Raw genomic sequence first — 57,671 nt, forward strand, 5'->3', positions numbered from 1 at the left:
TACTGGGGCTGTCAGTACGTTCCCGGCCATAACCGACCAGCAGATCGACGGTGGGCAGGTAGCCGCCCTTGGCGAATTTCACGTCTTCATCCGATGAGAGTCGGCTATTGGCGGCAGCGTGGATTTCCGGGTGATTGTCCAAGGTGCTCTGAATCGCTTCCGAAAGATTCATGGCTTGCGCCTGACTGCAAACAGTCGCCAAAAGCATGGCGCTCCATAGCGGGGTTAGGGTGCGCATTGGCGTTTCTCCTGACTGATGTTCTTATCCTGTCGCCATAAAACTGGCGTTTTTGCCTGTAAAACCGTTTCAGGCTTGTAACATCAGAGCTAAGAACAACTTTTGGAGAACCTAAGATGTTTTTTTCACAACCTATATTCAGAAAAAATCTTATGAACTCTGCGAAAAGCAGCACATTGTTTGAACCTGTGAGCTGCGCAAGTCCTCATTTTCCGTGGGTTGCGCAGCTGAAATGGGTTGTCAGGCATCACAGGGCGGGGATTCATCTGATGGAGTAGTTCGACGCAGGTTGTAGTGACATTTTTTTGTCATTAGCGTTTTTTGGATTTTGCGCCGTTCCATTTCAATCAGCTGTCTTGGGTTTCTCCTCGGCTTCGAAAAGGTGTTCTGACCCTTTCGGTAGGTACGTGTCGGCGGTGGTCGGCAGCCGTAGTGAGGATGGAATCATGGCTACTCTTATTGGTGTCGTCAGTCAGGTTGTCGGCGAAGTGTTCGCGGTAGCGAGCGATGGATCGCGCCGGCCGATCAGCGAAGGGGACCGGGTCTACGCGGGCGAGCAACTGGTAACCGGCGCTTCGGGCGCGGTGGCCATTGCAATGACCAACGGCCAGCAACTGACGCTTGGGCGCGACAGCAGCATGACGCTTGACGCGCAGATGCTTGCCTACCGCGGCGAATCGCAGCCCCCGGTCGCTGAAACACCTCCCGCCACCCCCAGCGATGCCGACCTCACCGATGTCGAGCGCTTGCAGGCCGCGATCGAAGCCGGTGTCGACCCGACTCTGGAGGGCGAAGCTACTGCCGCTGGGCCGGGTGCTGGCGCTGGCGGAGCGGGTGGCGTAGGGGGCGGGCATTCCTTCGTGCTGCTCGATGAGGTCGGTGGTGCGCTGGATCCGGTGATCGGTTTTCCCACTGAAGGCCTACCCGGTGGACCGGAGTTTCCGGAGGGTGAACCCATCGCTGCCGACGATGCCGTGCCTGCGGTAGATGGCATTCCCACGGGTGGCACAGCCTCCAATGCGGTGGACGAGGATGGCCTGCCTGACGGCATCGTGGGCGGAGTGAACGATCTGGATGGCGAGGCGACGCTGGTCACCGGGGTTCTGGGCTACAGCTTCGGGCCGGACGGGCCGGGCACCTTCACCTGGTCGACTGCCGGTCTGGCGGATCTGGGTATCTCTTCGGGTGGTGTACCGCTGACCTATCAGGTCAGCGCCGACGGTCTCCTCCTGACCGCCTTTGCCGGAGAGTCTGTGGTGTTCGAGGTGCTGGTCACCGACCTGTTGACCGGTGCTTATCAGTTCGAGCTCTTCGCTCCGCTGGACCATGCCGCGCCGCCCTTGGGTGAAAGCGACGAGAACGACATCCTCTATCTGTTCAACTACACCATCACCGACGGTAACGGCACCCCGGCAAGCGGCAGTTTGAGCATTCTGATCGACGACGACAGTCCTGAATTGGTCGAGGGTGAGCGTCCGGTCGTCGGAGGCCTGGTGCACGAGGATGCCCTGACGGATATCGGTAACGCCGAGCCCGGCAACCTGCCTGCGCAAACCCATCAGCTGATTGGCGATCCGGGGGCACTGGATGCGCTGGTCAACTTCGGGGCTGATGGGCGCGGTGGCTTCCAGCTGAGTACTGACCCTGAGGCATTGAGCGATCTGCAGGCATTGGCCCTGACTTCGGGTAAGGAGCCGTTGGTCTATTCCGTCGAGGTCTCGGACGATGGCAGCACGAGCACCCTGATAGCGACAGCGGGTGGCGTGCCGGTATTCACGTTGGTGGTGACCAGCGATGGTGGCTATGTCTTCACCCTGTCGGGGCCGATCGATCATCCACGCAAGGATGGAGATGACAGCGAGCTGTTGGGCGACAAGGATCTCGCGCTGGACTTCTCCAAGCTGCTGATCGCCACCGACTACGATGGTGACGCGGTGCCAGGCGGCTTCAACCCTGGCAGCTTCGTGATCGATGTGGAAGACGATGTGCCCGTGTTGGTGGAAGACGGGGTCAAACACTGCCTGACCATCACGTATCAGGGCGGTGATGCCTCGTACCTCAACAGCTACGGCTATTACATCAAAGGCCCCGATGGTGAGCCGATTAGCGGTCAGATCATCTGGGGCGACACCAGCGGCCTGGCTGAGGGAGACTCGATCACCCTTCATGGCCTCGACCCGAGCCAGGTTGGTTTCTTCATCATTCCCAATGGGGGGTTGAACGGTGCTGCCAGTAACACCGAGGTAACCTTCCAGATCGTGGATGGACAGTGGAAGGCCTTCATCGGCGATACACCCATCGATGGGGCCGGTGGCGCTCACGTTCTGTTCAGCGACCCAACGCTGAATCCCGGTGGCAAGTCCCATGTTGACGACAATACCGCGCCGGGCAACCAGAACTGGGAGGATGTCAACGACGGCAACAGTGACAACGACTACAACGACGTCAACATCCAGGTGGCATGGACCACCAAGGCGCCCGTCGGCGGCACCGTGCACGAAGACCAACTGGAGACGCCTTATCCCGGTAATCCTGAAGCTGGTCAGCGCCTGGTGATCAGCACGGAGGGTGGCGCTGGTAGTTTGATGGCGCTGGTGTCCTTCGGGGCTGACGGCCCGGGTGTATTCGGTCTGGTAAGCAGCGAAACGGTGGCAGAGGTACTGGGTGCCCAGGGCCTGACTTCTGGTGGTCAGCCGCTGCTCTACAGCATCACCACGACCACGGATCCTGACGGCAACCTGCTGAGCACCACGCTAACTGCGACAGCTGCCGCTGAGGTTGGCGGCTATTCGGTATTCACCCTGGTAATCAACGCCGATGGCAGCTTCAGCTTCGAGTTGCAGGGACCGATCGACCATCCTCGCGACGATGGCGACGATAACGAGCTGTGGTCGAGCGAAGGTGGTATCGGCCTCGACTTCACTCATCTGTTCACCGCTACTGATGGCGACGGCGATCCGCTGCAGCTGCCCGAAGGCGCGAAAGGCCTGTTCGTCATCAATATTCAGGATGACGTACCGTTGCCGGCCCAGCCCAATCCGCAGCAGCCGGTGGTCGGTGGGCTGGTGCATGAAGATGCCCTGGGTACCGGCAATGCCGAGCCCGGCAGTGAGCCTGAACAGACCCTCACGGTTGAGGGGGGTATCGGCACTTTGGATGTACTGGTCAACTTCGGCGCCGATGGTCGTGGTGGTTTCCACCTGAGCCAGGAGCCCAGTGCGCTGTCTGGACTGCAGGCACTTGGCTTGAGCTCCGGCGGTGTTGCGCTGTTCTACGTCGTCTCTACGGATGGCACCACGCTCACCGCGACGGCTGGTGAAGGTGGCAGCGAGGTCTTCCGCCTCGAGGTGAATAGCGATGGTAGCTACCTGTTCACGCTCAAGGGCGCGTTGGACCATGAGGAGGAGGATGGTGTCGACTCCGAAACCCTTGGCGACAACAGCCTGGCGCTGGATTTCTCTGGCGTACTGATCGCCACCGATCGTGATGGTGATCCGATCGCCGATGGTTTTGCCAGCGGTAGCTTTGTCATCGACGTCGAGGATGATGTGCCGACCTTGAAACCTGTCGATCCGCAGCAGCCTGCGCTCGGCGGTACGGTGCACGAAGATCTTTTGACCAGCCCGAACGCCGGCAACCCGGATGGCGGTACTCAAACGCTGGTAGTCAGCACCGAGGGTGGTGCCGGTACATTGGCTTCGCTGGTCTCTTTTGGCGCGGATGGTCCCGGTGCTTTCGGGTTGGTCAACAGCGGTGACGCCACTGCGTTGCTTGACGCTCAGGGGCTGACCTCGGGCGGAGAAAGTCTGCTCTATGACGTGGTTGAGACCCGCGTCGACGGCAAGCTTGTCAGTACCACCTTGACAGCGGTTTCCGCCGACAGCCTGGGCAACTACTCGGTGTTTACATTGACGGTAAATGCCGATGGTAGTTTCCACTTCGAACTGCAGGGCCCGATAGACCATCCTGAGCAGAGCGACAACGACAGTGAGCTGTGGTCTTCCGATGGCGTATTCGGTATCGACTTCACTCAGCTGTTTACCGCCACCGATGGTGACGGTGACCCGCTGCAACTGCCGGAGGGCACCAGCGGCCTGTTCGTCATCAATATTGAAGACGATGTGCCTGAGCTGGTCGTCAGCGAGCCGGACTACTGCCTGACGCTGACCTATAAAGGCGGCGATGCGGCGATGTTCAATAGCTACGGCTATTACATCAAGAACGCAGATGGTACGCCGGCCAGCGGCGAGATCATCTGGAGCAATACACGTTTCCTTGGGGTTGGTACTACCACCACCTTGGAAGGGCTCAATCCCGATAGCGTCGGCTTTTTCATCATTCCCAATGGCGCCTTCAATGGTGTCAGTAACGGTACCGAGGTCTCGTTCCAACTGGTCGATGGACAGTGGCAGGCCTTTGTCGGCGGTAGCGCACTCAATGGTGCCGGCGGCGCGCAGGTTGTCTTCGACAACCCGGCGCTCAACCCCAATGGCAAATCCCATGTCGAGGACAACGCCGCGCCCGGCAACCAGAACTGGGAGGATATCAACAGCGCCAGCGATAACGACTACAACGATGTCAATATCCAGGCCACCTGGACGGTCAAGACGCCTGCACCGGTAGGCGGTACGGTACATGAGGACAAGCTGACCGATCCCCATCAGGGCAACCCGGATGGTCCTGGCCAGACGTTGTTGATCAGCACTGCGACGGGCGCGGCCAGTTTGCTCTCGCTGGTTGCCTTCGGCGCCGATGGGCCCGGCGATTTCAGCCTGGTGGAGGAGGGTAGCGCCGCCGAGTTGCTGAACGCCCAGGGGCTGACGTCCGGCGGTGAGCCGCTCGACTACAAGGTCACCCAGGAGCTCGATGACGATGGCAATCTGGTCAGCACCACGCTTATTGCGACGGGCACGGCTGCAGGCGGTTATCCGGTATTCACCCTGGTGGTGGAGGCTAACGGTGACTTCACCTTTAGTCTGCAGGGGCCAATCGACCATCCGCTGAAAAATGGTGACGATAACGAGCTCTGGTCATCGGACGGTGCCTTTGGCATCGACTTCACCCAGTTGCTGGCGATCACCGATGGCGATGGCGACCCGCTGCAGATACCGCAGGGGGCTGGCGGCCTGTTCGTGATCAATATCGAGGACGATGTGCCGACCCTGAGTCTAGGGGTCAATAAGCAAGCGTTGGTTCAGCTGGAAGTGGCGCTGGACGAAACCCGTGGCAATCATGATCGTTACGCCGCCAACGATAACCAGAGCCAGGGCTACGTGAACGACGACAATGGCGCGTTGGCCAAGGTCACCACTGAGCTTGCCGGCGGCTTGACCTCGCTGTTCACCATCGGTGGGGCAGCCGGGGCTGATGGCGAGGCTTCGCTCAGCGGTACGCTGAGCTTCTCCGGGGTGCCGCCCCAGGGGCTGGCCACCACCTTGTCGGCCACCAATGGCGGTGCCATCCGTCTGTTCTTCGACCCGGCCAACAGCCAGGTGGTCAGAGGTGTCGATGCCTCTGGCGATACAGTCTTCACCATCGCCATCGTCACTGTCGATGGGCAGCCGCAACTGCAGACCACGCTGTTCGAAGCGATCCGTCATCCAGACAATAATCAGCGCTTCGACGAGGCGGTCGATCTGTTGATCAAGCACCAGGGCTCGTTGCAGCTACAGTATCAGGTTACCCGTGTCGACGGTGATGGTGACGCGGTGACCCGTACCGCGAAGGTCGAGCTTGCTGGCGGCAATTCGTCCTACTTCTCCTTCCAGGACGACGGCCCGAAAATCATCAAGTTCGAGCTGGGTCACAGCGTCAAGCTATACGTCGACGAATCCGTTGGCAAAGGTGGTTCCAGCCAGAACGAACCCGGTCAGGCGGCGCCGAATGACGAGCAGGGCCACGGCAATGTGCTGGGTTACGCCCGGATCAATGGCGAGAAGCTGTTCAAGCTGATCGCCGATGGTGGTTCGGATGGCCTGGACAGTGGCCGTACCCGCTTCTCCCTGAGTCTTGCCAGCAATGGCGTGGACTCCGGGCTGAATGCCACGGCCGGTGGCGACATCCTGCTGTACAAGGAGGCCGATGGCAGCATCCTGGGTAAAGCCAACGGCGTTACGGTGTTCAAGATCAGCGTCAATGCCGCTGACGGTAGCGTGACCCTGGTGCAGTACAAGGCCATCGCCCATGGCGATACCAGCAGCCATGACGAGCTGGCGCTGCTCAAGGATGGCGTGCTGAAACTGAACGTGACTGTCTACGACAAGGACGGCGACCCGCAGAGCGCCAGCCTGGATCTGGGCAAGGTGGTCGGCTTCGAGGACGACGGCCCGAAAATCACCAAGTTCGAGCTGCAGCACGGCACCAAGCTGTACGTCGACGAATCGGTGGGCAGCACAGGTTCCAGCCAGAACGAGAATGGCCATGTCGCGCCGAACGATGAGCAAGGCCATGGTGATGTGCTCGGCTATGCCAGCATCGACGGCAAGGATCTGTTCAAGCTCACGGTGGATGCCGGTTCGGATGGCCAGGACACGTCGCGTACTCGCTTCGAGTTGAACCTCAGCCAGGACGGCGTCGACTCTGGGCTGGATGCTACAGCCGGCGGTGATATTCGCCTGTACAAGGATGCCGACGGCAACGTGCTGGGTGTGGCCAACGGCGTCACGGTATTCAAGGTCAGCGTCAATGCCGGCAGTGGCAGTGTGACTCTCGTGCAATACGAGGCCATCGCCCATGGCAATACCAGCAATCATGACGAGCTGGCGTTGATTCGCGCCGGTGTGCTGAAGCTCGGCGTGACCGTCTATGACAAGGATGGCGACTCTCACAGTGCCAGTCTGGATCTGGGCAAGGTAGTCGGCTTCGAGGACGATGGTCCCTCCGCAGGCATCACCAATGCCGCCTACGCGCTGGACGATGAAGGCCTGCCCAATGGCATCAATGGTGGTGAGGGCGACGTGACAGGGGCGAACACCACGGTCTCCGGCACGCTGGTATTCGACGCCGGCTCCGATGGTCTGCGTGGCATCTCCCTGTCCGGGCCGAGCGTATTGGGCACCGAGAACGTCACCTCGACCTGGAACGCCGACAGCAAAACGCTGACCATCAGCAGTGCCGCGCGCGGCACGCTGGTGACCGTGGTGTTGACCGATCCGGCGCTCGGCAAGTACGAGCTGGAGTTGCATCAACCCCTGATGCATCCGGCTGGCCAGGACGAAAACGACATCAAACTGCAGATCGGCTACACCGTGACCGACGGTGATGGTGATACCGCCGTGGGCAAGCTGGTGGTCACCGTCGACGATGACACCCCGACCATCCAGGCCATGCAGCCGGGCTTCGAGTCGCAGGCCACCTTCCTCGGCAGCGATGCCGGCTATCACAACAGCTACGGTTATTACTCGCGAGATGCCGAGGGCAATCCATCGGTGGGCAAGGTGATCTGGGCTGATGTGAAGGCGCAGGCGACAGGAGTCACCTTCGATCTGGATGGGCTCGACCCGAGTGAGATTGGTTTCTTCATCATCCCCAATGGCGCCGCCAATGTTGGTTTGAGCAATGGCGCCGAGCTGACCTTCCAGCAGGACGCTGATGGTAACTGGCAGGCCTTGCTGGGTGGGGTGCCACTGACCGGTGCTGGCGGTGCCAACGTGCTGTTCGACCGTGCCGAGTTCAACCCGGGCGGCTCGCACCTGCAGGATAACGCCGAACCGGGCAACCAGAACTGGGAGGACCTCACTGACGCTCCCGACTACGACTACAACGACGTCAACACCAACGTTACCTGGGGCATGCCGCTGCAGGTGGACGAGACTTATCTGGGTACGCCGGATGCGACGGTCAGCCGTAACTTCAGCTCGGCCTTCAACGCCGAGTATGGTGCCGACGGCCCTGGTTCCCTGGCCTACGCGCTGGTGATCAAATCGCCGGATTCCGGGCTGGTCGATACCGAGAGCGATGAAGCGGTCAAGCTGGTGTTTAACGGCTCGGTGCTCGAAGGTCGCACCGAAACCGGTAACGAGCTGGTCTTCACCCTGAGCGTCGACGCCGCAGGACTGGTGACCCTGACGCAACTGAGGGCCGTGGTTCATCCCACTGCCCAGCCTGATGAACTGCATCTGCTGGGCAGTGACAAGATCGGACTGCAGGCCACCATTACCGATGCCGACGGTGATCAGGCCTCGGCCAGCATCGACCTGGGCCAGGTGCTGGGCTTCCGTGATGACGCACCCATGGCGGTCAATGATGAAATTGCCGGTGAGGTCTCACGTACGGCAGTCGATCAGGTTGTCGGCAACATCAACGACCTCACCGGCAACGACAGCTTTGGCAACGATGGCAGGGCTAGCGTCTCGCCGGTGCAGATTATCGGCCAGGGCAGCCAGGGCGGTACGCTGGTCATCGATACCAGCGGCAATCTGGTCTACAGCGCTGGCAGTGGGGCCAGCGCCGGTACGGAGGTGTTCACCTATCAGATCACCGACGGTGATGGCGACGTTTCCACGGCCACCGTGACCCTCACGCTCGGTGGCAACGACCCGGTCGGCGGTCAGGCTTCCGGCAGCGTCGACGAGGATGGCTTGACCCATGGGCTGACCGGAGGCCCCAACGACCTGGCTGGCGAAGCCACCACGGCCAGTGGAGCGCTCGGTTATCAGGTGGACAGCTTCGGTGGTTTCGCCTGGGATGCCAGTGGTCTTGGCAGCCTGTCTTCAGGCGGTTCGGCGCTCAACTATCAGCTCAGTGCAGATGGCAAGACGCTGAGTGCGTTCGATGCCGGTGGCAATCCGGTCTTCACCCTTAGCCTGACCAACTCGGAGACCGGGCAATACAGCTTCAAGCTGTTCAAGCCGCTCGATCATCCGGCGCCGGACGTCGATGGTACGGCAGACGAGAACGACCTGAACCTGGCCTTCTCCTACAAGGTCTGGGACTCCTCTGCGCCTTCGGCTCCGGCCACGGGTAGCCTGACGATCACGGTGGATGACGACTCGCCGGCCACGCCCGACGACATCGCCAAGTCTGCCAGCGAGCCGCAAGGCATCCAGACCAACCTGATGGTAGTGCTGGATCTGTCCGGCAGCATGGACGAAGCGCCGTCGGGTGTCAGCGGGTTCAGCAGCAAGCTGGCGCTGGCCAAGGATGCCGTGCAGCGTCTGATCGACAGCTACGACAACCTCGGTGACGTGATGGTGCGCATCGTGACCTTCGCCAACAGCGCGAGTGCTGTGGGCAATGTCTGGATGAGCGCCGTCGATGCCAAGGCCTGGCTCACCGACCTGGCCAACAACGCCGGCAACGGTTCGACCAACTATGACGATGCGCTGATCAAGGCGATGAATGCCTACGATTCGTCCGGCAAGCTCACCGGCGCAGGGGTACAGAACGTTTCCTACTTCCTCTCCGATGGCCAGCCGACGCTGTCCAACGCCAACCCAGGTAGTAACAACAGTGGCAGCCAGTACAACCCGGAACTGGGCGATGGCATCGGCGCCAGCGAGGAGGCGGACTGGATCGCCTTCCTCACGGCCAAGGACATCAAGTCCTATGCGCTGGGTATGGGGCTGGGCAGCGACCTCGACAAGACCCTGCTCAACCCCATCGCCTATGACGGCCAGACGGGCGTCAACACCGATGGCATCCTGGTCTCCAACCTCAACCAGCTCAACGACACTCTGCAGGGTACGGTGACGGGTACGGTGATCTCCGGCAACCTGATCAGCGAAGGCAGCAATGGTTTCGGTGCCGATGGCCCAGGTCTGCAGCCGATTGCTGCGATCACCCACAACGGTGTCACGTATACCAGCGAGTCGGCTGCCTACGATCCCGCGAGCCATACGCTGACCTTCACCACCGCGGGTGGCGGCTCGTTCAGCGTCAACCTGGTCACCGGGGCTTACACTTACAACTTCAACGACGATGTCGCCGAGGATGTGACGGATACCATCCGCTACACCCTGATCGATCGCGATGGCGATGCGGTGTCCGCCGACCTGAAGCTGACCATTACCGACAGCAGCGAGGTCTATGCCTACGACAACTACAACCAGGCCATCGTCGGGCAGAAATGGGTCACGCCCGACCCGGTAACCAAGGTGCTGGCGGACTTTTCCAGCACCAGCAATCAGGCCTCGTCCGGGCCAAACTACAACCCCTGGATATTCGATACCACCGACAACGGCAACGTGAGTGGCAATGAAACCACGGTGATCACGCAGGCCGATGTGATGGCTGTGGCGGGCAGCAAGTGGGGCGTCACCGCTGTCAATTCGTCCAATGGCGTCAGCGTGCAGGGTAATGCCTTGCAGCTCGTTGACAGTGATCGTAGCGCCGGTGTCAGCACCAAGGCTGCAACACCGACCTTCGAGGTGGCCGAGGGCAACACGGCCAAGGTCTCCTTCGACCTGGGCAGCATCAGCAACTTCAGCAGCAGCGGCTCGGGAGACCAGTTCACCTGGACGTTGTACAAGCAGAACGGCAGTGCCTGGACGCTGGTGCAGAGCGGCACCCATGCATCCAGTAACTCGACTACCGTCACCAGCAACAGCGTGGGCGAGGGTACTTATCGTCTCTACTTCGAGGTCAATGATCGCACCAACAACAGCAGCAGCTTCCGTGTCCGGGTGGACAACATCACCCTGATCACCGTTGCAGCCGCGATGCTGGTCGACACTGCCACGGCGGTGGCGGGCAACGTGCTGACCGATGCCAACAACTACCTCTACAGCGACCATCCATGGGGTGCGGTGGATAGCAAGGGTAGCGAGGGGGCGACGCTCAGCGTGCTGGATAACGGCAGCTTCGTGGCCGTGAGCACCTCGAAGACCATCGACGGGCAGTGGGGCAGCTTGCTGTTGCACAGCGACGGTTTCTACACCTACACACCGGATCCCGACTACGCCAACCTGGGCAAGGAAGATGTCTTCACCTACCAGTTGACCCAGCCTGATGGCGACGTCAGCACGGCGCGTCTGGTGGTCGGTATCGGCTCCAGCGTTGCAGTGCAGCCCAATGTGGTGATGGGCCATGAGGCGCTCAACGACACCTTGCTGGGCAGCGAAGGCAGTGATGTGCTGCTGGGGTTGGGTGGCAACGATACGCTGCATGGGCTGGGTGGCAATGATCGTCTGGAGGGCGGTGATGGTAATGACACCCTGATCGGCGGCAAGGGCAACGACATCCTCATTGGCGGTGCAGGCAACGACACCTTCGTGTGGAACGCCGATGATCGTGGCGGCAACTACCACGATATCGTCAAGGACTTCGGCAATGGCGCGGACAAGCTGGATCTGTCGCAGCTTTTGGTGGGTGTCAGCGATCCAGCCAGTGCTGATGTGTTGACCCAATACCTGAGCTTCGACTTCGTCAGCGATCCGGGTAGTACGGTGATCAACATCGCCAGCGCCGGAGGTGGCGCGCCGGTGGATCAGACCATCACTCTGGAGAACACCATCCTTTCCGGTGGCAACACTGCAGATATCATCCAGGGCATGCTGGACCAGAATCAGCTGGTCGCCTGAGGTGTGAGGGAGGCCGTCAGCGCTGCGCTGGCGGCCTCTCAAGAAAAGGGAAATGCTTATCAGAGTTTCCTTAGTTGGAGCACTCAACTAGAGTAAGCCCGCTACCCGTTCCGAGTAGCGGGCTTTTTTATGGCGTTTGCTGGAGGCAGCGATGGTTTACGTACAGCGCGACGCGGCCGGGCGTTTGTTGCGAGTCGAACATGAGCCCTTTGAGGGTATGACGGAAAACCTGGCTGTCGAGAGCGAGGAGCTACACAGCTGGCTTGAGGCCAAGGAAGAGGTCAAGGCGCGCCTGGACAGCCTGAAACAGTCTGACCTGGAGCTCGTGCGCGTGCTGGAAGACGTGGTCAGCGTGCTGGTCGAACGAGGCGTTATTCGTTACACCGACCTGCCCGAGGCCGCACGCCAGAAGCTCGATCAGCGTGCCATCGCCCGTGCCGAAATCGAGGGGCTCAGCGGCCTACTTGGCGACGACGAGCACAATCTGGTTTAGAACCCCGCCTTTGTAGGAGCCGCGCCCCGCGGCGAAGCGGCCGGTGCGACACCCGTAATCTTCAGAAATTACCCCCGGCGGGGCTCCTGCAGTTATTGCTTGCCCCAGGGCGCCGGTGCGCCGATCAGACGGCCCATGGCACCGTGGATGCCCAGTTCGGTCAGCACTGTGAGCTCCTCTTCGGTTTCCACCATCTCGGCGATCAGCGGCAGGTCGATGCTGTTGGTGGCGCGGAAGATCGCTTCGATGAACAGCCGCTTGTCGCTCTCCTGGTCGATGGCCCGGATATAGGTGCCATCGATCTTCAGGTAGGCCAGGCCTAGGTGGGTGAGATTGCCAATCAGGCTGAAGCGCCCACCAAAATGCTGCAGGCCCAGGTTGAAACCCGCCTCACGAATCGCCTGGCTCAGCGCTTCCAGCTCGGCGGGTGGCGGCAGGTGGCGTTCGTCGATTTCCAGCGTCATCAGGTGTGCTACGTCCTTATGACTGTTCAGCGCATCGAGCAGGCGCGCTTTATCCTGGTCATTGCGCAGGGGCGCGGCAGACAGGCTCAGTGCCAGTGGGTGAGGATGTTGCGCCAGGTGCTCCAGGCTGTGTTCGAGCATCGCCAGATCGAAGCGCGCGGCCCAGCCCAGGCGCTCGATCCACGGCAGGAAGCGCCCGGCCGTGATGGCTTCACCAGCTGGATCGAGCAGGCGCGCGAGGACCTTGTGCTGCATGAGCCTGCCCGCCGCGCATTCGGCTACAGGCTGGAAATACAACTGCAATTTGCCCTGGCTCAGCGCCTCGTCGATCCAGCCGCGCCAGTCGTGCAGGCCCTGAGTGGTCTGGGCGGTGAAGTCATCGAGGCGTTCCCAGCACCTGTCGGTGTTGCTCTGTGCCTGAGCCAGTGCCTGATCGGCGCGACTCAGCACTGCCGCGCTCTGTTCGCCGGGGCGAAAGGCGGCAATACCAATATGGGCAACGGGATCGCAGTCACTGGCACCGGTCTGCTTCAGGCTGTTCAGGGCTTCGCTGAGCTCGCTGGCCAGGCGCTCTGCGTCTTCGCCATTGAGGCCGGGTGCAAGCAGCGTGAACTCGCCGCCGCGGTTGCGTGAGGCCAGCCATTGGCTGCGCCCCGGTAACGCCAGCAGTTGTTTGAGTTGATCGCCCAGCGCGGCGATCAGCGCGTCGGTACGCTGGCCGCCGAGACGCTGGTTGAGACCGCCCAGGTCGTTGAGGCGCAGCAGCAGCAGGTAGCCATCAGGATGCTGCTCGTTGATCACCAACTGATTGCTCAGGCGTATGTCGAATTGGCGACGGTTGGCCAGGCCGGTGAGGCTGTCCTGATAGGCCTCCTCGCGCAGTTTCTCGCTGCGCGCGGCCTCTTCGGCGAACAGGGTCTTGAGCTTGTCGACCATCTGGTTCATTGCCAGCACCACCCGCTTTAGCTCTGGCGTGCGTGGCACACGGGGCAGGGTGAGAAATTCGCGGCGGCTGATGGCTTGCGCCTGCTGCACCATGTTGTCCAGCGGCCGCAGCTGGGTACGCAGCAGCCAGCCACCGAGCACGGCACTGACCAGGCCGCACAGCAGCAGCCAGAACAGGCTGCCGAGGGCGCTGTCCCACAGTTTGGCCAGGGCGAACTGTGGATGGCTGAGCACCTCGACCCTTGCGGCCTGCTCCCAGCCGCGCATGATCAGCGCATCGCCACCCTGGGGCTGCAGATCGACCAGGTCGACGAACCAGCCGGGCACGTTCTCGGGCCTGATCTCGGTGGCGCGTTCGACGATCACGCTGTCGTCGGCGATGCGCACCACGCGGATGCTGGCGAAGTAGCCACTGTCGAAGATCGAACTGACCATCAGCTCGATCATCGCCGGGTCGTCCACATGCGGCGTCATCGACAGCCCCAGCGCCGTGGCGGCGTCCTGGGCGTGCGAGCGCAGCTGGCTGATCAACTGTTCGCGCGAGCTCTCCACCCCGGCGATGAAACTGCCGGTGAAGGCCACCACCAGAAACAGGCAGATGGCGAGAAACAGTTGCTTTAGTAACGACATGGCTTTTTCCTCCTAGCCTTCGCCAATGGCGAAGCCCTCCGCGCGCATTTTTTTCAGGATGTCCTGCCAGCGAGAGAGCTTCTTGGTGTCGCTCTTGCGTGTGTTGGAACCTGCGAGATAGAGGCCTTCGGCATTGAAGGCGTACACCGGGAGCAGGTCCTTGCGTTGCGAGGCAGGGCGGATGTCGTTGATCAGGTTGTCGAGCACCAGTGGCTCGGCGCTAGGGCTGGCGTAATAGGTCAGCACCATGTGCGCCTGGTTGTAGTTCAGCGCCTTGACGTAGGTGATGCGCAGCTTTTCGCTGGGGATGCCGAGGCGGCGCAGGGTGAAGTACTTGGCGATGGAGTAGTCCTCGCAATCGCCGGCGCCCTTGATCAGCATTTCCACGGGGGTGGCCCAGTAGTCGTTCTCGCGCCAGAGCTGAATGTCGTCGACGAAGCGGATGGAGCGGTTAAAGAAGCGATTGACCTCGTTGAGCTTGTCCGCCTCGTTCAGGCTGGTGCTGCTCTTGATCAACTCCTCCCAGTCGAGAATGCGTTTGCGTGCAGGGCCGAGGTTGCCGTAGCGGTTTTCCGCATTCTTCACGATCACGGCGAAGTCCCAATCGGCTACTGCCAGCGCGGCCAGCAGCCCGCCGCCAATCCACAGGATCAGCAGCCGCCACCGCCATCCCTGAACGCGCAGCCGTCGCATGGGGTCGTGGTCTCCAGGCTCGATTGGCAGAGTCTAGGTGAGGTGTCGGCTTTTTGCCGGCCGCTTCGTCAGGGCAAGAAAGCAGCGTCAAAAGCTTGTCGAGGAAGTGCCTGGCTCACGTAGCCCGGATGCAATCCGGGGAGTACCGCTGAGCCGTCGGATAGCATCCGTGCTGCGCAGAGCGCTCAGGGATTGGGCAGGGTCTTCTGCTTGAGGATATACAGGCTGACCAGCGCCGCACTGCTGAGCATGAACACGCGCGCCCAGGGCATGGGCACCAGATAGCAGGAGAAGCTGATGCTGGCCCACATCAGCACCAGGGCGTAGACCTTGCCCTTGAGTGGGATGCCCTGGCCTTCGAGGTAGTCGCGAATCCATGGCCCCAGGCGCGGGTGGGTGACCAGCCAGAGATAGAAACGCCGTGAGCTGCGCACGAAACAGGCCGCCGCCATGAGCAGGAATGGCGTGGTCGGCAGTACGGGCAGGAAGATGCCGATGACCCCGAGTGCCACGCTCAACCAGCCGATGGTCAGCAGCAGGTAACGGACACTGCGATGGCGGCTTGGCTGGATGTCACGCGGCATGGGCGGGTCTTGGCGGCAGCCGGGGCCGAGCCCCGGCTCGTGGGGGTCAGTGGCGAGGCTTGAGCAGTGCGGGTTTTTCTTCCGGAGCCTGGCACAGCAGGAAGAGGGCGGTCAGCAGCTCGGGAATCTGGTCGATCATGCTGTCCACCAGGTCGCGGTCGCGAGCGATCTCGGCGAACTCGGTCTGTTCGTCGAACAGACCGGAGCCGACCATGATCGGCAGCAGCAACTCGCTGACTTCGTCTTCGGCATCTTCGAACCACACCGCTTCACGCAGGAACACCCCTTCCATGAAGCCGATGCACCAGCCGCGCAGGTCGGAGTCATCCGGTTCGTCACCGAGATCCAGATCGCACGGCAACTCGGGCTCTTCCTCGCCGGCCAGCTGACGCGCGATATGCGCCTTGAGATGGATCAGCGTGCTTTCGATCTCTTCGCGTTCGGCGTCGCTGCGGTAGTGCGGCGGCTCGGCGAACAGCGCATCGATCCACTCACGCTCCGGTACCTGATCCGGGCAGATCGCCAGGGCGGTCAGGTAGCCATGGGCGGCCACGTAGTCCAACGCCTCTTCGTGCAACTCATCGGCATCGAGAAAGGCTTGCAGGCGGGACAGTTGCTCAGCGAAGGACATCGTGGGGTTACCTTGAGGCTTAGGGGATAAACGAGGATGGATTCTAGTTCACCGCTGCCTCTGCGACCAGCACGGGCGCTCTACTAACGGCGATTGAGCGGCTTCGGACGGGTAGGCGCCCTGTTGCCTGCGATCCTGCGGCATAATGCGCGGCTAGATTTGGAGGCCTTCATGCTCGACCACGCCATGCGCATTCTCAAAGACGTTTTCGGCTACGACGCCTTTCGCGGCAACCAGGCCGCGATCATCGAGCGCGTGGCCGGCGGCGGCGATGCCCTGGTGTTGATGCCTACCGGCGGCGGCAAGTCACTGTGCTTCCAGGTGCCGGCGCTGATGCGCGAGGGCCTGGCAGTGGTGGTTTCTCCGTTGATCGCCCTGATGGACGATCAGGTGGCCACCCTTGACGAATTGGGTGTGGCAGCCGTGGCGCTGAACTCCACCTTGAGCCCTGACGAGCAGCGCGAGATTGCCGACCGTATCCGTCGCGGGCAGATCAAGATGCTCTACCTGGCGCCCGAGCGCCTGGTGCAGCCGCGCATGCTGAGCTTCCTGCAGGGCCTGGATATCGCCCTGTTCGCCATCGACGAAGCGCACTGCGTGTCGCAGTGGGGCCATGATTTCCGGCCTGAGTACCTGCAGCTCGGTCAGCTGGCTGAGCTCTTTCCACATGTGCCACGCATCGCCCTGACCGCCACCGCGGATAAACGTACCCGTGAGGAAATCGTCCAGCGTCTGCACCTGGACAACGCCGAGCGCTTTCTGTCGAGCTTTGACCGGCCGAACATCTTCTATCGCATCCAGCCCAAGGATCAGCCGCGCAAGCAACTGCTGGGTTTTCTCGCTGCGCGCAAGGGTGATGCCGGTATCGTTTACTGCCTGTCGCGCAAGAAGGTCGAGGAGGTCGCCGAGTTTCTCAGCAGCCAGGGCTTCCCGGCCCTGCCTTATCACGCCGGCCTGCCCAACGAATTGCGTGCCTTCAATCAGAAGCGCTTTCTCAATGAGGAAGGCCTGATCATGGTGGCGACCATCGCCTTCGGCATGGGCATCGACAAGCCCAACGTGCGCTTCGTCTGTCACCTGGATCTGCCCAAGTCGCTGGAGGCCTACTACCAGGAAACCGGTCGCGCCGGCCGCGACGGTCTGCCGGCCGATGCCTGGATGGCTTACGGCCTGCAGGATGTGATCTTCCTCAAGCAGATGCTCAACAATTCCGACGGTGACGAGCGCCACAAGCGCATCGAGCAGCACAAGCTCGACGCCATGCTCGCCCTGTGCGAGGAGACACGCTGCCGCCGTCAGACGCTGCTGGCTTACTTCGATGAAGAATTGCCCAACCCTTGCGGGCACTGCGACAACTGCATCGATGGCGTCGAGACCTGGGATGCCACCGAGCCGGCGCGCCAGGCGTTGTCGGCTGTCTATCGCAGCGGCCAGCGCTATGGCGTCGGCCATCTGGTGGACATTCTGCTCGGCCGAGACAACGAGAAGATTCGCGCCGCCGGTCATCAGCACCTGGCAGTGTTCGGTGTAGGCAAGGGCTTTTCCGAGGTCGAGTGGCGAACCCTGTTCCGCCAGTTGGTCGCCCGCGGTCTGGCCGATGTCGATCTGGATGGCTTTGGCGGTCTGCGTCTGAGTGAGACCTGCAGGCCGCTGCTGCGCGGTGAGGTCAGCCTGCAACTGCGCCGTGAGCCCAAGCCGGCGCAGGCGGCCAAGGCCTCCAGCAGCGCCGCCAGTCAACTGGTGCGTGGCCATGAGCGGGAAATGTGGGAGGCGCTGCGCAGTCTGCGTCGCAAGCTGGCCGAGGAACACAGCGTACCGCCGTACGTGATCTTCCCCGATGCCACGCTGCTGGAAATGTTGCGCAGCCAGCCCAGCTCGCTGAGCGATATGGCCGAGGTCAGTGGCGTCGGCGCGCGCAAGCTGGAGCGCTATGGCCAGGCCTTCCTGGAAGTGCTCAATGGCAGCGGCGCGGATGACACGCCGGCTCCGGTGGCCGATCTGCGTCACGAGCTGGTCAGCCTGGCCCGCGCCGGCATGACGCCCGCGCAGATTGCCGGCCAGCTTAACTGCAGTGAGAAGAATGTTTACAGCCTGCTGGCCGAGGCCATTGCCCAGCAACAACTAACCCTGGAACAGGCGCTGGACCTTCCTGAGGAACTGCTGGGCGAGATTCAGGAAACCTTCCTCGACGGCGAGGGCGAGCTGCCGGCCGTGAGTGAGGTTGCGCCGCTGTTCGCCGGTCGCGTCGACGAGAGCGTGCTCTACTGCGTGCGTGCGGCGCTGCAGGCCGAGTTCGAGATCTAAGCGCCCTCGGTGAAACTCGGTCGCCTGATTCTGGCGGCATTTCGCTCACAGGGCTAACAGGCCGTTGAAAAACGTAGGCGACGACTGCATGGATGCAGGAGATAGAGCGAAGCAGGAAGCCCGAGCCGAGGCAGCCAGTGCAATACCGATGGCGGCCCCGGCAAAAGCAGGCGAAAAACGGTCGGAGTCGCGCTCGACTTTACGAGTTGTAAATGAGCATTTGACCGGGCTGGCGTTCCAGCCTGTTTTTAACGCAGCAATGGCAACGCAGGTAGTTTTTCACCGGTCTGCTAAGGTGTGGGCAGGCCGCCAGATAACGAGGTGAGGGTGCCTAACTATCACGCCTGGCCCGACGAAGTTCGTTCGAGCCCCTATGCCGACCAGTTGAGCCTGGGCTTTCGTCGGTTGCGTTTTTCCCGCGCTCTCGAGCGTGAATATCGTGCACACATGCTCGAGGACGGCTTCGAGCTCAAACGTATCGCGCTCTGCGTGGCCACGGTCATCTGGCTGGCCCTGACTGCGCTCGACATGTTGGTGGTGCCTGCGTCACACCTGGGCTGGGTGATCGCCGTGCGCCTGGTGGTGCTGGTCATCCTGCTGGTTTGCGCGACCCTGATCCTGCGGCGTCGCCACAGCCATCTTCTGTTACCGCTGAGCATGACCTGCATCCTCGTGCTCGGCGTGGGGGCAGCGATGATTGTCGGTATCGCCCATCGCGCCGACCCCGGCTACCCCTATGAAGGTCTGTTGCTGGTGAGCATGGCGGCGTACTTCCTGGTCGGCCTGCGCTTGAACGAGGCCCTTGCCTGTTCCCTGGTGATTTTGCTCGCCTATGTGATAGCGGAATTGGCCGCGGGGCTGCCTGCTCCGAGGCTGATCAACAACCTGTTGTTCCTGGTCTTCGGCAATCTTATCGGCGCTGTCGGTTGCTACCTCCTGGAATACAAATCACGCGAGCATTTTCTGATCAGCCACCTGATGCAGCTGCTTGCCTATCACGACAGCCTGACCGGGCTGCACAACCGTCGTAGCTTCAATCGACAGTTCGAGCGCCTGTGGCGCCAGGCGCAGCGTGACGGCATATCGATTGCGTTGCTGCTCTGCGACATCGACCATTTCAAGGCCTACAACGACTGCTACGGTCATCAGGCTGGCGACGCGGCTTTGCAGCGTGTCGGCTCACTTATCAAGCAGGCGGCGCGGCGACCACTGGATATGGGCGTACGGCTTGGCGGTGAGGAGTTCGCGCTGCTGTTGTTCGACATCAGTGCCGATGAAGCCAGGCAACGCGCCGAGGCCCTGCGCCATTCGCTGGAGGAGGCAGGCATTGCCCACCGCGGCTCCGATAGCGCCGATGTACTGACCATGTCCATCGGCGTCGCCTGCCTTAGCCCGGATAGTCAGCCTGAATTGAGCCAGCTCTACGAACAGGCTGACCGAGCGCTATACGAGGCCAAGGCTTTCGGGCGTAACAGGGTGGCGGCCTGACTTGCAGTCGGGGCGCAACGAGCCGGTCGCATTCTGCAACGCTCATGGCGCAATCTGCGCTTGCCCTGCGCATCGGGTTATGGCTAGCTGGCTAATAATTAGTTTTTGACCTTTGTATGAGTCCGCTTGCCCATGTCTTACCCCGATCAACATCGCTTTGCCATGCAGGTTGCCCAGCTATCCCGTGCCTGGCGTTCCGAACTCGATAGACGCCTGGTAGGGCTGGGCCTGTCCCAGGCCCGCTGGCTGGTGCTGCTGCACCTGGCGCGCTTCAGTGAAATGCCGACCCAGCGTGAATTGGCGCAAAGCATCGGCGTAGAAGGGCCGACGCTGGCGCGTCTACTCGACAGTCTCGAAAGTCAGGGGCTGGTTATTCGCGTGGCGGTACCCGAAGACCGCCGTGCCAAGAAGATTGCGCTGCAGCCGGACGCGCAGCCTTTGATCGAGAAGATCGAAGCGATTTCCACCCAACTGCGCCATGAAGTCTTCGCCGGCATCGACGAGGAGGATCTGCGTCGCTGTCAGCAGGTGCACGCTCGAGTGCTCGGCAACCTGATGAAGTGAACCGCCTGTACTGTCAAAAATCCGATCATTTTTTGATCGGTTTTTTTCTGTGCCTAATTTTTGACTGATTCAACTTGATGGCACCGTGCTTTCGTCGGCAAACTGGCCCCCAAGCCGCTACTTTGTGAATTAGTAGCCATAATGCAATTCGAGACGGCCTCGACAAGGACCTTGTCGCCCGTTCTCGAACTATCAAGGGCGCCAGCCTCCCGGCCAAGGGATGCTCAGACAGGAAGTCGAGGAGGTGGCGTTCGAGCCGGATAACCCTGGAGGTCACATGGCTCGGGTGCGTCAATTAATGTTGGGTCTGGCGTCGGGGTCCGCCCTCTATTCGGGAATGGCACCGGCGCTTGGTTTGGGTGAAATCACGCTCCATTCTGCGCTGAATCAGCCTTTCGAGGCCGAGATCGAGCTGCTGGAAGTGGGGGACCTGAGCGCGCAGGATCTGCGTGTTGGTCTGGCGCCAGCCGAGGTGTTCAGTCGTTCGGGCGTCGAGCGCTTCTACTTTCTCAACGATCTGCGTTTCACGCCGCTTCTGCAGGGTTCACGTAGCGTGATCCGCGTGGTGTCGAACCGTCCGGTGCGTGAGCCATATCTGAACTTCATCGTCGAAGTGGCGCGTCCCAACGGCCAATTGCTGCGTGAGTACACCGTGCTGCTGGATCCTCCCGGCTCTTCGGCTTACTCCGCCGTGGCTGCGCCAAGCGCTACGGCGCTTTCGCAACCCTCTACTCGCGCCGCAGCACCGCTCTCGCCGGTCAGCACGGTCACGCCGCCGAGTGCATCTGCTGGGCACCGTCATCAGGTCAGCCGTGGCGACAGTCTCTGGTCCATCGCCGCGCGTCTGCGTGAGCAGGGCAGTAAGCTGTCTCAGCAGGCGCTGATGGAGGGCATTCTTGCCCTTAACCCGAATGCCTTTGCTGGCGGCGATCCAAGTCGTCTACAGGCTGGCGCCGACCTGCTGCTGCCGGATGCCGCCCGTGCGGAGGCTGCCCAGCCGACTGCTGCTCCGGTCGCTGCCGAGGCCGCACCTGCGCTCGCTGAAAACACTGCCGAAGGGCCCGTGAGCGCGCCTATGGCTGCCTTGGAGCCAGCACCGCAGCAAAGCGAAAGCCTGGAGCTGCTGGCCGAGAGGCAGCGCCAGGTCGATCTGGAGCTGGCCAACCAGGCGGCGGAAAATCTGCAGCTGCAACAAGGCTTGGCGCAACTGCAATTGCAACTGCAGCAGTTGCAGGAGCAATTGGCGCAGAAGGATGCTCAGTTGGCTGAGCTAGCTGCGCGCACCCCGGCCGAGCCGGTTGCCAAGCCCATTACCGCCGCGCCGGTCAGTGTCGAGGAGCCCGTGGCAGCAGAACGTGGCTGGTGGTCGACACTGTTGGCCGGTGGTCTTGGGCTTCTGCTGTTGCTCGGTGCGCTTTTCTGGGCCGTGCGGCGGCGTGGCGAGAAAACCAGGCCGGTGGTGCAGGTACAACCAAAGGCGCAGCCACCGCAGCAACCGCCTCGTCCCCAACTCGCGGCGGTTGCCGCTCCGGTTGCCGCAGCTCCGGTGGTCAAGGCAGTACCGGCGCCGGCTCCGGTGCGTGCTCAAGGGCCGGTCGACCCGCTCGAGGCTGCCAATGTCTACATCGCCTACGGTCGCGTCAGCGAGGCGCGTGGTGAGCTGAGCAAGGCGCTGGCTCAGGACCCGCAGCGCAGCGATCTGCGCTTCCGTCTATTGGAAGTTCTGGCGCTGCTGGGTGACGGGGCGGGCTTCGCGCGTGAGGAGGCCGTGCTGCGCGCCGAAGCGTTCGACGCCGCACGCATCGATGCCCTGAAGGCGCGTCATCCTGATCTGCGGGTGACTCAGCAGGTACCGACTGAGGCTGTCGCTGAGCAGCAACCTGCGGCAGCACCTGCGACCGAGCCTGATTTTCAGCTCAACCTCGACGACCTGTCGCTGGATGCCGACTGGGATCTGGTCAGCCCGTTCCCGGCAACTGCCAAGGCCAAACCCAAGGCCGCTGCTGAGCCGGAGTTCGATGCCTCGTTCGCCAGCAATCTGCAGGAGCTGCCCGAGGTGTTCGAACTGCACCATGAAGACGAGCAGTTGAGCGCCTTCGGTGAGATGGAAATGGTGCTCAGTGATGAGGTGCCGGCGCTGGATGACAACTTCCTCGACGCTTTCGCCGGTGATGCCGATGCCACCGCTGCGCTGCAGGGCGACATCGACCACCTGGCAGGCAACCCGGAGCACATGGCCCAGCTCAATCAGGCTCTGGCCTATATCAAGCAGGGCGATATCGCCACCGCCTGCGACATCCTCAACGAGGTGATCGACCACGGCGATGACGAGCAGAGGGAGGCCGCGCGCCAGTTGCTGGCGGAAATCGCCTGACCGCCTCTGCTGCTGCACCTGACGAGGCCGCGCATATGCGCGGCCTCGTCGTTTCAGAAGCTCTTGCCCAGGTTCAGATACAGCGCCTTTTCCCGCTCGTCGTTGAAGCCGTAGCTGAAGTTCAGCGGGCCTAGCGGTGTATCCAGACCAAGGAAGATGCTGGCGGCGTTGATATAGCCGCTGTCGAAGGCGTTGTCGTTGTTCCAGGCGCGGCCGCGCTCCAGCGACAGGCCCAGGTACAGCGGGAAGTTCAGCGGCAACATCGAGGTTTGCGTCATACGCCGGTAGTAGATCATCCGCGCCAACGCCATGTTCTGGCCGCTCAGCGAGTCCTGACGAAAGCCGGACAGCTCCTGGGCGCCACCGAGAATGAAGCCCGAGGTGACCACTTCTGCCTCATCCAGGGTGCGTCCGTAGCGCCCGCCGAACAGCCAGGTGTTGGGTCCGTGGCTGTAGGCCTTGTCCAGCTTCAGCTGCCATTGCCGATATTCCTCGTCCGAGCCCAGCCCGCGATCATACTTGCGCAGCATCAGGCCGATGTCCTCGCCGGTACGCGGGAAGTCGAGGTTGTCGAGGGTGTCGAAGGAGTACAGCAGTTCGTAGTACCCCTCGCTGAAACTGAAGCTGGGCAGGTCGCGCTCGCCGACGCGTACATCCGCCTCGCCCCAGGCCTGAGCGATGCCGAAACGAATCTCGCCGTTGTTGGCAATCTGCCGGCCTAGATTGAGGCCATAGCCGTAACGCTCCAGGCGGTATTCGGCGATGGGGTCGTTGTCCAGGATCGCTTCGACGTTCTGTGCCTCGCCGAACAGGTAGGGTGCGACGAAGTAGCGCGAGCCGGCGTCCAGCGGTTGATAGAACTCGCTGTAGAGCTCCTGGCGGTCACCCAGCTGCAGGCGTGTCAGCCATTCGGCGCCGAGCTCGTTGATGCCGTTGATGCGGTAACTGGCGCCGATGTTGAAAGCGCTGTCGCCACGCATGTCATCGGACAGGTTCAACCCCAGGCGCAGGTAGTCGGTGCCGGTACGTTTGCCGCGGGCATCGATCACCAGAGCACTGCCGCGCTCGTCCAGCGGCTCTACCCGGTATTGCACGCGCTCGAAGTAGTCCAGGCCGTACAGCGTGCCCATGTCTTTCTGCAGGCGATCCATGTCCAGTGGCTCGCCGAGCGGTTGGCGAATATGCCGGCGAATCACTGCATCGCCGACTTTCGAGTCGTTTTCCACCTGAATCTCGCGAATCACCGGTGTGCGCTGTTCGCGCGAGCGCGCCATGGCCAACGCCGGGTTGCCGGCGCTGCTGGTGCGCAAGCGAGCCAGGCGCTCTGCCTGAATCTGCGTGGCGCGATAACCGGCGTCCATCATCTGTTCGCCACGATTGAAGTCGGCGACGCCGAAGCCGGCCAGAGGAGGCAGGATCAATACGTCGTCCGCCTCCAGGGTTTCGAGTTGGGCCTCGGAGTTCTTGCGCATCATCAGGTTGATCGATTGGTTCATCACGTCGACCACGGTGAGCAGGTCCTTGGCCGGTTTAAGTGGCATACCCAGGTCGACGACGATGACGTGATCGACGCCCATCTGCCGCGCGACGTCGATTGGCACGTTGTTGACCATGCCGCCGTCGACCAGCAGGCGGCCGTCCACTTCCACCGGGGCGAACACCGCAGGGATCGACATACTGGCGCGCATCACTTGCGGCAGGTGGCCGCTGCTCATGATCACCTGTTCACCCGTGACCACATCGGTGGCCACGGCGCGATAGGGGATCGGCAGATGATCGAAATCGCGGGTGGCGCTGCGATGCACCAGCAGGCTTTCCAGCAGCAGCGCCAGGTTCTGGCCCTGAATCACGCCCAGCGGCAGGCCCAGGCTGCCGTCGTCGCGGAAGCTGAGTTTCTGCTTGATCAGAAAATCACGGTCGTCCTGCTTGCGGCGAAAGGGGATGTCCTCGCGTGGCGGTGAGTCGGACAGTGCCTGTTGCCAGTCCAGTTCCAGCGCCAGGCGCTCAAGCTCCGCCACCGAATAGCCGGCGGCATAAAGCCCACCGACGATGGCACCCATGCTGGTGCCGGCGATGGCGTCGATGCGAATACCCTGTTCCTCCAGCGCCTTGAGCACACCAATGTGCGCCAGGCCACGGGCGGCGCCGCCTGACAGCACCAGGCCGACGCGTTCGGCGGCGACGACGGGCAGGCTGGACAGGGCGAACAGGCAGAGCAGCGAAAAGAGCAGGCGGCGCATGGTGGATTCCGGCAGGTGCAGAGACAAAGGCCGTTATTATAGGCATCAAGCCCCACAGTAGAGCCGCTGCCATGTCCGATCAGAAGCCCGAAATCGTCATCACCTATTGCACCCAGTGTCAGTGGCTGCTGCGCGCCGCGTGGCTGGCTCAGGAACTGCTGAGCACCTTTGCCGACGAGCTCGGCCGGGTCAGCCTGGAGCCGGGCACCGGCGGCGTGTTCCGCATCCTCTGCGATGGCCAGCAGATCTGGGAACGCAAGGCCGATGGTGGTTTCCCCGAGGCCAAGGTGCTCAAGCAGAGGGTGCGCGATCTGATCGACCCGACCCGCGACCTAGGCCACAACGACCGCCCTTGATCGGATACGTAGCAGAAGCTTTACCCCCCCTTTACACAGGGCTTACCCCGAGCCTGCGAGTGCGCGCGAATAATTTGCCTCGAGCCGATATGGCCATTCTGTGAGAGGTGAAGTATGTCGCTGCAACGCTCTGTGATCCTGGTACTGATGACCCTGGTGCTTTCTGCCCAGGCACTGGCAGGCCCGCCCGGTCCTGGCGGGCCTGCTCTAGGTGGCCCTGGTTGGGGTAAGTGGGGCCCCGGCCCCGGCGGTCATCGCCATGGTTTGCCGGAGGGCGCTCGTGAGCTATGGATCGGCAGTGCGCTGTACTTTGTCGCAGCAGGCACCTACTACCTGTGGAACGCCAATGCCCAGCGTTATGAGGTCGTCACACCGCCGCCAGTCATACAGGGCAATAGCGTCGCCAGCTATGAAGTGATCGCCTATCCAGCCAGCGGACAGAGTGTCGAGCAACAGGGGCGTGATCGTTATGAGTGCCACAGCTGGGCCGTGGGACAGAGCGGTTTCGACCCTGCCACCACAACCCGTCCAGTAGGTGCCGATTCCACCGAGCGTTATCGCCGGGCGTTGGGCGCCTGTCTGACGGGGCGTGGTTACAGCGTCAACTGATCAGCAGGGCGCCTGGCGATCGGTTGGGTATGTAGGAGCCGGCTTGCTGGCGATGATCACCGCATCGCCGGCAAGCCGGCTCCTACCTTTGCTTACTCTGCAAAGGCATTTCGGGCGTCAGCGCGCCATCCGCGCCGAAACGAAGATGGCGCTGACGATCAGCACGCCTCCGGCCAGCATGCGCAGCGTTGGCTGCTCGCTGAACAGCCACCAGGCGAACAGAATCCCGTAGACCGGTTCCAGGGCGAAGATCACTGCCGTGGTGCGCGCCTTGAGCACGCGCAGGCTGGCGACGAACAGGCTGTGTGCCAGGCCTGTGCAGAAGATGCCGAGCATGGCCAGCCACAGCCAGTCCACCGGGCGCACGCTGGGCAGCAGCGGCCAGGCCAGCAGCAGGAAGCAGATCAGCACCGTGATGTTCTGGTACAGCGCGGCCTTTACCGGGTCGAGGCCACGGGTGCTGGCGCGATTGAGCAGTGACAGCAGGGCGAAGAGAAAGCCCGACAACACTGCCCACAGCAATCCGACTGTGGCGTCACTGTTCAGGCTGAACTCGGGCGTGACCAGGATCAGCCCCACGCATACCACGCCGACCATGGCGAACTCGCCGGGGCGGGTGCGCTCGCGAAACAGCAGACCCTCCAGCAGTACCGTGAAGGCCGGGAAGCTGGCGAAGCCGAGGGTGGCGATGGCCACGCCGGAGACTTTCACCGCTTCGAAGAAGGTGACCCAGTGCGTGCCCAGTAGCAGACCGCCGAGTGCCAGCAGAGCCATCTGCCGTAGGCTCGGGCGAACCGCATTGCGGCTGCGCCAGAGCACCGCAGCCAGGCTCAAGGCGAGCACGGCGAAAAACGCGCGGCCGCCTGCAATCATGTTCGGCGTGGTCGCCGCCAGTTTGCCGAAAATGCCCGACAGGCCGAACAGCAGGGCACCAAGGTGAATCGCCAGCAGGGCGTTACGTTCCGTCATGCCAGGCGCGCACCGTTGGGCAATGGCTGGTCGAATCCGGCGAGGACGACACGGTTGTCGTTGTCATAGACACCGGTGACCAGCACTTCCGAGCGCACCCCGGCGATGCGCTTGGGGGCGAAATTGCACACGCACAGCACCTGGCGACCAATCAGCGCGTCACAATCGTAGTGCGCGGTGATCTGCGCGCTGGAGGTCTTGACGCCCAGTTCGCCGAGATCCACATCCAGCACGTAGGCCGGCTTCACTGCCTTTTCATTGGGACGAGCGCTGCGAATGGTGCCGACGCGCAGCTCCACTTTCTCGAAATCCTGCCATTCGATGGTTTGCATGGGGTACTCCTCGATGATGCGGCGCAGTCTAGGCGGCGCAGGCGATAGCTGTCTGTCGCGGGAGTGATGAGTTTTGTCGCCAGGCTCTCGTTAACATCTCGGGTGCGTGCGGCAAACCCGCTGTAGCCCGGATGAAATTCGGGGCGAGTTCACGGGCGGGGCGCGAATAAGGGTGTTAGCGCGTGCGGCGCAACTGTCGCGGGGTCATGCTGAGATGGCGAGAGAGGGCAGCGGTGAAGGCGCTTTGCGAGCTGTAGCCGACCCGTGCGGCGATTTCGCCAACAGCCAGGTCGCTGCCACGCAGTAGTTGCTCGGCCAGGCGCAGGCGCCGTTGGCGGATATGCTCCATGGGCGTGCTGCCGGTCTCGGCGAGGAAGCGGGCATGGAAGCGCGCCACCGACAGACCGGCCAGGCGAGCCAGATCTGCCACCTGCAGCGGATGCGCCGCGTGCTGCTCGATATAGCGATCCAGGGCGGCCATCGGCAAGCCGGGCGTCTCGGCATGCTGGCGGCTGCAGGCCAGGCTGCCGAGCAGCAGAGCTGCACCCTGGCCGGCGATGATCGGGTCATTGATCGGGCTGCTGGCCAGCCAGTTGAGCAACTGCCCCTGCGAGGGATCGAGTTGCAGGGCGTTGGGCTTGTCCAGCAAACGCTGGATATCGCCCGCATGGTGGCCGAGCTGGCGTTCCAGCCAGTCGTTGGCCGGCAGATCCAGTACCAGACACTGGCTGCCCCGTGGGCTGCCGCAGGTATGGCGCGCTTCGGCCGGCACTACGGCCAGGTGATGGCGCAGCACCTGACTGCCCTGGCCGTCCACTTCGAATTGCAGCTCGCCAGCCAGGCCGAACACCAGTTGTGCGTGGTCGTGGCTATGGCTGAGCACTTCGTGGCTGTAATGACGCAGGGACAGGATCGGGAGCATGGCAGTTTCCTCGGCAACCGCCGGAGTGTAACGCCTGGGCCGGGGCACTGCTGCGTCATTGAACGGTCTTTTTCCTGTCATATGCTTTTCACCGCGACCCCTCAAGCTCGTCTAAACCCAGCCGGAGGTCGCCCATGACCAGCGCCCAGCTCGCCAAGCCCAGCCGCAAGCAACGAGTCCGCACCCTGTGGATTTCCGACGTCCACCTCGGCACGCGTGACTGCCAGGCCGAACACCTGGCGGCCTTTCTCAAGCGCTATCACGCTGATCGCATCTATCTGGTGGGCGACATCATCGACGGCTGGAAACTGCGCGGTGGCATCTACTGGCCGCAGGCGCACACCAACGTCATCCGTCGTTTGCTGACCATGAGCAAGCGCGGTACCGAGGTCATCTACGTCACCGGCAACCATGACGAGTTTCTGCGTCGTTACTCCAGCCTGCTGCTGGGCAACATCCAGTTGGTCGACGAGGCGGTGCACGTCACTGCCGATGGCCGGCAATTGCTGGTGATCCATGGCGATCAGTTCGATGTGATAACCCGGTATCACCGCTGGCTGGCCTTCCTCGGTGATTCGGCTTACGAATTCACCCTAACCCTCAACCGCTGGCTCAATCACTGGCGCAGCCGCTGGGGCTATGGCTACTGGTCGCTGTCGGCGTACCTCAAGCACAAGGTCAAGACCGCGGTGAACTTCATCAGCGACTTTGAGGAGGCCATCGCTCACGAGTGCGTCAAGCGCGGCCTGCAGGGCGTGGTCTGTGGCCATATTCACCATGCCGAGATTCGCCAGGTGAGTGGTGTGGAATACATGAACTGCGGCGACTGGGTGGAATCCTGCACAGCACTGATCGAGCACTGGGATGGGCAGATCGAGCTCTATCGTCTGGCCGAGGCGCAACTGGCCAGCGAGGAGCGGGCCGTCGCCCTCGAGACCGGCGCATGAGGATACTGATCGTCTCCGACGCCTGGGCGCCTCAGGTCAATGGTGTGGTCACCAGCCTGGCCGCGCTGGTCGGCGAACTGCGTGGGTTAGGTCATCAGGTCAAGCTGCTGTCGCCCGCCGATTTTCGCGCCGTGCCGTGCCCCACTTATCCGGAGATTCCGCTGGTGTGGGATCTGTGGCGCGTCGGTGCGGCGATTCGCAACTTTCGTCCTGGCTGCGTGCACCTCGCTACCGAGGGGCCGTTGGGGTGGGCAGCGCGGCGTTGGCTGGTCAAGCGTGGGCTGGCGTTTTCCACGGCGATCCATACGCGTTTTCCGGAGTACGTCAGCACGCGCTGGCCGTGGATTGCGCCGCGCTTCGGTTATGCCTTTCTACGCGCCTTCCATCGCCCCAGCCAAGCCGTGCTGGTGACCACCGAGCGGTTGCGCGAGGAGTTCGCCAGTTGGGCTCTACAACGGCTGCAACTGTGGCGCAAAGGGGTGGATACCCGGCTGTTTCGGCCGGACGAGACGCGTCCACGACCTGTGCGACCGGTGTTTCTCTACGTCGGACGCATCGCTCCGGAAAAGAACCTGCAGGCCTTTCTCGATCTGGACCTGCCGGGGGAGAAACGTGTGGTCGGTGACGGCCCGCAGCGTGAGGCGTTGCAACAGCAGTATCCGCTGGTGCGCTTTCTCGGCTACCGCCATGGCCAGGCGTTGGCCGAGGCTTATCAGGATGCCTCGGTGCTGGTCTTCCCCTCGCGTACCGATACCTATGGGCTGGTGATGCTGGAAGCGCTGGCTTGCGGTACGCCGGTGGCTGCGTTTCCCGTGGCCGGGCCACTGGATGTGCTGCAGCAGGGGCTCAGCGGGGTAATGGCCGAGGATTTACACGCTGCCTGCCTTGCTGCGCTGGAGTTGGATCGTAAGCGTTGCGCGGAATTGGCGGCAGCGCAGTCCTGGCGCGCTTCGGCGCTGGAGTTTCTGGCGTTGCAGCCGCTGATCGATGGTGAGTCGGCGTTGACCGAGGCACTGGAGGCGTAGGGCGTACTCGCGAAGCAGTACGCCGCCGTACGTGTGGAGCACCGGAAAGCGGCGGACTGTTCGCTTCGCTCCTGAGTCCGCCCTACGGGCTACGAGCGGCCGACGTTCCGATCCGCCCTACACCTCGGTGTCCTTACAGAATTACCTTGTCACGCAGCTTCTCGGCGGCCTGGTTGAGCGCCTGGATCACCCGTTCCTTGTCGAAGTTCTGAATGCCATTGGTGTCCAGGTACATGGAGAAGCCCGGCAGTTCGTGCTCGACGTAGCTGGAGGTGGCGCCCAGGTCGCGGCGGAAGTCCACCACCTGGTAGATCTGCACGGGGCGGGTGAAGCCCTTGACGGCGATCTGGCCCTTGTCGCGGCACATGATCACGTCCTTGACCAGCGAATAAGTCTCGTGGGAGATCAGGATTTCGCCGGATTCGGCAGCGCTTTCCAGGCGGCTGGCAAGGTTCACGTCGCGACCGATGATGGTGTAATCCATACGCGTGTCGGCGCCGAAGTTGCCCACCGTGCAGTAGCCGGTGTTGAGGCCCATGCGAATTTCCAGCGGCTTGGTGATGCCCTGGGCGCGCCACTGCTGGCGCAGCACCTTCATGTGCTTGCGCATGGCGATGGCCATGGAAACTGCCGCCACGGCGTCTTTCTTGGCTCCGTTGCTGCTCGGGTCGCCGAAGAACACCATGACGCAGTCACCGATGAACTTGTCGATGGTGCCGCCGTATTTCAGGGTGATCTTCGACATTTCGTTGAGGTAGGTGTTGAGCAGGTCGGTCAGCGCTTCGGCTTCCAGCTCTTCCGACAGCTCGGTGAAACCCTTGATATCGGAGAAGAACACCGTGAGCTTCTTGCGCTGAGTCTCCAAGCGCACGCTCTTCTTGCCGGTGAAGATCGATTCCCAGACCTGTGGTGACAGGTACTTGGCCAGGTTGCGCGCCAGGCGTGCGGCCTTTTCCTGCTCACGCTTGATCTCGCTGCGTACCTGAGCCAAGCGCAGGCCCTGCTGGTTGACGAAGTAGGCGGTGATGCAGATGTACAGGGTGGCGAAGAGGATGCTGACCAGCGCCACCAGCGTCGGCGTGTCGGTATTGGGATGAACCCCAACCAGCGCGGCGCACAGCGCCATGCCGCTGGCGGCCACCAGCAGGCCCAGGCCGAGATAGCGCATGCCACCCACCACCAGGGCACTGAAACAGAGAATCAGCAGGAACATCAGGCTGGGCACGGCAGAGAAGCCGAGCAGCACGCAGGCCGCGCCGGCGTGCAGGGCATCGAAGAACAGCAGGGCGAGGTCGGTCTGCTGCGGATGGTCGCGCTTGAAGCGGCGGCTGAGATTGTGCGCCAGATGAGGGTAGAGCAGGGCGTAGGGCACCATCCACAGAATGTCGTAGGCGAAGTGCCCGACATAGGTGCCGGCGGCGATGCTGGCGGCCGTGGCTATATAGGCCAGTACGCGCGAATAGTATTCGCGCAACGGCGGCGTCGGTAGCCCGTTGGCGCGGCTGATGGTTGCTGGCTTCATCTGCTGGAACTGTCCCTGCTGGATTTCTGGCGTCTCTGCTGGACGCCTGGCTGGTCTGCAAGACCTGAGCCAGAGGCTCGCTGGGCGGGGATCATAACCAAGGGGGTGGCGGCCAGCCAAGCATGGCCGCCGAACGGTGGCGCAACAGTGGCCAGCGGTCAGGCGCTGGTATTGTCCATTGCAGCCAGATAGATGGAGTTCTTCGGCCGGGCGAACACGCGCTGCAGCATGGGCTCGAAGAAGCTCAATGGCAGGCTTTCATAGCCGGGGTCGAAGGCAGCCGCATCGTACTTGGCGCAGAACTCGATGGTCGCCTGGTATTGCGGGTGATCCTTGAACTGCTCGCGCAGGTGGCGATCCATGCCCAGGTGATGGAAGAAGTAATAGCCCTGGAAAATGCCATGCTTCTCCACCATCCAGTGATTCTCGGCACTGACGAAAGGCTTGAGGATGGCTGCGGCAATATCTGGGTGGTTGTAGCTGCCGAGGGTATCGCCGATGTCATGCAGCAGCGCGCAGATCACGTACTCCTCGTCGCGGCCGTCGTGATAGGCGCGGGTGGCGGTTTGCAGCGAGTGGGTCAGGCGGTCCACCGGAAAGCCTCCGAAATCGCCGTCGAGCAGACGCAGGTGGTCGAGGATGCGGGCTGGCAACTGAGCGGCATAGGCGGCGAAGTCCTGGGCGATGATGGCCCAGTCCTCGACCTGGCCGTCTTGCATATGGGTGAAGCGGGCGCGGCTATTCATGGTTTTTCTCGTTCTTGTTGTTAGGCTCTGTACGAAAAGTGCCTGCGCATCGGTGATGCTGCGTTAAAAACAGGCTGGAACGCCAGCCCGGTCAAATGCTCATTTACAGCACGTAAACTCGAGCGCGAGCCCAGTCCGTTCTTCGCCTGTTTTTGCGGGGCCGCCATCGGTATTGCCTGACCTTTGCTCGACGACTTTTCGTACAGGCCCTAGTGTGAGCAGCCAGGTTCTTAGAAACGGATACGGCCGGTGAAGGCATCCTTGAGCATCACCCAATCGCCCATCAGGCTGTACAGCGGATAGTCGAAGGTGGCTGGTCGGTTCTTTTCGAAGACGAAGTGGCCGACCCAGGCGAAGCCATAACCGGCCAGCGGCATGGCCAGCAGCCACAGCCATTGTTGGCTGAGCAGGGCGTAGGCGAGGATCGCCAGCACCAGCAGGCTGCCGGCATAGTGCAGGCGGCGGCATACGGGGTTGCTGTGTTCCTGCAGGTAATAGGGGTAGAACTCGGCGAAGCTCTGGTAGCGTTCGGTGGTCTGGGCGGTCATGGCGCACCTCCTGTTATTGTTACCTACAAGTCTAGACCTGCTGTCTCCGTGGGCCACTGACTTAAGGTGCCAGTCTAGTATCCTTGCGCCGCCAACCATGGCCTTGCTGATTGATCACAAGAACAAGACGATGAGCGAAAGAACCACATCCTCCAACTGGGCCTTGGCCATCGTGCAGGCGCTGGAGCTGGGCGGCGTAGACTGCACCAGCCTGTTCGCCGAACTGGGCATGGATTACGCCGCGCTGAACAACCCCGATGCGCGCTTCCCGCAGGACGGCATGACCCGTCTGTGGCAGCGCGCCGTGGCGCTGTCGGGCAACCCGGCGATCGGCCTGAACATGGCGCAAGTGGTGCGCCCGGCGTCCTTCCATGTGGTGGGTTATGCACTGATGTCCAGCCGCAACCTGCGTGATGGCTTCACCCGTCTGGTGCGCTACCAGCGCATCATCGGCGAAGGCGCGGACCTGAATTTTTTGCCGCAACCCGACGGCTATGCGCTGACTCTAGCCATTCATGGCGACCGCCTGCCGCCGGCCCGGCAGAGTGCCGAGGCGTCCCTGGCGTACTGCCTAGCCTTTTGCCGCTGGATGACCGGCAAGCCCATTCGCCCGCGCGAGATTCGCCTGCAAGGTCCGCCACCTGCCGACCTGGCGCCCTACCAGCAGGTGTTTCAAGCACCGTTGAAGTTCAATGCCGAGCACTACGGGTTGATCTTCGAGCGTGGGGATCTGGAAGCGCCATTGCCCAGTGCCAATGAGGCGCTGGCGCAACTGCATGACCGTTTTGCCGGCGAATACCTGGCGCGTTTCTGCAGCAGTCGCGTCACCCATCAGGCACGTCAGGTGCTGTGTCGCCTTTTGCCTCAGGGCGAGCCGCGGCGTGAAGTGGTGGCGCAAACGCTGCACCTATCGCAGCGTACTCTGCAGCGGCGTCTGCAGGAGGAGGGCACCAGCTACCAGCAACTGCTCGATGACACCCGTCGTGAGCTGGCCGAACAGTACCTTGGGCAGGTCGACCTGACTCTGCTGGAGGTCGCCTATCTGTTGGGCTTTGCCGATCCGAGCAACTTCTTCAGGGCGTTTCGCCGCTGGTTCGGTGAAACGCCTGGTGAGTATCGCAGCCGCCGCGGGCTTGCGTAGCTCACCTGCTCAGTGACGCCAGAAGGCCGGGAACAGCAGCACCAGCACGGTCAGGATTTCCAGGCGCCCGAGCAACATGCCGAAGCTCAGCAGCCACTTGGCCAGATCGGGGATGGTGGCGTAGTTACCGGCCGGCCCGACCATCTCACCCATGCCTGGGCCAACGCCTGAGACCATCGCCGCAGCGCCGGTCAGGGCAGTGATCCAGTCCACCCCGCACATCGCCACCGCCAGTGCCAGGGTGGCGATGGTGATGGTGTAGAAGAAGGCGAAAGCGAGGATCGAACGAACGATGTCTTCATCCAGGCGGTGGCGGTTGTACTGCTGCTTGATCACCGCGCGGGGGTGAATGAGCTGCCTGAGGTTGGCCTTGAGCAGGATATAGGCGACCTGGAAGCGGAAGATCTTCAGGCCGCCGGCGGTGGAGCCGGAGCAGCCGCCGACGAAACCCAGGTAGAAGAACATCATGCTGGCGAACGGGCCCCACAGGTGGTAGTCGCCCACGGCAAAGCCGGTGGTGGTCATGATCGAGGTGATGTTCACCGCCACCAGGCGCAGCGCATCGAGCCAGTACAGGTCGGTGGTGAGCCATTTCCAGCCAGCCAGCACGAACCAGCTGCCCACCAGCAACAGCAGGAAACCACGCACCTGCGCGTCGCGAAACAGTGCACGGTAGTTGCCGCGCAGGGTGCTGACATAGAGCACGAACGGCAGACTGCCGAGCACCATCACGACGATGGCGACCCAGTGAATCGCCGGTTCCTGCCATTTGCCCAGTGAAGAGTCGGATGTGGAGAAACCACCGGTGGCGATCGCCGACATGGCGTGGTTGATCGCATCGAACAGGCCCATGCCAGCCCACCAGAACGCCAGCACCGCGAGTGTGCTCAGGCCGACATAGGCCAGCACCATGTACTTGGCGACCATGTGCGAGCGCGGCATGACCTTTTCCGAGCGGTCCGACGACTCGGTCTGGAACAGGCGCATGCCCCCGATGCGCAGGATCGGCAGGATCGCCACGGCCATGCCGATGAAGCCGATGCCGCCCAGCCAGTGCAGCAGTGAACGCCAGATCAGCGTACCCGGAGACATGTCGTCGAGGCCGCTGAATACGGTAGCGCCGGTAGCGGTGATGCCGGACATGCTCTCGAAGTACGCGTCGGTGATGCTCGCCCGTTCGGCGAAGATGAATGGCAAGGCGGCGAAGATCGACACCATCACCCAGCTTGACACCGTCAGCATGTACATGTCGCGGGGGCGCAGTTGCGTTTGTTGGGGTCTGCCCTGCGCGATCATGGCGATGCCGGTGAGCGCGGTGATCAGGCTCGACCAGAGAAAGGCATTGATGCCCTGCGGCTGCTCGAAGATCAACAGGGTGATCACCGGTACCAGCATGCTCAGCGCCAGGGTGACGAGGAAGATGCCGTTGATGAAGGCGAGGATGCGCAGGCTGGCTAGGGGCATCGGTCAGTGTTTCCAGAAACTACGGGTGACCAGCACCAGTACGGTCAGAATTTCCAGGCGGCCGAGCAGCATGCCAGCACTGAGTAGCCACTTGGCTGAATCCGGCAGGCTGGCGAAGTTGCCGGCCGGGCCGATGATCGGGCCAAGCCCTGGGCCGACGTTGCACACCGCGGTGGCGGCGCCGGTCAGCGCGGTGACCCAGTCCAGGCCGACCAGAGTCAGGGCCAGGGCCAGCACACCGATGGTGATGGTGAAGAAGAAGGAGAAGGTGATCAGCGAGCGGACGATCTCTTCATCCAGATTGTGGTTGTTGTACTGCTGTTTGATCACCGCGCGCGGGTGCACCAGCTGCATCAGGTTGGCCTTGAGCAGCACGTAGGCGACCTGGAAACGGAAGATCTTCAGGCCGCCCGATGTCGAGCCGGAACAGCCGCCGACGAAGGTCAGGTAGAAGAACAGCAGTACGGCGAAACTGCCCCAGGTGGTGTAGTCGCCGAGGGCGAAGCCGGTGGTGGTGACCACCGAGGTGACGTTCACCGCGACGATGCGAAAGGCGTCGAGCCAGGCGTAGTCCGAGTTGATCCACAACCAGGTGCCGAATACCAGCCAGGTCAGCAGCAGAAAGCCGATGAAGCCGCGAACCTGATGGTCCTTGAACAGCGCCTGGCGATTGCCGCGAACGAAGGCGACATAGAGCATGAATGGCATGCCGCCGAGCAGCATCAGCACGACTGCCGTCCAATGCACGGCCGGTTCTGGCCAGTGCGCCAGGGACGCATCAGAGGTGGAGAAACCGCCCGTGGAAATCGATGCCATGGAGTGGTTGATGGCGTCGAAAGGGCTCATGCCCGCGGCCCAGAAGGCCAGAAACCCGAGCAGGGTCAGGGCCAGATAAATCAGCAACAAATACTTGGCGGCCATGTGCGAGCGTGGCATGACCTTTTCGCCCCAGTCCGAGGATTCGGTCTGGAACAGGCGCATGCCACCCACGCGCAGCAGCGGCAAAATGGCGACGGCCATGCCGATGAAGCCGATACCGCCGAGCCAATGCAGCATCGAGCGCCAGATCAGAATACCGGGCGACATGTCATCCAGCCCGGTCAGTACGGTGGAGCCCGTAGTGGTAATGCCGGACATGGTTTCGAAGATGGCGTCGGTATAGCTGATATGGGCGATCAGCATCATGGGCAGCGCGGCAAAGCTGCAAACCACGGTCCAGCTCCCGGTCGTCAGCAGGTACATGTCACGCGGGCGTAACTGAGCGTTCTGCGGCCGACCGGGAATAACCAGGGCGAACCCGGCGATCAGAGTGATCAGGCTGGACCAGAGAAAGGCATTGAGATCTTCAGGCTGCTCGAAGATCAGCAGGGTCAGCATCGGGATGGCCATGCTGATCGCCAGAGTAATCAGGAATATGCCGATGATGAAACCGATGATGCGCAGCGTCGGCAAGGCCATGTAGAGGGCTCTGGCGGGTTGGAAAATGCGCCATTCTACCTGCGGACGGGCGGCTGTAAACCGCAACGGTGGGGGGCTTTACAAGCGCATCGCCGAGCATAGAATAGCCGCCAGTTGCCGACGTCCGTCGGTTTCCGAGTTCTCCTCAAATGTCCGAAGCTAATCCCTGCCTCACGTGCGGCGCCTGCTGCGCGTTTTTTCGTGTGTCCTTCTTCTGGGGCGAGTGCCAATCCGCGGGCGGTAGCGTTCCGGACGAGCAGGTCATCCAGATCAGCCCCCATTACGTCGCCATGCGTGGCACGGAGAGCAAACCGGCACGTTGCACGCAACTGTTGGGCGACGTCGGTTGTGGTGTGCGTTGCACCATGTACGAACAGCGCTCGAGTAGCTGTCGCGAGTTCGAAGCGTCATGGGCGAACGGTGAGCACAACCCGCGTTGCGACGACGCGCGCAGGGCTTACGGTCTGCCGCCGCTCACTCCGCCGGTGCAACCGGTGATATCGCCTGACCGGGTAGCCTGACGGTACCTCAAGCCGCAGGTGAAGCAGGGCATCGCCTGATGCTTATCTGGCAGGATACCCGAAGCGCCTTTGTGGGAGCCCCGCCCTGGGGCGAAGCTTTTGGCTTTGCGGTGTTCTTACGATTCGCCGCGAGGCGCGGCTCCTACAGGGTAGGCAGGCGCCTGCGGGGTTTGTGTAGGAGCCCCGCCCCGGGGCGAAGATTCTTGCTTTGCGATGTTCTTGCGATTCACCGCGAGGCGCAGCGCCTACAGGCTGATGCGCCGTCCCCCGCATACCGCTGAGCTTGCAGCTTGCAGCTTGCAGCATTGAGAATGCGCCATCTTTGTTTTTGGAGGTGGCCGATGGAGGCTCTCGACGCTCTGCTCAACCGTGTTTCCGTTCCTCGCCTGGTCGAACCAGCCCCGGATGCTGCTCAGCGCGAGATGCTGTTTCGTGCAGCCCTGCGCGCACCGGACCATGGCCAGCTACGTCCGTGGCGTTTTCTGACGGTAGAGGGGCAGGCGCGTGAGCGTATGGGTGAGCTGTTCGCCGAAGCCCTGCAGGTCGCCGATGCGCATGCTGTGCCGGAAGCGCTGAACAAGGCGCGTGGCATGCCGCTGCGTGCGCCATTGCTGGTGGTGGTGATCGCCCGGGTTCAGGCTCACCCCAAGGTACCCGCTTCCGAGCAGGTGATAGCAGCCGGTTGTGCCGCGCATGGCATGCTGCTGGCCGCCCATGCTCAGGGTATCGGTGCGGTCTGGCGCACCGGCGACATGGCCTATAACGCCCATGTGGCCAAGGGGCTGGGCCTGGCGGCGGACGAGCAGATCATCGCCTACCTCTACCTTGGTACACCGGAGCGTGAGCTGCGCCGCGCCCCGGAGGTCCGCGTCGAGGATTTTGTCAGCGCCTGGGAGGGCTGAGCGAAACGCGCTTCAGCCTGCCTGCTGCCTGGCCGGCAGGCTGAGCGTGGCGATGAAGCCGCCTTGCGGGTGGTTGCTCAACAGCAGTTCACCGCCATGACGCTGCGCCGCCCGCCGCGCGATAGCCAAGCCGAGGCCGTGGCCGGAGCCGCTCTGGCCTGGTGCGCGGAAGAACGGTTTACCCAATTGCTCCAGGTGTTCGCTGGCGACCCCTGGGCCATGGTCGCGCACGCTCAGCGTTACGTTTTGCCCCTGGCTTTGCACGCTGATGAGGACAGGTTGATCCGCTGGGCTGAAGCGCAAGGCATTGCGTAGCAGATTGTCCAGCGCGCGCTCCAGCATGTCTGGCCAGCCTTCCAGGCGTGCGCGCGGGTCGAGATCGATCTGCAGCTGTTGTTGCGGGGCGGTCAGGCGCGCGTCTTCCTGCAGGTTGCCGAGCAGGGCGGCCAGATCGACGGGCTGTGCGGCGCCCGGATCCGCGTCCAGACGGGCCAGGGCAAGAATTTCGCTGATCAGCGCTTCCAGTCGATCACACTCCTGACTCAGGCGGGGCCAGAGCCTTTCTCGCTCCGCAGCATCGGCGCGCTCCGCCAATGCCAGTGCAATACGCAGGCGCGCCAGGGGCGAGCGCAGTTCGTGGGAAACATCGCGTAGCAACTGGCGCTGGCTGCCGATCAAGCCTTGCAGGCGCTCGCCCATGCGGTTGAAGTCCTTGGCCAGTAGGCCCAGCTCGTCGCGGCGCGTGGCCAGACGAGCCAGGCTGTTCTGTTGGTAGGCGGTCTGGCCGAGGTCATGCACGGCGCCGCGCAGGCGATCCAGCGGGCGGGTGATCGACAGCGTCAGCATCAGGCTGAACAGCGTCAGCACCACCAGGGCAATGGCGATGGCGCTGAGTGGCCAGAACAGGCTGCCGCGGTGCCAGGCTGCCAGTTCCGGGTGTGGAATACGGTAGATGAACAGGTAGCTTTCGCCGCTTTCCGGGCTGGTGTATTCGGCGGTCAGGCGCCGCCATGGCAGTCGACGGTCGTCGCCGTGACGCGCCTCGAAGGCGGCAGCGCGGGACGGAAAGGTGCCTTTGACCAGTTGCTGGCCGCTCTCGCCAAGCACCTGGGTGTCGATACGGTACTTGCGCTTGCGCTGTTCGAGAAAATCCTGGGCGGCTGCTGGCCCTTGCTGTTCATAGCGCTTGACCCATTTGCTATCGAGATCGTCAAGGCCTGGGTGCAGGCTCAGAATCCAGGCGTCCTGATTCAGGGCGCGGCCCAGCAGCAGCGACAGACCGGCCACCAGGGCGATGCCCAGCCAGAAGGTCGCCAGAATGCGCCAGAACAGTGAACGCACGGTGATTCCTCATGCAAAAGCCGCCGGGCTCAGGGAGCGCGGCGGCGTGTCTAGGGGGCGTCGATCAGTTGGTCTTGCTGTCCTTCTCGGCCTTCCAGGCCTTGAATTCGGCCATTTCTGCGCGGCGAGCTTCCATTTTCTTCTGGTGCTCGTCGAAGGCTTTCTGCTGCTCGGGGTTGAGCAGGTCACGCAGGGCCTTGTGCTGGTCGGCGCGAGCCTTGTCCAGCTCCTTCTTCATGGCCTGCTTTTCGGCTTCCGGCAGTTTGTCCAGGTAGCGCTTGGTGATGTCGCGATGGGTCTTCATCTGCTCGCCCATCAGTTTGCGAAACTCCTGGCGCTGTTCCTTGCTCAGGTTCAGCTCCTTGAACATGCCGTGGCCGCGGTCGTGGTGGCGAGGGCCACCGTCTTGCATGGGCATGGCGAAGGCCAGGGTCGGCAGGGTGGCGGCGAGCAGCAGGGCGGTGAGGGTCTTGCGCATGGTGATTCTCCTTGTCTTGAGAACCTGTTTTACGATCTAGCGAGCTAGAGTCATGCAAGGCGAAAACAGACGAGGAACGGTCGGAGTCGCGGGCGACTGTACTGTTGTACATGAGCATTCCGAGTCTGTTTTCAACGCAGCAGGGCCGACGCGCAGCAGGTCGTAAACAGGTTCCGAGGCCGGTAAGTACCGGATGGGCTCATTATGCGGCGGTCAAGGTCAAGGGCAGTCAGCTGTGGGTAAAGCTTGGGTAAAGGCGATGTTGCGGGTTATTTACGCTGCGCCAGGGCGTACTCACTGTGCGTAGTAATAGCCGCGGCTGCGCAGGGCGAGAATGCGTGGGCGGCCGTCCGGGTGCGGGCCGAGCTTCTTGCGCAGGTTGCTGACGTGCATGTCCAGGCTGCGGTCATACAGGGTCAATTTGCGGCCCAGGGCCAGTTGCGCCAATGCCTGTTTGTCCACCGGCTCACCTGGTTGGCGCAGCAGGGCTTCCAGCAGGCGGCTTTCGGAAAGTGTCAGGGGAACGTCATGCTCGCCAATGCTGACCACCCCGCGATTGGGGCTGAAGCTGAGGTCGCCCAGCTCCAGCTGGCTGCTGGCCGGCGCGGGCACGGTGCGGCGCAGCACGGCGCGCAGGCGCGCGGTCAGCTCGCGAGGGTCACAGGGCTTGGCCAGGTAGTCATCGGCGCCCAACTCAAGGCCGAGGATGCGGTCCAGTGGCTCACCCCGGGCGGAGAGCATCAGCACTGGCAGGTCCGGATGCTCGCCCCGTAGCTGCTTGAGCAACTCCAGGCCGCTGCCGTCCGGCAGCATCACGTCCAGCACCACAGCCTCGGGGGCTTGTGCGGCAAGTGCCTGACGGGCGCCAGCGGCTTCGTGGCAGGCCGTGACCTGAAAGCCTTCCTGGGTCAGCCAACGGCTAAGCAGCTCGCAGAGTTCCTGATCATCATCGATCAGCAGCAGTCGATTCATGGCTCAGTTGATCCACTCGCGACGGGTCTTGCGAGAGCCACGTAACAGGACGCCGAATAGCAGCGAGATCAGGCTCAGGGCGGCGCCGAGGGCGAACCAGGTCTGTTCCTCGCTGAGCAGCCGGGGTTGAGCCTGCGCCTGGCTTTCCTTGAGCTGCAGGCGCAGGCGCTGATTTTCCTGGCGCAGGCGCTGCAGTTGCACGGCGCTGCTCGCTTCCTGCTCATTGCGCAGTTGCTCACTCTGCGCCAGGCGCTGTTCCAACACCTGGCTGTCGACCGCAGCTGCAGGGACGGACGGCTGAGCGGGTTGTTCTTCTGCCTGTACCGAAGCACAGGTCAGCATCACGGTGACCAGCAGGGACAGCGGGATCGAGCGCATCGCGATTCCTTGTGTGCGAAAGCAGCGTGGGTGGCATTTCGTCAGGGCAGCACTTTCTTGAAGGGTTTGACCAAAACGTTGGCATACACGCCGGCTGTGCGGTACGGGTCGGCATCGGCCCATTGTTGGGCAGCTTCAAGGGAGTCGAACTCGGCAACCACCAGGCTGCCGCTGAAGCCCGCCGGGCCTGGATCATTGCTGTCGATGGCCGGGTGCGGGCCGGCTAGCAGCAGGCGACCTTCCTGCTTCAACTGCTCCAGACGAGCGAGGTGAGCAGGGCGGGTGGCCAGACGATTTTCCAGGGAGTTTTCGACGTCGGTGGCGATGATGGCGTAGAGCATCTCAATCCTTATTTAGGGTCGAAGCGGGGAGGGATAACGCATTTGCGCCACATGGCGACTGCCTAGCAGGCTGTTGAAAAACTACCTACGTTGCCATTGCTGCGTTAAAAACAGGCTCAAAATGCTCATTTACAACTCGTAAAGTCGAACGCGACTCCGAGCGTTTTTCGCCTGTTTTTGCGGGGCCGCCATCGGTATTGCACTGGCTGCCTCGCCTACGTTTTTCAACGGCCTGCTTGCGGCTAATGTGGGGCATAATAACAAACATCAATCTCAACGAAAGCGCCGCCATGATTGTCGATCTGCACTGCCACAGCACCGCCTCCGATGGCGCCCTGGCCCCCGCCGTACTGGTGGCCCGGGCGCATGAGCGAGGTGTGCGGCTGCTGGCACTGACCGATCACGACACCCTGGAAGGGCTGGATGAAGCACGCCGCACAGCGACGGCTCTGGATATGCAGCTGATCAATGGCATCGAGCTGTCCTGCACCTGGGGTGGAGCGACCATCCACGTGTTGGGCTATGCCTTCGAGCGCGAGGCGCCGGCGCTGTGTGCTGCCATCGATGCCTTGCACCATGGGCGCTGGCAGCGTGCGCAAGAGATCGACCGACGCCTCGCGGCTAAGGGTATGCCAGGCGCTCTGGAAGGCGCGCGGGCCGTTCAGCAGGAACTGGGCGATAGCGGCAATGCGCCGGCCCGGCCACATTTCGCCGAATTTCTCGTGCGCGCCGGCCATGTGCGCGATCGCGCCGAGGCGTTTCGCAAGTGGCTGGGCTCGGGAAAGTTGGGTGACGTCAAGCAGCACTGGCCTATGCTGGAAGAAACCATCGCCACCCTGCGTTCGGCCAGCGCCTGGATCAGCCTGGCGCATCCGTGGCAGTACGACTTTACTCGCAGTAAGCGTCGACGTCTGGTGGCCGATTTCGCGGCGGCTGGCGGTCATGCCCTGGAAGTGGTCAATGGCATGCAGCCGGCCGAACAAGTCGGTGGCCTGGCGATTCTGGCGCGCGAGTTCGGCTTGATGGCCAGTGTCGGCAGTGATTTCCACGCGCCCGGCGACTGGTCCGAGTTGGGCATGTATCGCCCGTTGCCTGATGACCTGACTGCGCTCTGGGAGCGCTTCGAACATGCACAGCCATCCGCTGTCACTTCATGAGCTGGGAGCAAGTGTGAGTCAATTTTTCCAGGTTCACCCGGAAAACCCGCAGGCACGCCTGATAAAACAGGCCGTGGAAATCATTCGTGGCGGCGGCGTGGTGGTCTATCCGACCGACTCCTCTTATGCGCTGGGCTGCATGATCGGTGACAAGAATGCGGTAGAGCGCATTCGTCGCCTGCGTCAGCTCGACGACAAGCACAATTTCACCCTGGTCTGCCGGGACCTTTCGCAGATCGGTCTGTTCGCCAAGGTCGACACTGCAGCCTTCCGCTTGCTGAAGAATCACACCCCGGGTCCTTACACCTTCATCCTCAACGCCACCCGCGAAGTGCCGCGCATGTTGCTGCACCCCAAGCGCCGTACCATCGGCATCCGCGTACCCAGCCACCCGATCGCCCTGGCGTTGCTGGAGCAATTGGCCGAGCCGCTCATGAGCGTCAGCCTGATCATGCCGGGCGATGACTTGCCCATGTCCGACCCCTACGAAATGCGCCAGATTCTCGAACACCATGTCGACCTGATCATCGACGGAGGTTTTGGCGGGCTGGAAGCGTCCACCGTGGTCAATCTTGCTGACGAAAGCCCGGAAGTCCTGCGTGTCGGCTGCGGTGATCCGACGCCGTTCAGCGATCTCTGACACCGCCTTTTCCGTTGTGGATGCAGCTGCCCTATACTCCCTGGCCTTGTCTGGATTTTGGATAGAACGGTTTGAGCCTTAACGACTCCGAGCGTCGGGTGCTGTCAGGGATGCGTCCGAGCGGTCGTCTTCACCTCGGGTACTATCACGGCGTGCTGAAGAACTGGGTCAAGTTGCAGCACGAGTACGACTGCTTCTTCTGTATTGTCGACTGGCACGCCCTGACCACCGAATACGCCGATGCCGGCCAGCTCTCCCAGCACGTCATGGATATGGCGGTAGATTGGCTGGCTGCAGGCGTCAGTCCCAGCTCCGCGACGCTGTTCGTGCAGTCGCAGGTGCCGGAACACGCCGAGCTGCACCTGTTGCTGTCGATGATCTGCCCGCTCAGCTGGCTTGAGCGCGTGCCCTCCTACAAGGAGCAGCAGGAGCACCAGGGCAGCAAGGATCTCTCCACTTACGGGTTTCTCGGTTACCCGCTGCTGCAGGCTGCGGATATCCTGCTGTACCGCGCCGGACAGGTGCCGGTGGGGGCCGATCAGCTACCTCATATCGAATTTGCCCGTGAAGTGGCGCGCCGCTTCAACCACCTGTACGGCAGCGAGCCGGATTTCGAGCTGAAGGCCGAAGCGGCCATCGGCAAGCTGGGCAAGAAGCTCGGCAAGCTCTACAGCAACCTGCGCAAGGCCTATCAGGAGCAGGGTGACGTACAGGCGCTGGAGACGGCGCGGGCCCTGCTCAAGGAACAGACCAGCATCACCCTCGGCGACCAGGAGCGTCTGTACGGCTATCTGGAAGGTGGCGGCAAGGTGATTCTGAGCGAGCCGCAGCCGATTCTTGCCGAGTTTTCGCGGGTGCCTGGCCTGGACGGACAGAAGATGGCCAAGTCCAGCGGTAACGCGATATTCCTGCGCGATAGCGATGCCGAGCTCGAGGAAAAACTGCGGCGCATGCCCACCGATCCGGCACGGGTACACCGCGACGATCCGGGTGAGCCGCAGCGTTGCCCGGTCTGGTCGCTGCATCAGCTGTATTCTAGCGCCGAGCAATTGCACTGGGTGATCGAGGGCTGTCGTAGCGCCTCGATTGGTTGCCTCGACTGCAAGAGCGCGCTGTGCTCCTCTTTGCAGGCCGAGCTGATGCCCCTGCAGCAGCGCGCCATCGACTATGAGGATAGTCCGGACCTGGTGCGCAGCATCCTCGCCGAAGGCGCCGAGCGCGCGCGTGACGAAGCGCGCGAAACCCTGGCCGAAGTACGCATGGCCATGGGCCTGAATTACCGCTGAAGGAGCGCCAGTCGATGAGTGAGCCCGCCACGCCAACCCCGGACAGCCAGGCCGGCGCCCAGCAGGAGCTGCCGTTCGCCCTGGTTTATGGTGAGGCAGTCACCGAATTGCCGCTGGACCTGTACATTCCCCCGGATGCCCTGGAGGTTTTCCTCGAGGCCTTCGAGGGGCCGCTGGACCTGCTGCTGTATCTGATCCGCAAGCAGAACATCGACATCCTCGATATCCCCGTTGCCGAGATCACCAAGCAGTACATGGGCTACGTTGAACTCATGCATTCGGTACGTCTGGAGCTGGCTGCCGAATACCTGGTGATGGCCGCCATGCTGGCCGAGATCAAGTCGCGCATGCTGCTGCCGCGCTCCACCGAGGCCGAGGAGGAAGAAGACGATCCGCGCGCCGAGCTGATTCGCCGCCTGCAGGAGTACGAGCGTTTCAAGGCCGCTGCCGAGGGGATCGACGAACTGCCGCGCGTTGGCCGCGACGTGACTGTGCCCAGGCTGGATGCACCCGAAGCCCGCGCGCGCAAGCTGCTGCCGGACGTCAGCCTGGAAGAGGTGTTGCTGTCGATGGCCGAGGTGCTGCGCCGCGCCGACATGTTCGAAAGCCACCAGATTACCCGCGAGGCGCTGTCCACCCGCGAGCGCATGAGTGAAGTGCTGGAGCGCCTCAAGGGCGGAGCCTTCGTGCCTTTCGTCGAGCTGTTCGCCGCCGAGGAAGGGCGTCTCGGCGTGGTGGTAACCTTCATGGCGGTGCTCGAATTGATCAAGGAATCCCTGGTCGAGCTGGTGCAGAATGAGCCCTTCGCCGTCATCCACGTCCGAGCCCGTGCCGAATGAACCTGAACGACCCCAAAGACCTGGCGCAATTGCTCGAAGCCTTTCTGCTGGCTTCCGGCAAGGCGCAGTCGCTCGATCGCCTCTTCGAACTCTTCGAAGAGGGCGAGCGGCCCGAGCCCGAGCAGTTCAAGGCGGCGTTGGAGATCCTCCGGCAGTCCTGCGAAGGGCGAGCGTTCGAGTTGAAAGAAGTGGCTTCGGGTTACCGTCTGCAGGTGCGTGAGCGTTTCGCGCCATGGGTTGGTCGGCTTTGGGAAGAGCGCCCGCAGCGCTACTCCCGTGCGCTGCTGGAAACCTTGGCGCTGATCGCCTACCGCCAGCCCATCACCCGTGGCGAGATCGAGGACGTGCGGGGCGTGGCGGTCAACAGCAACATCACCAAGACCCTGCTCGAGCGTGAGTGGATTCGCGTGGTGGGCTATCGCGACGTGCCGGGCCGTCCGGCGATGTTCGCCACCACCAAGGGCTTTCTCGACCACTTCAACCTGAAAAGCCTCGACGAGCTGCCGCCGCTCGCCGCCCTGCGTGAGCTGGAGCCCGAGCCTGAACTGGCGCTGGACGACGATGCCGAGGTACCGGCAGGGCTGCAGGCGCGTGCCGATCTGGCCTTGCAGGAAGACGGCGAAGCCGCCGAGCCTCGCGAGGAAACCAGCTTCCGTAGCCTGCTGGCCGAGCTGGACGACATGGAACAGGGGCTCAAGACTGATTTCGATGACCTGCGTCTGGTAGAAGACGAAGAGGATGAAGCGGTCGAAGACGATCTGGCCGACCTGGACGGCGATCAGCCGTTGCATTGATATCGCTTAAGCCCTTTATCGAATACTTCAATCTCGCTGTTTGTCCCTCGGCCTTTATTCTTGCGCCCATCCGATCCTTTTTGGTTTAGGCGATCCAATGAGCAAGAGTCCGTGCATCAAGGTCTGTGAGTTCGAAAAGGACATCTGCCTGGGCTGCGGCCGCAGCCGTGAGGAAATCAAAGGCTGGAAACGCCTGGACAAGGGTGAGCGCCTTGCGCTGCTGGCCGAGGCCGATATGCGCTTGCTGGCGCTGGAGGCCACCGGAAGGCGCAAGTATTGACCGCATTCCGGTGTAGGAGCCGCGCCTCGCGGCGAATGGCGGGGCGTCGATAATACATGGCCTATACGCAAAGGCTTCGCCCCGGGGCGGGGCTCCTGCGCTTCAGTGTCGTGTTCTTGGTTCGATCACCGCAGCATCGTCTACCCTATGGGCTCTACAGCGCGTATGATGCGCGCCCTTCGATCATCCTTTACTACACCGGGAGGTGCCCAAGATGACTGAGCACGAACAACCGCGTCCTGCAGGCGAGAAACTGCAGAAAGTCCTGGCCCGCCTTGGGCTGGCCTCGCGCCGCGAGATCGAGACCTGGATCGCCGAAGGTCGGGTCAAGGTCAACGGCGCTGCTGCGACCCTGGGCCAGCGCGTCGATGCCAATGACGCCATCGCTCTTGATGGCCGCTTGCTCAAGCGCGAAGAAATCACCGGCTCGGTTCGCCGCGTGTTGATCTACAACAAGCCGGATGGCGAGATCTGCACCCGTGATGACCCGGAAGGCCGCCCCACCGTATTCGATCGTCTGCCGCGCCCCAAAGAAGGCCGCTGGATCAACATCGGTCGCCTCGATATCAACACCACTGGCCTGTTGCTGTTCACCACTGACGGTGAGCTGGCCAACCGCCTGATGCACCCGTCCTATCAGATGGACCGCGAATACGCGGTGCGTGTGCGTGGCGAAGTCACCGAGGAAATGCTGGAGAACCTCAAGAATGGCGTGATGCTCGAGGATGGTCCGGCCAAGTTCACCGACATCAAGGAAGCGCCCGGCGGCGAAGGCTTCAACCACTGGTACCACTGCGTGGTGATGGAAGGGCGTAACCGCGAAGTGCGTCGCCTGTGGGAGTCCCAGGGCCTGGTGGTCAGCCGCCTGAAGCGCGTGCGCTTCGGCCCGGTGTTCCTCACTTCCGAGTTGACCATGGGCCGCTGGCGCGAGATGGACCAGCGCGAGGTGGACATCCTCAGCGCCGAGGTGGGCCTGACCCCGCAGGCGCTGCCAGCGATGAAGGAAAAGACCCGCGAGAAGCTCGACCGTCTGCAGCGCAAGTCGGCCAAACCGGTCGAGGTGCGCGGCAAGCGTGTGCTGCGTCCGGCGAAGGATCAGGCGGGCGCCGAAAATGCCCGCCCGAGCCGTGCGCCGCGCCGTGAAGATGGCGAGCAGCGCGCGCCGCGTGGCCCGCGCAAAGACAGTGGTGAGCGTCGTGAAAACGGTCGCGGCACGCCGGTAGCGGAGCGCCCGAGCGATGTGAAGAAGCGTCAGCCGCGTCCGGCCGTCGAGTTGTCCGAGCGTCCGGCACGCAAGCCGCGTCCGGCAACACCCGGCAAGCGTCCGCCCGCCGGCGATGGTCAGCGCCCCGGTTTCGGTCGCAAGCGCTGATAAACAAAAAGGGACTCCGCGGAGTCCCTTTTTTCATTCTGTGTCCCGAATGTAGCTTGAACCATTGCCTTCAGAGCATTCCCGGATTTCATCCGGGCTACGCAGGGCGGCCTCTCAGCCGGCCATGGATAGGCGATTACGGCCTTCGCGTTTGGCCACATAGAGTGCGTTATCGGCGCGGCGCAGCAGGCTTTCGGCAGACTCGCCCGGCAGCAGGCTGGAGCAGCCCAGGCTGATGGAAACGTCGATGGCGCGGCCGGCATCCAGGCATTGCAGTTCCATCACCGCAAAGCGCAGGCGCTCGCCTACCAGCGCAGCGCCCTCACGGTTGGTGCCGGAGAGAATCACCAGAAATTCCTCGCCACCGTAGCGAAAGACCATATCGATATTGCGCAACTGGTTCTTCAGAGTCTGCGCGACCGCTTTCAGCACTTCGTCGCCAAGCGTGTGGCCATGCTTGTCGTTGATGCTCTTGAAGTGATCGATGTCGAGCATCAGCAGTGACAGCGGTTGCAGGTTGCGGCGGGCCAGATCCACCTCACGCTGCAATACCTGGTCCATGGCGATGCGGTTGCCGGTATCGGTCAGTGGGTCGCGCAGCGCACTTTGCAGTGCGTTGCGGTAGAGCAGGGCATTGCGCAGCGGGAACAGCAGACTGGCTAGCAGCGACTCCAGTTGATTCAGTTCGTCTTCGGCGAAGCGCTGCTTGCGGCGGAAGATCAGCTCGCCCAGGTATTCCCCCTCATGGCTCAGGCGATAGCCGGCCGAGTGTGGCGCGCGCTCGCCCAGCTCGAGGCGCAGGTCGTGCGACGGGTGCTGGAAGGCCAGCGCATCGAGCGGCACCAGACGCTGCACTTCGCGAAAGAACAGATTGAGGATTCGTTCCACGTCCAGGCTGGTCTGCAGTTGCAGGCTTAATTGGTGACGCAGCTCTACCAGGCTGGCGGGCTGGAGCGGCAGGTTGCGACTACCGGTAAAGCCGAGACGCTGCAGCTTGGCGGCATCGAAATCGATGGTGTTGGACTGGCTGGGGGGGACCATGGAGCTGAACCTCGGGCGCGAAGGGTGCGACGAGAGGGTTGAAGCGAATTTCGTGCCAGGTGGTTCAAGTGAGCTAAAAGTCTTGTGAAGTCAGTCACTTAGATGTTTTTTCAAACGCTGATCGGCAAGGGGTTGCCGGTTGCCTGACGGCGATGCTGGCAATGTGCTGCCGCTTGGCAAGGACGGCGGTGGATTTTTGTCGTGCCATGGCTCGCTGACTGGCAGCGGGCCATGGTCGGTAATCACTGGGCGTCGAACGCCTGGCCGTTGATGCCCTTGCTGTCCGGGCCCATCAGGTAGAGGTAGAGCGGCATGATCTCTTCCGGCAGTGGGCGGGTCGCCGGGTTTTCCCCTGGATAGGCCTGGGCGCGCATGGCGGTGCGGGTGGCGCCCGGGTTGATGCTGTTGGCACGCACGTTGGCGATGCCGTCCAGCTCGTCAGCCATGACCTGCATCAGGCCCTCGGTGGCGAATTTCGATACCGCGTAGGCGCCCCAGTAGGCGCGGCCCTTGCGACCGACGCTGCTGGAGGTGAAGGCGACGGAGGCGTCCTCCGACAGTTTCAGCAGCGGCAGCAGGGTGCTGCTGAGCATGAACATGGCGTTGACGTTGACGTGCATGACACGCATGAAGTTGTCGCCGGAAAGCTGCTCCAGCGGCGTGCGCGGGCCGAGGATCGAGGCATTGTGCAGCAGACCATCGAGGCGGCCGAACTCGTTCTCGATCATCACCGCCAGTTCGTCGTACTGGTGCGGCAGGGCGGTTTCCAGATTGAAGGGGATCACCACCGGTTGCGGGTGGCCGGCCGCCTCGATCTCGTCATAAACCTGGCTCAGGTTGGCCTCGGTCTTGCCCAGCAGCAGCACCGTCGCGCCATGGGCGGCGAAGCTCTTGGCGGCGGCCGCGCCGATACCGCGGCCGGCACCGGTGATCAGGATGACGCGATCCTTGAGCAGGTCTGGGCGGGCGGTGTAGTCGAACATGTGAGGATCCTTCGGAGAACTCTTGAGGGTAGGGCGGGTGAAACCCGCCAAATTGGAGAATGGCGGCCTGTGCGATCAGCAACTGCACAGGGCGCGATCAAGCACTGCACGCAGTTCCTGGGGGTGGTCCACGACCACATCGGCGCCCCAGTTGCGTGGGTTGTCCTCGGGGTGGATATAGCCATAGGTCACCGCTGCCGTGCGGCAGCCGGCGGCGCGGCCGGATTCGATGTCGCGCGCGTCGTCGCCGATGAACAGCACTTCCTCGGGTTTGACGCCCATCTGCTGGCAGGCGAGCAGCAGCATGTCCGGCGCGGGTTTGCTTTGCTCGACATGGTCCGGGCAGACCAGCACTGCCGAGCGCTCGGCCAGATTCAGCCCCTGCATGATCGGCTCGGCGTAACGCACCGGTTTGTTGGTAGCGACGCCCCACAACAGGCGCGCCTGTTCGATGTCGTCGAGCAGGGCTTCGATGCCATCGAACGGGCGGGTGAGGACTGCGCAGTGTTCCTGGTAGCGCTCCAGGAACTCCTGGCGCAGGGCTTCGAACGCGGCCGAGTCGGGGTCTTCATCGAAAGCGCAGGCGACCATGGCGCGAGCGCCGCCGGATACCTGGTCACGTATGGCCTTGTCTGCCAGTGGCGGCAGGCCGCGAGTGGCGCGCATGGCCTGGGTGATGGCGATGAAGTCCGGCGCCGAGTCGAGCAGGGTGCCGTCCATGTCGAACAGTACAGCGCGCAAACGCATCAGTCTTTCCTCAGCGTCTGGATCATGTAGTTGACGTCAACGTCCGCCTCCAGCTTGTAGTGCTTGGTCAGCGGGTTGTAGGTCAGGCCGATGATGTCCTTGACCTCCAGCCCGGCCGCGCGGCTCCAGGCGCCGAGTTCGGACGGACGGATGAATTTCTTGAAGTCGTGGGTGCCACGCGGCAGCAGGCGCAGGATGTATTCGGCGCCGATCACGGCGAACAGGTACGCCTTGGGGTTACGGTTGATGGTGGAGAAGAACACCTGGCCGCCCGGTTTGACCAGCTTGTGGCAGGCGCGGATGACCGAGGAGGGATCGGGCACGTGCTCGAGCATTTCCAGGCAGGTGACGACGTCGAACTGTTCCGGCATTTCTTCTGCCAGTGCCTCGGCGGTGATCTGCCGGTAGTCGACTTCGACGCCGGACTCCAGCTGGTGCAGCTGGGCGACCGACAGCGGTGCTTCGCCCATATCGATGCCCATCACCGTTGCGCCGCGCTGGGCCATGGCTTCACTGAGAATGCCGCCGCCACAACCGACGTCCAGTACGCGCTTGCCGGCCAGGCCGACGCGCTCGTCGATCCAGTTGACCCGCAGCGGGTTGATATCGTGCAGAGGTTTGAACTCGCTTTCGCGGTCCCACCAGCGGTGTGCCAGGGCCTCGAATTTGGCGATTTCGGCGCGGTCGACGTTGCTCATAAGCATCTCTATTCAAAGCATGGAAAGCGTATCGCCGCTATGTTGCCAGTTTAGGAACGGGCGTGGGGCGGCGCGGATTCGTTCAATATATGTCAGTTTGTCGCAGTGGTTTGGGAGTGTTGTCGCGCCCAAGGTTTATCGGCTGCTCATTTATTTCGTTCATGCACGGTCTGCCCCCTCTCCCATTTATGGGAGAGGGTTGGGGAGAGGGTCAGGCGAGTGGCTCGGTGTTACCTGGCAGCCCTCTCCCCCGGCCCCTCTCCCGCAGCGGGAGAGGGGAGGATAAGCAGTGTTACTTGCTGGCAATCCTGGCTCCCCATTCCCTGGCCTTGGCGATCAGCTCGCTTTCGTCCATGCGCGTCAGGCGGCCGTCGTCCAGCAGCTGCTTGCCGCCAACCCACAAATGCTTCACGCAGTCGCGGCCGCTGGCATAGATCAGCTGCGATACCGGGTCGTAGATCGGTTGCTGGGCCAGGCCGGAAAGATCGAAGGCGACCACGTCGGCCAGCTTGCCCAGTTCCAGCGAGCCGGTCTGTGTTTCCAGTCCCAGTGCGCGGGCGCCATTCAAGGTGGCCATGCGCAAGGCGCTGTGAGCGTTCAGGGCGGTGGCGGAACCGGCCACGGCCTTGGCCAGCAGGGCGGCGGTACGGGTTTCGCCGAGCAGGTCGAGGTCGTTGTTGCTGGCGGCACCATCGGTGCCGATGGCGACGTTGACGCCGGCCTGCCACAGGCGTTCGACCGGGCAGAAGCCGCTGGCCAGTTTGAGGTTGGACTCGGGGCAATGCACGATGCTGCAGTTGTGCTCCACCAGCAGTGCCAGGTCCTCGTCATCGATCTGCGTCATGTGCACCGCCTGGAAGCGCGGGCCGAGCAGGCCGAGACGAGCCAGGCGCGCCAGTGGGCGTTCGCCGTGCTTGGCGACGGCTTCGGCCACTTCCTGCGCGGTTTCGTGCACATGCATATGAATGCCGGCATCCAGCTCGTCAGCCAGTACGCGAATCTGTTCCAGCTTGTCGTCGCTGACCGTGTAAGGCGCGTGGGGGCCGAAAGCGATGCGAATACGCGGGTGTTGCTTGAGGTCATCGAACAGCTGCAGGCCCGTACGCAGCGCTTCGGCAGCGTTGAGTGCGCCGGGTACCGGAAAGTCCAGTACAGGGACGGTGATCTGCGCGCGCACGCCGGCGTTGTGCACGCGTTCGGCGGCGGTCTGCGGGTAGAAATACATGTCGGAGAAGCAGCTGATGCCGCCCTTGATCTGTTCGGCGATGGCCAGATCGGTGCCATCGCGGACGAAATCCTCGTCGACCCACTTACCCTCGGCGGGCCAGATATGTTCGTGCAGCCAGGTCATCAGTGGCAGGTCGTCGGCGATGCCGCGCAAAAGCGTCATCGCGGCGTGGCCGTGGGCGTTGATCAGGCCGGGGGCAAGCAGGCAATGCGGCAGCTCGCGCACCTCGGTTGCCGGGTGGCGCAAGGCTTCGCTGCGCGGCGCGATCAGTGTGATGCGTCCGTCGCGGATGCCCAGGCCATGGTCGCGTAGTACCACCCCGGCCGGCTCAACGGGCACCAGCCAGGTGGGCAGGAGCAGCAGGTCGAGAGGGGCTTCGGGCATGGGGGATTGTCCGTCTGGCTTGATCGATGCAAGGAAGATCGCCAGTGTATAGATGAACGCACCTGGCTTGAAGTCGTGAGGACGTGCTGGATTGTTCGGCTGGTCTTGGTCGGTCTGCGTATAATCCGCGATTTTTTGGCGGTGACAGATGGAGTGCGCGATGCGCGAGCAATTGCTGGCGGTGGAGAAGGTTCAGGCAATCGAGTGGCGCGATGGCGCGTTGTACCTGCTCGATCAGCGCCTGCTGCCGCATCGGCAGACTTGGTTGCGCTTCGATTCTGCCGCCGAGGTGGCTGACGCGATTCGCGATATGGTGGTGCGCGGCGCGCCGGCTATCGGCATCGCTGCTGCCTATGGCCTGGTGCTGGGCGTCCGAGCTCGGCTGCAGGCTGGTGGTGACTGGCGCGAGGCGCTGGAGGCGGATTTTGTCAGTCTCGAGCGCTCGCGTCCTACCGCGGTAAACCTGTTCTGGGCTCTGCAGCGCATGCGTGAGCGCCTGGCGCGACTCAAGGATGGCGACGACATCCTGGCCCTGCTGGAGGCCGAGGCGGTGGGGATTCATCTCAGCGACCGTGAGGCCAACCTGACCATGGCGCAACTGGGCATGGAGTTGATTCGCAAGCATCAGGGCAACCCGCAGGTGCTGCTGACTCACTGCAATGCCGGTGCGCTGGCGACCGGTGGCTTTGGCACGGCGCTCGGGGTGATTCGCGCGGCGTATCTGGAAGGCTTGGTCGAGCAGGTCTATGTCGATGAAACCCGCCCCTGGCTGCAGGGCGCGCGGCTGACTGCCTGGGAATTGGCTGGCGACGGGGTGCCGGTCACTCTCAATGCCGATGCGGCTGCCGCTCACCTGATGAAAACCAAGGGCATCACCTGGGTCATCGTCGGGGCTGACCGTATCACCGCCAATGGTGATGTGGCGAACAAGATCGGTACCTACCAGCTGGCGGTCAACGCCATGCATCACGGCGTGCGCCTGATGGTGGTGGCGCCCAGTTCGACCATCGACATGAGCCTGGAAAGCGGCGACGACATCGTGCTCGAAGAGCGTGATGGTCGTGAGCTGCTGGAGGTGGCGGGGCATCGGGTTGCAGCGGATGTGCATGCCGTCAATCCGGTGTTCGATGTGACGCCGGCTGACCTGGTCGACTACATCGTGACCGAGAAAGGCGTGATCGAACGCCCCGACAGTGCCAAGCTGGCGCAGCTGATGTGTCGCAAGCGCCTGCACTGAGCAGATCGAGCGCGGCTAACTCCTTGTAGGAGCCCCGCCCCGGGGGCGAAGCTTTTGCTTTTGCAGCTTTTTTGCGGTTTGCCACCTTCGAGGCATGGGCCGGATGTTGTGGAATGGCCGCCATTCGCCGCGGGGCGCGGCTCCTACACAGATTGCGGTGTTCGATGGCGTGGCGTAGGAGCCCCGCCCCGGGGCGAAGCCTTTGCTTTCATTGGCCGTGCGACAGCCCCAGCAGGTTGGTCGTTTCGCCTCTTTCCGTCTCGTTTGCTCCGCTTCTCCATGAGGGTGCTCGGGGTAGGTGTGTGGCGCGCTTTGTGGTAATCTCCGGCAGTTTTCAAGGGGGCTGACTACAGCCACCTTCACTGCATCGAATCGTGACATAACTCGTTGATTTGTCGTGAGTCGCTGATGGCTTGAGGCTATCGCGACGAGCTCCATGGCGTTCAGGAAGAATGACGCGGAGTTTCACCAGAAAAAGGAACCAGGCTTCTCATGGGCGAACTGGCCAAAGAAATCCTCCCGGTCAATATCGAAGACGAGCTGAAACAGTCCTACCTCGACTACGCGATGAGCGTGATCGTCGGGCGTGCGCTGCCGGATGCGCGCGATGGCTTGAAGCCAGTACACCGCCGTGTGCTCTACGCCATGAGCGAGTTGGGCAACGACTGGAACAAGCCCTACAAGAAATCCGCCCGTGTGGTCGGTGACGTGATCGGTAAATACCACCCGCACGGCGATACCGCGGTGTACGACACCATCGTACGTATGGCGCAAGACTTCTCCCTGCGCTACCTGTTGGTCGACGGCCAGGGCAACTTCGGTTCGGTGGACGGCGACAACGCCGCGGCCATGCGATACACCGAAGTGCGCATGACCAAGCTGGCGCATGAACTGCTGGCTGACCTGGACAAGGAAACCGTCGACTGGGTGCCCAACTACGACGGCACCGAGCAGATCCCGGCGGTCATGCCGACCAAGGTACCGAACCTGCTGGTCAACGGCTCCAGCGGTATCGCCGTGGGCATGGCCACCAACATCCCGCCGCACAACCTCTCCGAGGTGATCGATGGCTGTCTGGCGCTGATCGACAACGCCGAGCTGACCGTCGATGACCTGATGCAGTACATCCCCGGCCCGGATTTCCCTACTGCGGGCATCATCAACGGCCGTGCCGGCATCATCGAGGCCTACCGTACTGGCCGTGGGCGCATCTACATCCGCGCTCGCGTCGAGGTCGAGGACATCGACAAGGTCGGCGGTCGCCAGCAGCTGGTGGTCACCGAGCTGCCGTACCAGTTGAACAAGGCGCGTCTGATCGAGAAGATCGCCGAGCTGGTCAAAGAGAAGAAGATCGAAGGCATCACCGAGCTGCGTGACGAGTCCGACAAGGACGGTATGCGCGTGGTGATCGAACTGCGTCGTGGCGAAGTGCCGGACGTGGTGCTGAACAACCTCTACGCCCAGACCCAGATGCAGAGCGTGTTCGGCATCAACGTCGTGGCGCTGGTCGACGGTCAGCCGAAGATCATGAACCTCAAGGACATGCTCGAGGTGTTCGTCCGTCACCGCCGCGAAGTGGTGACCCGCCGTACCGTCTACGAGCTGCGCAAGGCGCGTGAGCGTGGTCACATCCTCGAAGGCCAGGCGGTAGCCCTGTCCAACATCGATCCGGTGATCGAGCTGATCAAGGCCTCGCCGACGCCGGCCGAGGCCAAGGAACGCCTGATCGCCACTGCCTGGGAATCGTCCGCCGTGGAGGCCATGGTCGAGCGCGCCGGTGCCGACTCCTGCCGTCCGGAAGGGCTCGATCCACAATACGGTCTGCGTGACGGCAAGTACTACCTGTCGCCGGAGCAGGCCCAGGCCATCCTCGAGTTGCGCCTGCACCGCCTGACCGGCCTGGAGCACGAGAAGCTGCTGGCCGAGTACCAGGAAATCCTCAGCCTGATCGGCGAGCTGATCCGCATCCTGACCAGTCCCGAGCGCCTGATGGAAGTCATCCGCGAGGAGCTGGAGAAGGTCAAGGCCGAGTTCGGTGATGCCCGTCGCACCGAGATCGTCGCCTCGCGTCTGGATCTGACCATTGCCGACCTGATCACCGAAGAAGAGCGCGTCGTCACCATTTCCCACGGTGGCTACGCCAAGAGCCAGCCGCTGGCCGCCTACGAGGCGCAGCGTCGCGGCGGCAAGGGCAAGTCGGCCACCGGGGTGAAGGACGAGGACTACGTCGAGCACCTGCTGGTTGCCAACAGTCACGCGACCCTGCTGCTGTTCTCCAGCAAGGGCAAGGTTTACTGGCTGCGTACCTTTGAAATCCCCGAAGCCTCGCGCGCCGCGCGCGGTCGCCCGCTGGTCAACCTGTTGCCGCTGGATGAGGGTGAGCGCATCACCGCGATGCTGCAGATCGACCTCGAAGCGCTGCAGCAGAGCGCCGGTGCCGACGAAGACCTGGACGACGAAGGCGTGGTGATCGAAGGCGAAGCCACCGAAGTGGTCGAGGCCGAGGAAGTCGAAGAGGTCGAGGGTGAAACCCCCGAACTGGTCGCCGAACCGACCGGCGCCTTCATCTTCATGGCCACCGCATTCGGCACCGTGAAGAAGACCCCGCTGGTGCAGTTCAGCCGCCCGCGCAGCGCCGGTCTGATCGCGCTGAAGCTGGAAGAGGGCGATACCCTGATTGCTGCCGCCATCACCGACGGCGCCAAGGAAGTCATGCTGTTCTCCGATGCCGGCAAGGTGCTGCGTTTCGCCGAGAGCAAGGTGCGCACCATGGGCCGTACCGCCCGCGGTGTGCGCGGTATGCGCCTGGGCAAGGATCAGCGTCTGATTTCCATGCTGATTCCGGA

The 57,671-nt window shown here is 62.6% G+C and carries 46 protein-coding genes (2 of these 46 running past the window's edge); 22 read left to right on the top strand and 24 right to left on the bottom strand.

The annotated features are described in order from the left end of the window. Positions 1-238 carry the 5' portion of a TolC family outer membrane protein gene (locus BLS08_RS11805; protein WP_021490009.1) on the bottom strand. Its footprint begins 1,118 nt before the window's first position, so 238 of the gene's 1,356 nt are visible here — the first part of the coding sequence; its start codon is at positions 236-238; the stop codon falls past the left edge of the window. A gap of 446 nt (positions 239-684) precedes the next feature. Between BLS08_RS11805 and BLS08_RS11810 the strand changes: the two genes are divergently transcribed. Both BLS08_RS11810 and BLS08_RS11815 read left to right on the top strand, forming a co-directional pair. Next, positions 685-11,757, top strand: coding sequence for a retention module-containing protein (locus tag BLS08_RS11810; RefSeq protein WP_017677406.1), 11,073 nt, complete (start codon positions 685-687; stop codon positions 11,755-11,757). Positions 11,758-11,908: 151 nt separating this feature from the next. After that, a complete protein-coding gene (locus tag BLS08_RS11815; protein ID WP_017677405.1) occupies positions 11,909-12,250 on the top strand; it encodes a hypothetical protein in 342 nt (113 codons plus the stop codon). Between the two features lie 92 nt (positions 12,251-12,342). On the opposite strand, the gene lapD is transcribed toward BLS08_RS11815, so the two are convergent. From lapD to BLS08_RS11835, 4 genes are all read right to left on the bottom strand, one after another. Next, complete coding sequence (gene lapD / locus BLS08_RS11820) at positions 12,343-14,289, bottom strand: cyclic di-GMP receptor LapD (protein WP_017677404.1); 1,947 nt, start codon at positions 14,287-14,289, stop codon at positions 12,343-12,345. Positions 14,290-14,301: 12 nt separating this feature from the next. Next, positions 14,302-14,982 carry a cysteine protease LapG gene (lapG, locus tag BLS08_RS11825; protein ID WP_017677403.1) on the bottom strand — a complete coding sequence of 227 codons (681 nt, stop codon included), beginning with the start codon at positions 14,980-14,982 and terminating at the stop codon, positions 14,302-14,304. Between the two features lie 185 nt (positions 14,983-15,167). Beyond that, positions 15,168-15,566, bottom strand: a complete 399-nt coding sequence (locus BLS08_RS11830; protein WP_017677402.1) for a YbaN family protein — start codon at positions 15,564-15,566, stop codon at positions 15,168-15,170. A gap of 46 nt (positions 15,567-15,612) precedes the next feature. After that, the gene (locus BLS08_RS11835) at positions 15,613-16,197 is read right to left on the bottom strand and encodes a UPF0149 family protein (RefSeq protein ID WP_003461609.1); all 585 of its coding nucleotides are present in this window, start codon (positions 16,195-16,197) and stop codon (positions 15,613-15,615) included. Between the two features lie 171 nt (positions 16,198-16,368). Here BLS08_RS11835 and recQ point away from each other — a divergent pair, with 171 nt between their 5' ends. The 4 genes from recQ to BLS08_RS11855 all read left to right on the top strand — a co-directional run bounded on the left by recQ (position 16,369) and on the right by BLS08_RS11855 (position 22,927). Continuing rightward, positions 16,369-18,501 carry a DNA helicase RecQ gene (gene recQ / locus BLS08_RS11840; RefSeq protein WP_045733031.1) on the top strand — a complete coding sequence of 711 codons (2,133 nt, stop codon included), beginning with the start codon at positions 16,369-16,371 and terminating at the stop codon, positions 18,499-18,501. Positions 18,502-18,828: 327 nt separating this feature from the next. Further along, a complete protein-coding gene (locus BLS08_RS11845) occupies positions 18,829-19,989 on the top strand; it encodes a GGDEF domain-containing protein (protein ID WP_017677400.1) in 1,161 nt (386 codons plus the stop codon). A gap of 132 nt (positions 19,990-20,121) precedes the next feature. Continuing rightward, positions 20,122-20,553, top strand: coding sequence for a MarR family transcriptional regulator (locus BLS08_RS11850; protein WP_090336714.1), 432 nt, complete (start codon positions 20,122-20,124; stop codon positions 20,551-20,553). A 355-nt stretch (positions 20,554-20,908) separates the two neighbouring features. Then, entirely contained in the window at positions 20,909-22,927 is a 2,019-nt protein-coding gene (locus tag BLS08_RS11855) for a motility hub landmark protein FimV (RefSeq protein WP_449390479.1), read from the top strand. A 53-nt stretch (positions 22,928-22,980) separates the two neighbouring features. Here BLS08_RS11855 and BLS08_RS11860 read toward each other — a convergent pair whose 3' ends face one another. Further along, a complete protein-coding gene (locus tag BLS08_RS11860) occupies positions 22,981-25,167 on the bottom strand; it encodes a patatin-like phospholipase family protein (protein ID WP_021490000.1) in 2,187 nt (728 codons plus the stop codon). Between the two features lie 71 nt (positions 25,168-25,238). Here BLS08_RS11860 and BLS08_RS11865 point away from each other — a divergent pair, with 71 nt between their 5' ends. Further along, complete coding sequence (locus BLS08_RS11865; protein WP_090336716.1) at positions 25,239-25,523, top strand: Rdx family protein; 285 nt, start codon at positions 25,239-25,241, stop codon at positions 25,521-25,523. Positions 25,524-25,637: 114 nt separating this feature from the next. Next, positions 25,638-26,132: a hypothetical protein gene (locus BLS08_RS11870; RefSeq protein ID WP_055987148.1), complete on the top strand. Its 495-nt coding sequence runs from the start codon at positions 25,638-25,640 to the stop codon at positions 26,130-26,132. Positions 26,133-26,249: 117 nt separating this feature from the next. On the opposite strand, the gene BLS08_RS11875 is transcribed toward BLS08_RS11870, so the two are convergent. The 3 genes from BLS08_RS11875 to BLS08_RS11885 all read right to left on the bottom strand — a co-directional run bounded on the left by BLS08_RS11875 (position 26,250) and on the right by BLS08_RS11885 (position 28,355). After that, positions 26,250-27,101 (bottom strand): DMT family transporter, encoded by an 852-nt coding sequence (locus BLS08_RS11875; protein WP_055987146.1) that lies wholly within the window; start codon positions 27,099-27,101, stop codon positions 26,250-26,252. Continuing rightward, positions 27,098-27,433 carry a tRNA-binding protein gene (locus BLS08_RS11880; RefSeq protein WP_055987144.1) on the bottom strand — a complete coding sequence of 112 codons (336 nt, stop codon included), beginning with the start codon at positions 27,431-27,433 and terminating at the stop codon, positions 27,098-27,100. Before BLS08_RS11880 ends, BLS08_RS11875 begins: the two co-directional genes overlap by 4 nt. Positions 27,434-27,608: 175 nt before the next feature. After that, a complete protein-coding gene (locus BLS08_RS11885) occupies positions 27,609-28,355 on the bottom strand; it encodes a helix-turn-helix transcriptional regulator (protein ID WP_055987142.1) in 747 nt (248 codons plus the stop codon). 134 nt (positions 28,356-28,489) lie between these two features. Between BLS08_RS11885 and BLS08_RS11890 the strand changes: the two genes are divergently transcribed. Together BLS08_RS11890 and BLS08_RS11895 are read left to right on the top strand one after the other, a co-directional pair. Beyond that, entirely contained in the window at positions 28,490-29,302 is an 813-nt protein-coding gene (locus BLS08_RS11890; protein WP_017677391.1) for a UDP-2,3-diacylglucosamine diphosphatase, read from the top strand. Continuing rightward, positions 29,299-30,327 carry a glycosyltransferase family 4 protein gene (locus BLS08_RS11895; RefSeq protein ID WP_090336718.1) on the top strand — a complete coding sequence of 343 codons (1,029 nt, stop codon included), beginning with the start codon at positions 29,299-29,301 and terminating at the stop codon, positions 30,325-30,327. The genes BLS08_RS11890 and BLS08_RS11895 overlap by 4 nt, the downstream gene beginning before the upstream one ends. Positions 30,328-30,460: 133 nt before the next feature. On the opposite strand, the gene BLS08_RS11900 is transcribed toward BLS08_RS11895, so the two are convergent. The 3 genes from BLS08_RS11900 to BLS08_RS11910 form a co-directional block, all read right to left on the bottom strand. Continuing rightward, complete coding sequence (locus BLS08_RS11900) at positions 30,461-31,849, bottom strand: adenylate/guanylate cyclase domain-containing protein (RefSeq protein ID WP_021489994.1); 1,389 nt, start codon at positions 31,847-31,849, stop codon at positions 30,461-30,463. Between the two features lie 158 nt (positions 31,850-32,007). Continuing rightward, positions 32,008-32,595 carry an HD domain-containing protein gene (locus tag BLS08_RS11905; RefSeq protein WP_055987138.1) on the bottom strand — a complete coding sequence of 196 codons (588 nt, stop codon included), beginning with the start codon at positions 32,593-32,595 and terminating at the stop codon, positions 32,008-32,010. A gap of 230 nt (positions 32,596-32,825) precedes the next feature. Continuing rightward, a complete protein-coding gene (locus tag BLS08_RS11910) occupies positions 32,826-33,143 on the bottom strand; it encodes an Mpo1-like protein (protein ID WP_017677387.1) in 318 nt (105 codons plus the stop codon). 130 nt (positions 33,144-33,273) lie between these two features. On the opposite strand from BLS08_RS11910, the gene BLS08_RS11915 reads away from it, so the two are divergent. After that, on the top strand, positions 33,274-34,284 hold the full coding sequence (locus BLS08_RS11915) for an AraC family transcriptional regulator (RefSeq protein WP_055987206.1): 1,011 nt from the start codon (positions 33,274-33,276) through the stop codon (positions 34,282-34,284). Between the two features lie 9 nt (positions 34,285-34,293). Here the strand turns inward: BLS08_RS11915 and BLS08_RS11920 are convergent, their stop codons facing one another. After that, a complete protein-coding gene (locus tag BLS08_RS11920; protein ID WP_017677385.1) occupies positions 34,294-35,748 on the bottom strand; it encodes a TrkH family potassium uptake protein in 1,455 nt (484 codons plus the stop codon). A gap of 3 nt (positions 35,749-35,751) precedes the next feature. Continuing rightward, a complete protein-coding gene (locus BLS08_RS11925; protein WP_021489990.1) occupies positions 35,752-37,206 on the bottom strand; it encodes a TrkH family potassium uptake protein in 1,455 nt (484 codons plus the stop codon). A gap of 149 nt (positions 37,207-37,355) precedes the next feature. Here BLS08_RS11925 and BLS08_RS11930 point away from each other — a divergent pair, with 149 nt between their 5' ends. Further along, positions 37,356-37,727: a YkgJ family cysteine cluster protein gene (locus tag BLS08_RS11930; protein WP_080666333.1), complete on the top strand. Its 372-nt coding sequence runs from the start codon at positions 37,356-37,358 to the stop codon at positions 37,725-37,727. Positions 37,728-38,068: 341 nt separating this feature from the next. Then, positions 38,069-38,629, top strand: coding sequence for a nitroreductase family protein (locus BLS08_RS11935; protein WP_021489989.1), 561 nt, complete (start codon positions 38,069-38,071; stop codon positions 38,627-38,629). 12 nt (positions 38,630-38,641) lie between these two features. Here the strand turns inward: BLS08_RS11935 and BLS08_RS11940 are convergent, their stop codons facing one another. The 5 genes from BLS08_RS11940 to BLS08_RS11960 form a co-directional block, all read right to left on the bottom strand. Continuing rightward, the gene (locus BLS08_RS11940) at positions 38,642-39,970 is read right to left on the bottom strand and encodes a sensor histidine kinase (RefSeq protein WP_090336720.1); all 1,329 of its coding nucleotides are present in this window, start codon (positions 39,968-39,970) and stop codon (positions 38,642-38,644) included. A gap of 64 nt (positions 39,971-40,034) precedes the next feature. Continuing rightward, positions 40,035-40,448 (bottom strand): Spy/CpxP family protein refolding chaperone, encoded by a 414-nt coding sequence (locus BLS08_RS11945; RefSeq protein WP_017677381.1) that lies wholly within the window; start codon positions 40,446-40,448, stop codon positions 40,035-40,037. Positions 40,449-40,742: 294 nt separating this feature from the next. Continuing rightward, on the bottom strand, positions 40,743-41,420 hold the full coding sequence (locus BLS08_RS11950) for a response regulator transcription factor (protein WP_090336721.1): 678 nt from the start codon (positions 41,418-41,420) through the stop codon (positions 40,743-40,745). 3 nt (positions 41,421-41,423) lie between these two features. Beyond that, positions 41,424-41,798, bottom strand: coding sequence for a translation initiation factor 2 (IF-2, GTPase) (locus tag BLS08_RS11955; RefSeq protein ID WP_075746960.1), 375 nt, complete (start codon positions 41,796-41,798; stop codon positions 41,424-41,426). Positions 41,799-41,839: 41 nt separating this feature from the next. Beyond that, entirely contained in the window at positions 41,840-42,139 is a 300-nt protein-coding gene (locus BLS08_RS11960; protein WP_003460961.1) for a YciI family protein, read from the bottom strand. Between the two features lie 290 nt (positions 42,140-42,429). On the opposite strand from BLS08_RS11960, the gene BLS08_RS11965 reads away from it, so the two are divergent. From BLS08_RS11965 to rluB, 7 genes are all read left to right on the top strand, one after another. Beyond that, positions 42,430-43,296, top strand: coding sequence for a PHP domain-containing protein (locus tag BLS08_RS11965; protein ID WP_090336723.1), 867 nt, complete (start codon positions 42,430-42,432; stop codon positions 43,294-43,296). A gap of 13 nt (positions 43,297-43,309) precedes the next feature. Continuing rightward, positions 43,310-43,936, top strand: a complete 627-nt coding sequence (locus BLS08_RS11970) for an L-threonylcarbamoyladenylate synthase (RefSeq protein ID WP_090336726.1) — start codon at positions 43,310-43,312, stop codon at positions 43,934-43,936. Positions 43,937-44,007: 71 nt separating this feature from the next. Further along, positions 44,008-45,222 carry a tryptophan--tRNA ligase gene (locus BLS08_RS11975; protein ID WP_090336728.1) on the top strand — a complete coding sequence of 405 codons (1,215 nt, stop codon included), beginning with the start codon at positions 44,008-44,010 and terminating at the stop codon, positions 45,220-45,222. Positions 45,223-45,236: 14 nt separating this feature from the next. After that, positions 45,237-46,061: a segregation and condensation protein A gene (locus BLS08_RS11980; RefSeq protein WP_075746966.1), complete on the top strand. Its 825-nt coding sequence runs from the start codon at positions 45,237-45,239 to the stop codon at positions 46,059-46,061. After that, the gene (scpB, locus tag BLS08_RS11985; RefSeq protein WP_055987129.1) at positions 46,058-46,855 is read left to right on the top strand and encodes an SMC-Scp complex subunit ScpB; all 798 of its coding nucleotides are present in this window, start codon (positions 46,058-46,060) and stop codon (positions 46,853-46,855) included. The genes BLS08_RS11980 and scpB overlap by 4 nt, the downstream gene beginning before the upstream one ends. Positions 46,856-46,952: 97 nt before the next feature. Further along, positions 46,953-47,135, top strand: coding sequence for a DUF1289 domain-containing protein (locus BLS08_RS11990; RefSeq protein WP_017677373.1), 183 nt, complete (start codon positions 46,953-46,955; stop codon positions 47,133-47,135). 214 nt (positions 47,136-47,349) lie between these two features. Continuing rightward, on the top strand, positions 47,350-48,507 hold the full coding sequence (rluB, locus tag BLS08_RS11995; protein WP_074674995.1) for a 23S rRNA pseudouridine(2605) synthase RluB: 1,158 nt from the start codon (positions 47,350-47,352) through the stop codon (positions 48,505-48,507). Between the two features lie 114 nt (positions 48,508-48,621). Here the strand turns inward: rluB and BLS08_RS12000 are convergent, their stop codons facing one another. The 5 genes from BLS08_RS12000 to BLS08_RS12020 all read right to left on the bottom strand — a co-directional run bounded on the left by BLS08_RS12000 (position 48,622) and on the right by BLS08_RS12020 (position 53,588). After that, positions 48,622-49,548, bottom strand: coding sequence for a GGDEF domain-containing protein (locus BLS08_RS12000; protein WP_090336730.1), 927 nt, complete (start codon positions 49,546-49,548; stop codon positions 48,622-48,624). Between the two features lie 242 nt (positions 49,549-49,790). Continuing rightward, positions 49,791-50,531, bottom strand: coding sequence for a YciK family oxidoreductase (locus BLS08_RS12005; protein ID WP_045733046.1), 741 nt, complete (start codon positions 50,529-50,531; stop codon positions 49,791-49,793). A gap of 75 nt (positions 50,532-50,606) precedes the next feature. Beyond that, entirely contained in the window at positions 50,607-51,278 is a 672-nt protein-coding gene (gene mupP / locus BLS08_RS12010; protein WP_021489978.1) for an N-acetylmuramic acid 6-phosphate phosphatase MupP, read from the bottom strand. Continuing rightward, positions 51,278-51,976 (bottom strand): bifunctional 2-polyprenyl-6-hydroxyphenol methylase/3-demethylubiquinol 3-O-methyltransferase UbiG, encoded by a 699-nt coding sequence (gene ubiG / locus BLS08_RS12015; RefSeq protein WP_079783989.1) that lies wholly within the window; start codon positions 51,974-51,976, stop codon positions 51,278-51,280. Before ubiG ends, mupP begins: the two co-directional genes overlap by 1 nt. A gap of 292 nt (positions 51,977-52,268) precedes the next feature. Next, the gene (locus BLS08_RS12020) at positions 52,269-53,588 is read right to left on the bottom strand and encodes a TRZ/ATZ family hydrolase (protein WP_090336731.1); all 1,320 of its coding nucleotides are present in this window, start codon (positions 53,586-53,588) and stop codon (positions 52,269-52,271) included. A 160-nt stretch (positions 53,589-53,748) separates the two neighbouring features. Between BLS08_RS12020 and mtnA the strand changes: the two genes are divergently transcribed. Together mtnA and gyrA are read left to right on the top strand one after the other, a co-directional pair. After that, a complete protein-coding gene (gene mtnA, locus BLS08_RS12025; protein ID WP_045733049.1) occupies positions 53,749-54,825 on the top strand; it encodes an S-methyl-5-thioribose-1-phosphate isomerase in 1,077 nt (358 codons plus the stop codon). Positions 54,826-55,317: 492 nt separating this feature from the next. Continuing rightward, positions 55,318-57,671, top strand: partial view of a DNA gyrase subunit A gene (gene gyrA, locus BLS08_RS12030; protein WP_045733050.1) — the 5' portion only. It continues 415 nt past the right edge of the window; 2,354 of the gene's 2,769 nt are visible here — the first part of the coding sequence; it begins with the start codon at positions 55,318-55,320; its stop codon lies beyond the right edge, outside the window.

The sequence above is a fragment of the Ectopseudomonas chengduensis genome, assembly GCF_900102635.1.
GTDB lineage: Bacteria > Pseudomonadota > Gammaproteobacteria > Pseudomonadales > Pseudomonadaceae > Aquipseudomonas > Aquipseudomonas chengduensis.

Excerpts from the sequence above, each read along its gene's own strand:
- BLS08_RS11880 (WP_055987144.1), bottom strand. The coding sequence starts at position 27,433 with ATGCAAACCATCGAATGGCAGGATTTCGAGAAAGTGGAGCTGCGCGTC.
- BLS08_RS11905 (WP_055987138.1), bottom strand. The coding sequence starts at position 32,595 with ATGAATAGCCGCGCCCGCTTCACCCATATGCAAGACGGCCAGGTCGAG.
- BLS08_RS12000 (WP_090336730.1), bottom strand. The coding sequence starts at position 49,548 with ATGGTCCCCCCCAGCCAGTCCAACACCATCGATTTCGATGCCGCCAAG.
- ubiG (WP_079783989.1), bottom strand. The coding sequence starts at position 51,976 with ATGAGCAACGTCGACCGCGCCGAAATCGCCAAATTCGAGGCCCTGGCA.
- BLS08_RS11885 (WP_055987142.1), bottom strand. The coding sequence starts at position 28,355 with ATGCTCCCGATCCTGTCCCTGCGTCATTACAGCCACGAAGTGCTCAGC.
- BLS08_RS11950 (WP_090336721.1), bottom strand. The coding sequence starts at position 41,420 with ATGAATCGACTGCTGCTGATCGATGATGATCAGGAACTCTGCGAGCTG.
- mupP (WP_021489978.1), bottom strand. The coding sequence starts at position 51,278 with ATGCGTTTGCGCGCTGTACTGTTCGACATGGACGGCACCCTGCTCGAC.
- BLS08_RS11990 (WP_017677373.1), top strand. The coding sequence starts at position 46,953 with ATGAGCAAGAGTCCGTGCATCAAGGTCTGTGAGTTCGAAAAGGACATC.
- BLS08_RS11980 (WP_075746966.1), top strand. The coding sequence starts at position 45,237 with ATGAGTGAGCCCGCCACGCCAACCCCGGACAGCCAGGCCGGCGCCCAG.
- BLS08_RS11875 (WP_055987146.1), bottom strand. The coding sequence starts at position 27,101 with ATGACGGAACGTAACGCCCTGCTGGCGATTCACCTTGGTGCCCTGCTG.
- scpB (WP_055987129.1), top strand. The coding sequence starts at position 46,058 with ATGAACCTGAACGACCCCAAAGACCTGGCGCAATTGCTCGAAGCCTTT.
- BLS08_RS11955 (WP_075746960.1), bottom strand. The coding sequence starts at position 41,798 with ATGCGCTCGATCCCGCTGTCCCTGCTGGTCACCGTGATGCTGACCTGT.
- BLS08_RS11890 (WP_017677391.1), top strand. The coding sequence starts at position 28,490 with ATGACCAGCGCCCAGCTCGCCAAGCCCAGCCGCAAGCAACGAGTCCGC.
- BLS08_RS11960 (WP_003460961.1), bottom strand. The coding sequence starts at position 42,139 with ATGCTCTACGCCATCATCGCCACCGACGTCGAAAACTCCCTGGAAAAT.
- recQ (WP_045733031.1), top strand. The coding sequence starts at position 16,369 with ATGCTCGACCACGCCATGCGCATTCTCAAAGACGTTTTCGGCTACGAC.
- BLS08_RS11945 (WP_017677381.1), bottom strand. The coding sequence starts at position 40,448 with ATGCGCAAGACCCTCACCGCCCTGCTGCTCGCCGCCACCCTGCCGACC.
- BLS08_RS11910 (WP_017677387.1), bottom strand. The coding sequence starts at position 33,143 with ATGACCGCCCAGACCACCGAACGCTACCAGAGCTTCGCCGAGTTCTAC.
- BLS08_RS11810 (WP_017677406.1), top strand. The coding sequence starts at position 685 with ATGGCTACTCTTATTGGTGTCGTCAGTCAGGTTGTCGGCGAAGTGTTC.
- rluB (WP_074674995.1), top strand. The coding sequence starts at position 47,350 with ATGACTGAGCACGAACAACCGCGTCCTGCAGGCGAGAAACTGCAGAAA.
- BLS08_RS11835 (WP_003461609.1), bottom strand. The coding sequence starts at position 16,197 with ATGTCCTTCGCTGAGCAACTGTCCCGCCTGCAAGCCTTTCTCGATGCC.
- BLS08_RS11915 (WP_055987206.1), top strand. The coding sequence starts at position 33,274 with ATGAGCGAAAGAACCACATCCTCCAACTGGGCCTTGGCCATCGTGCAG.
- lapD (WP_017677404.1), bottom strand. The coding sequence starts at position 14,289 with ATGTCGTTACTAAAGCAACTGTTTCTCGCCATCTGCCTGTTTCTGGTG.
- BLS08_RS11815 (WP_017677405.1), top strand. The coding sequence starts at position 11,909 with ATGGTTTACGTACAGCGCGACGCGGCCGGGCGTTTGTTGCGAGTCGAA.
- BLS08_RS11850 (WP_090336714.1), top strand. The coding sequence starts at position 20,122 with ATGTCTTACCCCGATCAACATCGCTTTGCCATGCAGGTTGCCCAGCTA.
- BLS08_RS11900 (WP_021489994.1), bottom strand. The coding sequence starts at position 31,849 with ATGAAGCCAGCAACCATCAGCCGCGCCAACGGGCTACCGACGCCGCCG.
- BLS08_RS11830 (WP_017677402.1), bottom strand. The coding sequence starts at position 15,566 with ATGCCGCGTGACATCCAGCCAAGCCGCCATCGCAGTGTCCGTTACCTG.
- BLS08_RS12020 (WP_090336731.1), bottom strand. The coding sequence starts at position 53,588 with ATGCCCGAAGCCCCTCTCGACCTGCTGCTCCTGCCCACCTGGCTGGTG.
- BLS08_RS11860 (WP_021490000.1), bottom strand. The coding sequence starts at position 25,167 with ATGCGCCGCCTGCTCTTTTCGCTGCTCTGCCTGTTCGCCCTGTCCAGC.
- BLS08_RS11930 (WP_080666333.1), top strand. The coding sequence starts at position 37,356 with ATGTCCGAAGCTAATCCCTGCCTCACGTGCGGCGCCTGCTGCGCGTTT.
- mtnA (WP_045733049.1), top strand. The coding sequence starts at position 53,749 with ATGCGCGAGCAATTGCTGGCGGTGGAGAAGGTTCAGGCAATCGAGTGG.
- BLS08_RS12005 (WP_045733046.1), bottom strand. The coding sequence starts at position 50,531 with ATGTTCGACTACACCGCCCGCCCAGACCTGCTCAAGGATCGCGTCATC.
- BLS08_RS11865 (WP_090336716.1), top strand. The coding sequence starts at position 25,239 with ATGTCCGATCAGAAGCCCGAAATCGTCATCACCTATTGCACCCAGTGT.
- BLS08_RS11870 (WP_055987148.1), top strand. The coding sequence starts at position 25,638 with ATGTCGCTGCAACGCTCTGTGATCCTGGTACTGATGACCCTGGTGCTT.
- BLS08_RS11925 (WP_021489990.1), bottom strand. The coding sequence starts at position 37,206 with ATGGCCTTGCCGACGCTGCGCATCATCGGTTTCATCATCGGCATATTC.
- BLS08_RS11935 (WP_021489989.1), top strand. The coding sequence starts at position 38,069 with ATGGAGGCTCTCGACGCTCTGCTCAACCGTGTTTCCGTTCCTCGCCTG.
- lapG (WP_017677403.1), bottom strand. The coding sequence starts at position 14,982 with ATGCGACGGCTGCGCGTTCAGGGATGGCGGTGGCGGCTGCTGATCCTG.
- BLS08_RS11920 (WP_017677385.1), bottom strand. The coding sequence starts at position 35,748 with ATGCCCCTAGCCAGCCTGCGCATCCTCGCCTTCATCAACGGCATCTTC.
- BLS08_RS11965 (WP_090336723.1), top strand. The coding sequence starts at position 42,430 with ATGATTGTCGATCTGCACTGCCACAGCACCGCCTCCGATGGCGCCCTG.
- BLS08_RS11895 (WP_090336718.1), top strand. The coding sequence starts at position 29,299 with ATGAGGATACTGATCGTCTCCGACGCCTGGGCGCCTCAGGTCAATGGT.